Annotated in this window: 58 protein-coding genes (2 of these 58 running past the window's edge); 49 read left to right on the top strand and 9 right to left on the bottom strand. The window is 49.1% G+C overall.

What is annotated here, in order from left to right:
- Positions 1 to 1,063: the 5' portion of an NAD-dependent succinate-semialdehyde dehydrogenase gene (locus PsAD5_RS18535; protein WP_063293161.1), read on the bottom strand. The gene continues 413 nt to the left of window position 1, outside the view; 1,063 of the gene's 1,476 nt are visible here — the first part of the coding sequence; its start codon is at positions 1,061 to 1,063; its stop codon lies off the left edge, out of view.
- Between the two features lie 453 nt (positions 1,064 to 1,516).
- Between PsAD5_RS18535 and PsAD5_RS18530 the strand changes: the two genes are divergently transcribed.
- Positions 1,517 to 2,533 carry an Ldh family oxidoreductase gene (locus PsAD5_RS18530; RefSeq protein WP_063293160.1) on the top strand — a complete coding sequence of 339 codons (1,017 nt, stop codon included), beginning with the start codon at positions 1,517 to 1,519 and terminating at the stop codon, positions 2,531 to 2,533.
- On the opposite strand, the gene PsAD5_RS18525 is transcribed toward PsAD5_RS18530, so the two are convergent.
- From PsAD5_RS18525 to PsAD5_RS18515, 3 genes are all read right to left on the bottom strand, one after another.
- Positions 2,530 to 6,936: a translocation/assembly module TamB domain-containing protein gene (locus PsAD5_RS18525; RefSeq protein WP_063293159.1), complete on the bottom strand. Its 4,407-nt coding sequence runs from the start codon at positions 6,934 to 6,936 to the stop codon at positions 2,530 to 2,532. The two genes, PsAD5_RS18530 and PsAD5_RS18525, sit on opposite strands and share 4 nt — an antisense overlap.
- Before the next feature lie 52 nt (positions 6,937 to 6,988).
- Complete coding sequence (locus tag PsAD5_RS18520; protein ID WP_208988699.1) at positions 6,989 to 8,971, bottom strand: autotransporter assembly complex protein TamA; 1,983 nt, start codon at positions 8,969 to 8,971, stop codon at positions 6,989 to 6,991.
- Positions 8,972 to 9,203: 232 nt separating this feature from the next.
- On the bottom strand, positions 9,204 to 10,520 hold the full coding sequence (locus PsAD5_RS18515; protein ID WP_063293158.1) for a UDP-glucose dehydrogenase family protein: 1,317 nt from the start codon (positions 10,518 to 10,520) through the stop codon (positions 9,204 to 9,206).
- 755 nt (positions 10,521 to 11,275) lie between these two features.
- On the opposite strand from PsAD5_RS18515, the gene PsAD5_RS18510 reads away from it, so the two are divergent.
- Positions 11,276 to 11,950, top strand: a complete 675-nt coding sequence (locus tag PsAD5_RS18510) for a response regulator transcription factor (RefSeq protein ID WP_057466177.1) — start codon at positions 11,276 to 11,278, stop codon at positions 11,948 to 11,950.
- Positions 11,951 to 12,010: 60 nt separating this feature from the next.
- On the opposite strand, the gene fliI is transcribed toward PsAD5_RS18510, so the two are convergent.
- The 3 genes from fliI to flgF are packed head-to-tail and all read right to left on the bottom strand — an operon-like array spanning position 12,011 to position 14,760.
- Positions 12,011 to 13,327, bottom strand: coding sequence for a flagellar protein export ATPase FliI (gene fliI / locus PsAD5_RS18505; protein ID WP_063293157.1), 1,317 nt, complete (start codon positions 13,325 to 13,327; stop codon positions 12,011 to 12,013).
- Positions 13,328 to 13,345: 18 nt separating this feature from the next.
- Positions 13,346 to 14,035 (bottom strand): hypothetical protein, encoded by a 690-nt coding sequence (locus PsAD5_RS18500; protein ID WP_063293156.1) that lies wholly within the window; start codon positions 14,033 to 14,035, stop codon positions 13,346 to 13,348.
- Positions 14,035 to 14,760, bottom strand: coding sequence for a flagellar basal-body rod protein FlgF (flgF, locus tag PsAD5_RS18495; protein ID WP_063293155.1), 726 nt, complete (start codon positions 14,758 to 14,760; stop codon positions 14,035 to 14,037). The genes PsAD5_RS18500 and flgF overlap by 1 nt, the downstream gene beginning before the upstream one ends.
- Before the next feature lie 323 nt (positions 14,761 to 15,083).
- On the opposite strand from flgF, the gene motA reads away from it, so the two are divergent.
- The 40 genes from motA (at position 15,084) to PsAD5_RS18295 (ending at position 48,452) form a co-directional block, all read left to right on the top strand.
- On the top strand, positions 15,084 to 15,971 hold the full coding sequence (gene motA, locus PsAD5_RS18490) for a flagellar motor stator protein MotA (RefSeq protein ID WP_057466178.1): 888 nt from the start codon (positions 15,084 to 15,086) through the stop codon (positions 15,969 to 15,971).
- Entirely contained in the window at positions 15,971 to 16,936 is a 966-nt protein-coding gene (locus PsAD5_RS18485) for a flagellar motor switch protein FliM (RefSeq protein ID WP_057466008.1), read from the top strand. Before motA ends, PsAD5_RS18485 begins: the two co-directional genes overlap by 1 nt.
- Positions 16,917 to 17,567 (top strand): hypothetical protein, encoded by a 651-nt coding sequence (locus tag PsAD5_RS18480; protein WP_057466009.1) that lies wholly within the window; start codon positions 16,917 to 16,919, stop codon positions 17,565 to 17,567. The genes PsAD5_RS18485 and PsAD5_RS18480 overlap by 20 nt, the downstream gene beginning before the upstream one ends.
- 134 nt (positions 17,568 to 17,701) lie before the next feature.
- Positions 17,702 to 17,980 carry a flagellar motor switch protein FliN gene (gene fliN, locus PsAD5_RS18475; protein ID WP_244271751.1) on the top strand — a complete coding sequence of 93 codons (279 nt, stop codon included), beginning with the start codon at positions 17,702 to 17,704 and terminating at the stop codon, positions 17,978 to 17,980.
- Positions 17,981 to 18,031: 51 nt separating this feature from the next.
- Positions 18,032 to 19,063, top strand: coding sequence for a flagellar motor switch protein FliG (locus PsAD5_RS18470; RefSeq protein WP_063288329.1), 1,032 nt, complete (start codon positions 18,032 to 18,034; stop codon positions 19,061 to 19,063).
- Between the two features lie 55 nt (positions 19,064 to 19,118).
- Positions 19,119 to 20,180 (top strand): flagellar biosynthesis protein FlhB, encoded by a 1,062-nt coding sequence (gene flhB / locus PsAD5_RS18465; protein WP_063293154.1) that lies wholly within the window; start codon positions 19,119 to 19,121, stop codon positions 20,178 to 20,180.
- Between the two features lie 39 nt (positions 20,181 to 20,219).
- Positions 20,220 to 20,669: a hypothetical protein gene (locus PsAD5_RS18460; RefSeq protein WP_208981848.1), complete on the top strand. Its 450-nt coding sequence runs from the start codon at positions 20,220 to 20,222 to the stop codon at positions 20,667 to 20,669.
- A gap of 74 nt (positions 20,670 to 20,743) precedes the next feature.
- Positions 20,744 to 21,214: a flagellar basal body rod protein FlgB gene (gene flgB, locus PsAD5_RS27695; protein WP_244272101.1), complete on the top strand. Its 471-nt coding sequence runs from the start codon at positions 20,744 to 20,746 to the stop codon at positions 21,212 to 21,214.
- A 7-nt stretch (positions 21,215 to 21,221) separates the two neighbouring features.
- On the top strand, positions 21,222 to 21,638 hold the full coding sequence (gene flgC, locus PsAD5_RS18450) for a flagellar basal body rod protein FlgC (RefSeq protein ID WP_193757797.1): 417 nt from the start codon (positions 21,222 to 21,224) through the stop codon (positions 21,636 to 21,638).
- Complete coding sequence (locus PsAD5_RS18445) at positions 21,638 to 21,994, top strand: flagellar hook-basal body complex protein FliE (RefSeq protein WP_057466014.1); 357 nt, start codon at positions 21,638 to 21,640, stop codon at positions 21,992 to 21,994. Before flgC ends, PsAD5_RS18445 begins: the two co-directional genes overlap by 1 nt.
- A 23-nt stretch (positions 21,995 to 22,017) precedes the next feature.
- Positions 22,018 to 22,806 carry a flagellar basal-body rod protein FlgG gene (gene flgG / locus PsAD5_RS18440; RefSeq protein ID WP_057466015.1) on the top strand — a complete coding sequence of 263 codons (789 nt, stop codon included), beginning with the start codon at positions 22,018 to 22,020 and terminating at the stop codon, positions 22,804 to 22,806.
- A gap of 10 nt (positions 22,807 to 22,816) precedes the next feature.
- Positions 22,817 to 23,299 carry a flagellar basal body P-ring formation chaperone FlgA gene (flgA, locus tag PsAD5_RS18435; RefSeq protein WP_208980742.1) on the top strand — a complete coding sequence of 161 codons (483 nt, stop codon included), beginning with the start codon at positions 22,817 to 22,819 and terminating at the stop codon, positions 23,297 to 23,299.
- Between the two features lie 4 nt (positions 23,300 to 23,303).
- Entirely contained in the window at positions 23,304 to 24,428 is a 1,125-nt protein-coding gene (gene flgI, locus PsAD5_RS18430; RefSeq protein ID WP_063293153.1) for a flagellar basal body P-ring protein FlgI, read from the top strand.
- A 150-nt stretch (positions 24,429 to 24,578) separates the two neighbouring features.
- The gene (locus tag PsAD5_RS18425) at positions 24,579 to 25,058 is read left to right on the top strand and encodes a MotE family protein (protein WP_208980743.1); all 480 of its coding nucleotides are present in this window, start codon (positions 24,579 to 24,581) and stop codon (positions 25,056 to 25,058) included.
- Positions 25,055 to 25,765 (top strand): flagellar basal body L-ring protein FlgH, encoded by a 711-nt coding sequence (gene flgH / locus PsAD5_RS18420; protein WP_063293152.1) that lies wholly within the window; start codon positions 25,055 to 25,057, stop codon positions 25,763 to 25,765. The genes PsAD5_RS18425 and flgH overlap by 4 nt, the downstream gene beginning before the upstream one ends.
- Before the next feature lie 11 nt (positions 25,766 to 25,776).
- A complete protein-coding gene (locus PsAD5_RS18415) occupies positions 25,777 to 26,286 on the top strand; it encodes a flagellar basal body-associated FliL family protein (protein WP_057466019.1) in 510 nt (169 codons plus the stop codon).
- A complete protein-coding gene (gene fliP / locus PsAD5_RS18410; protein ID WP_063293151.1) occupies positions 26,286 to 27,041 on the top strand; it encodes a flagellar type III secretion system pore protein FliP in 756 nt (251 codons plus the stop codon). Before PsAD5_RS18415 ends, fliP begins: the two co-directional genes overlap by 1 nt.
- 189 nt (positions 27,042 to 27,230) lie before the next feature.
- Positions 27,231 to 28,460 carry a flagellin N-terminal helical domain-containing protein gene (locus PsAD5_RS28685; protein WP_063293150.1) on the top strand — a complete coding sequence of 410 codons (1,230 nt, stop codon included), beginning with the start codon at positions 27,231 to 27,233 and terminating at the stop codon, positions 28,458 to 28,460.
- 221 nt (positions 28,461 to 28,681) lie between these two features.
- On the top strand, positions 28,682 to 29,869 hold the full coding sequence (locus tag PsAD5_RS28680) for a flagellin N-terminal helical domain-containing protein (protein ID WP_063293149.1): 1,188 nt from the start codon (positions 28,682 to 28,684) through the stop codon (positions 29,867 to 29,869).
- 196 nt (positions 29,870 to 30,065) lie between these two features.
- Positions 30,066 to 30,401, top strand: a complete 336-nt coding sequence (locus PsAD5_RS18395) for a hypothetical protein (RefSeq protein ID WP_063293148.1) — start codon at positions 30,066 to 30,068, stop codon at positions 30,399 to 30,401.
- A gap of 135 nt (positions 30,402 to 30,536) precedes the next feature.
- Positions 30,537 to 32,219 (top strand): flagellar basal-body MS-ring/collar protein FliF, encoded by a 1,683-nt coding sequence (fliF, locus tag PsAD5_RS18390; protein WP_063293147.1) that lies wholly within the window; start codon positions 30,537 to 30,539, stop codon positions 32,217 to 32,219.
- On the top strand, positions 32,216 to 32,848 hold the full coding sequence (locus tag PsAD5_RS18385; protein ID WP_063293146.1) for a hypothetical protein: 633 nt from the start codon (positions 32,216 to 32,218) through the stop codon (positions 32,846 to 32,848). Before fliF ends, PsAD5_RS18385 begins: the two co-directional genes overlap by 4 nt.
- A 5-nt stretch (positions 32,849 to 32,853) precedes the next feature.
- On the top strand, positions 32,854 to 34,575 hold the full coding sequence (locus tag PsAD5_RS18380) for a flagellar motor protein MotB (protein ID WP_063293145.1): 1,722 nt from the start codon (positions 32,854 to 32,856) through the stop codon (positions 34,573 to 34,575).
- Positions 34,575 to 35,813, top strand: coding sequence for a hypothetical protein (locus tag PsAD5_RS18375; RefSeq protein WP_063288341.1), 1,239 nt, complete (start codon positions 34,575 to 34,577; stop codon positions 35,811 to 35,813). Before PsAD5_RS18380 ends, PsAD5_RS18375 begins: the two co-directional genes overlap by 1 nt.
- Positions 35,813 to 37,186: a flagellar hook-length control protein FliK gene (locus PsAD5_RS18370; protein WP_063288342.1), complete on the top strand. Its 1,374-nt coding sequence runs from the start codon at positions 35,813 to 35,815 to the stop codon at positions 37,184 to 37,186. The genes PsAD5_RS18375 and PsAD5_RS18370 overlap by 1 nt, the downstream gene beginning before the upstream one ends.
- Complete coding sequence (locus PsAD5_RS18365; RefSeq protein WP_063288343.1) at positions 37,143 to 37,718, top strand: transglycosylase SLT domain-containing protein; 576 nt, start codon at positions 37,143 to 37,145, stop codon at positions 37,716 to 37,718. The genes PsAD5_RS18370 and PsAD5_RS18365 overlap by 44 nt, the downstream gene beginning before the upstream one ends.
- A gap of 89 nt (positions 37,719 to 37,807) precedes the next feature.
- Positions 37,808 to 39,010: a flagellar hook protein FlgE gene (locus PsAD5_RS18360; RefSeq protein ID WP_063293144.1), complete on the top strand. Its 1,203-nt coding sequence runs from the start codon at positions 37,808 to 37,810 to the stop codon at positions 39,008 to 39,010.
- An 11-nt stretch (positions 39,011 to 39,021) separates the two neighbouring features.
- Positions 39,022 to 40,464 carry a flagellar hook-associated protein FlgK gene (flgK, locus tag PsAD5_RS18355; RefSeq protein WP_063293143.1) on the top strand — a complete coding sequence of 481 codons (1,443 nt, stop codon included), beginning with the start codon at positions 39,022 to 39,024 and terminating at the stop codon, positions 40,462 to 40,464.
- Positions 40,465 to 40,466: 2 nt separating this feature from the next.
- Positions 40,467 to 41,552, top strand: coding sequence for a flagellar hook-associated family protein (locus PsAD5_RS18350; RefSeq protein ID WP_063293142.1), 1,086 nt, complete (start codon positions 40,467 to 40,469; stop codon positions 41,550 to 41,552).
- A gap of 37 nt (positions 41,553 to 41,589) precedes the next feature.
- Positions 41,590 to 41,937 (top strand): flagellar biosynthesis regulator FlaF, encoded by a 348-nt coding sequence (flaF, locus tag PsAD5_RS18345; protein WP_063293141.1) that lies wholly within the window; start codon positions 41,590 to 41,592, stop codon positions 41,935 to 41,937.
- 15 nt (positions 41,938 to 41,952) lie between these two features.
- Positions 41,953 to 42,396 carry a flagellar biosynthesis repressor FlbT gene (locus PsAD5_RS18340; RefSeq protein WP_063293140.1) on the top strand — a complete coding sequence of 148 codons (444 nt, stop codon included), beginning with the start codon at positions 41,953 to 41,955 and terminating at the stop codon, positions 42,394 to 42,396.
- Between the two features lie 11 nt (positions 42,397 to 42,407).
- Complete coding sequence (gene flgD, locus PsAD5_RS18335; protein ID WP_208981850.1) at positions 42,408 to 42,908, top strand: flagellar hook assembly protein FlgD; 501 nt, start codon at positions 42,408 to 42,410, stop codon at positions 42,906 to 42,908.
- A 23-nt stretch (positions 42,909 to 42,931) separates the two neighbouring features.
- Complete coding sequence (gene fliQ, locus PsAD5_RS18330; RefSeq protein ID WP_063288348.1) at positions 42,932 to 43,198, top strand: flagellar biosynthesis protein FliQ; 267 nt, start codon at positions 42,932 to 42,934, stop codon at positions 43,196 to 43,198.
- Positions 43,199 to 43,341: 143 nt separating this feature from the next.
- Complete coding sequence (gene flhA / locus PsAD5_RS18325; protein ID WP_063293139.1) at positions 43,342 to 45,423, top strand: flagellar biosynthesis protein FlhA; 2,082 nt, start codon at positions 43,342 to 43,344, stop codon at positions 45,421 to 45,423.
- Positions 45,420 to 46,175 carry a flagellar biosynthetic protein FliR gene (locus tag PsAD5_RS18320; protein WP_208986621.1) on the top strand — a complete coding sequence of 252 codons (756 nt, stop codon included), beginning with the start codon at positions 45,420 to 45,422 and terminating at the stop codon, positions 46,173 to 46,175. Before flhA ends, PsAD5_RS18320 begins: the two co-directional genes overlap by 4 nt.
- Positions 46,176 to 46,179: 4 nt before the next feature.
- Positions 46,180 to 46,584, top strand: a complete 405-nt coding sequence (locus PsAD5_RS18315; protein WP_063288350.1) for a hypothetical protein — start codon at positions 46,180 to 46,182, stop codon at positions 46,582 to 46,584.
- Between the two features lie 61 nt (positions 46,585 to 46,645).
- Positions 46,646 to 47,140: a rod-binding protein gene (locus PsAD5_RS18310; RefSeq protein ID WP_063293138.1), complete on the top strand. Its 495-nt coding sequence runs from the start codon at positions 46,646 to 46,648 to the stop codon at positions 47,138 to 47,140.
- On the top strand, positions 47,141 to 47,593 hold the full coding sequence (locus PsAD5_RS18305; RefSeq protein ID WP_063293137.1) for a hypothetical protein: 453 nt from the start codon (positions 47,141 to 47,143) through the stop codon (positions 47,591 to 47,593).
- Positions 47,594 to 47,599: 6 nt separating this feature from the next.
- Entirely contained in the window at positions 47,600 to 48,091 is a 492-nt protein-coding gene (locus PsAD5_RS18300; protein ID WP_063293136.1) for a flagellar basal body-associated FliL family protein, read from the top strand.
- Between the two features lie 64 nt (positions 48,092 to 48,155).
- Complete coding sequence (locus tag PsAD5_RS18295; protein ID WP_208980746.1) at positions 48,156 to 48,452, top strand: hypothetical protein; 297 nt, start codon at positions 48,156 to 48,158, stop codon at positions 48,450 to 48,452.
- 51 nt (positions 48,453 to 48,503) lie between these two features.
- Here PsAD5_RS18295 and PsAD5_RS18290 read toward each other — a convergent pair whose 3' ends face one another.
- Positions 48,504 to 49,184 carry a GntR family transcriptional regulator gene (locus tag PsAD5_RS18290; RefSeq protein ID WP_063288353.1) on the bottom strand — a complete coding sequence of 227 codons (681 nt, stop codon included), beginning with the start codon at positions 49,182 to 49,184 and terminating at the stop codon, positions 48,504 to 48,506.
- A gap of 263 nt (positions 49,185 to 49,447) precedes the next feature.
- On the bottom strand, positions 49,448 to 49,660 hold the full coding sequence (locus PsAD5_RS18285) for a SlyX family protein (protein ID WP_057466042.1): 213 nt from the start codon (positions 49,658 to 49,660) through the stop codon (positions 49,448 to 49,450).
- 452 nt (positions 49,661 to 50,112) lie between these two features.
- On the opposite strand from PsAD5_RS18285, the gene PsAD5_RS18280 reads away from it, so the two are divergent.
- From PsAD5_RS18280 to PsAD5_RS18250, 7 genes are all read left to right on the top strand, one after another.
- Positions 50,113 to 50,556 carry a MerR family transcriptional regulator gene (locus PsAD5_RS18280; protein ID WP_057466043.1) on the top strand — a complete coding sequence of 148 codons (444 nt, stop codon included), beginning with the start codon at positions 50,113 to 50,115 and terminating at the stop codon, positions 50,554 to 50,556.
- Positions 50,557 to 51,141: 585 nt separating this feature from the next.
- Complete coding sequence (locus tag PsAD5_RS18275) at positions 51,142 to 52,731, top strand: ABC transporter substrate-binding protein (protein WP_275078134.1); 1,590 nt, start codon at positions 51,142 to 51,144, stop codon at positions 52,729 to 52,731.
- A 127-nt stretch (positions 52,732 to 52,858) separates the two neighbouring features.
- Positions 52,859 to 53,869 (top strand): ABC transporter permease subunit, encoded by a 1,011-nt coding sequence (locus PsAD5_RS18270; RefSeq protein ID WP_063288354.1) that lies wholly within the window; start codon positions 52,859 to 52,861, stop codon positions 53,867 to 53,869.
- Positions 53,870 to 53,872: 3 nt separating this feature from the next.
- Entirely contained in the window at positions 53,873 to 54,772 is a 900-nt protein-coding gene (locus PsAD5_RS18265; protein ID WP_063288355.1) for an ABC transporter permease subunit, read from the top strand.
- 2 nt (positions 54,773 to 54,774) lie between these two features.
- Positions 54,775 to 55,617: an ABC transporter ATP-binding protein gene (locus PsAD5_RS18260; protein ID WP_063293134.1), complete on the top strand. Its 843-nt coding sequence runs from the start codon at positions 54,775 to 54,777 to the stop codon at positions 55,615 to 55,617.
- A complete protein-coding gene (locus PsAD5_RS18255; protein WP_063293133.1) occupies positions 55,617 to 56,444 on the top strand; it encodes an ABC transporter ATP-binding protein in 828 nt (275 codons plus the stop codon). The genes PsAD5_RS18260 and PsAD5_RS18255 overlap by 1 nt, the downstream gene beginning before the upstream one ends.
- 424 nt (positions 56,445 to 56,868) lie before the next feature.
- Positions 56,869 to 57,063, top strand: the start of a protein-coding gene (locus PsAD5_RS18250; protein WP_063293132.1) for an ABC transporter substrate-binding protein. 1,389 nt of this gene lie beyond the right edge of the window; 195 of the gene's 1,584 nt are visible here — the first part of the coding sequence; the start codon lies at positions 56,869 to 56,871; the stop codon falls past the right edge of the window.

Below are 57,063 nucleotides of genomic sequence, written 5' to 3'. Positions count from 1 at the left end.
AAACGGCATCAGCGATCAGTTCTTCGACTTTCGCAACAGCGTACTCATCAATAAGAGGGCCTTGGTTAGTACCCGACTTCAGACCATCGCCAACGCGCAGCTGATCTTCAATGGCAGCCTTCAGCTTTGCTGAGAACTCGTCGTAAATTCCAGCCTGAGCATAAATGCGGTTTGCGCAGACACAAGTCTGACCGGAATTTCTGAACTTGGATGCAATGGCACCTTCGACAGCCTTATCGAGATCAGCTGAATCAAACACGATAAACGGCGCATTGCCGCCAAGCTCCATAGAGACCTTTTTCATGTTGGCCAATGCTTTGGAGGCAAGCTGCTTACCCACTGGAGTAGATCCGGTAAAGGTGATCTTGCGGACCTTGTCGTTCTCACAAAGTTCATCAGCAATCTGAGCAGCAGAGCCGGTGATGATATTGATCACACCAGTTGGAATTCCAGCCTGCTCCGCAAGTTCACCCAGGATCAAAGCAGAATAAGGCGTTTGACTTGCTGGTTTTGCCACAACAGTACAGCCAGAACCAAGAGCTGCAGCCAGTTTACGACCAAGCATGGAACTTGGGAAATTCCAAGGGGTAATGGCACCGACAACGCCGATGGGCTCCTTGGTCACCATAATACGGCGGTCTTTCCAAGGGGACGGGATCACATCGCCATAAACCCGCTTACCTTCCTCAGCGAAGAAACGAATGTAGTTGGCTGTGATAGCAACCTCACCGGTAGATTCAGCCAGCGGCTTACCCATTTCAACAGTGAGCAGCTCTGCAAGGTCCTTCTGGTTCTCAATGATCAGGTCTGCCCACCGCAGCATCAGGTTGCAGCGATGGGCAGCCGTCATCTTTGACCAGATGGCAAAAGCTGTATGAGCTGCATCGATTGCATCCGCAGTCTCAGGGCGGCCAAAACGCGGCACACGCCCGATAATTTCGCCTGTAGCTGGATTGTTTACGAGGATGGAATGGCTTTCATCACCGCTGACCCATTTTCCCCCTATGAGACAAGCTTCACGTAGGAGCGGAATTCCTTTGGTTGCTGAGAGTGTCGTACTCATGAGTATCTCCTGATGAAGTCATATCTCGCCAGGCAATGAGGAGAGATAGAAAAACAAGACCTAACAATGGCTTTATCTGACCTACACATATAAGTGGTAGATCTAGGAAAAACACCTAGTCCCCATAGGATTTACAAAGATTGATCCATTCTGCAATGGAAATCAGGGTGCGTAACGATTGTCTCTTTCTCAATGGAATACGCATAGAACCAAAACTCATGCAGTTATAAGCCGTTACGGGGATGAGATAGAGATGAGTTGGGCGGAAAAAATGGAATAATGTCATTCCTGCAAACTTGCGGGTGCCTGTCCTGTTGAAATGTCATCTGCTCCGCTCAAATGAGCAAACCCAATCCGCATTTCTGTCTTTGCAAGAAACGCGCGCAATTGTGCTTATCCGCAAAATGTGTCAGGAGCGACGTGCTTAAGAACTCAAATAGCTAGGGGTATTCCATGTCAGACACGGTCAATCTCTCATTAGAAGAAGCACGCAAACTTACTGAAGATGCTTTGTCTGCCAACAAAACAGATCCTGCAATTGCGAAGATCGTTGCAAAGGCTCTGGTGAACGCAGAGGCAGATGGCCAGGCAGGGCATGGCCTTTCCAGAATTCCATCCTACACCGCCCAAACCAGAACCGGCAAAGTAGACGGCTTTGCCAAACCGGAAGCAGAGTTGGTCACTCCGGTTGTGCAGCGGATTGATGCCAAATACGGATTTGCTTATCCCGCAATTGAAGTTGCATTGCCATTTCTAAAAGACGCCTCCTCGCAGAATGGACTGGCTTTGAGTGCGATCCGTCACTCTCACCACTTTGGGCAAGCAGGGGCACACTGTGAGCGCTTGGCGCGAGATGGAATGGCTGCCTTCATTTTTGGCAATGGCCCGAAGGCAATTGCAGCCTATGGCGGTAAGAACCCCATGTTCGGAACCAACCCAATTGCATTTGCAGCTCCTAATGGAGACGGAGAGCCACTTGTCATTGATCTGGCACTCTCACGTGTCGCTCGCGGAAAGATCATGGCAGCGCAGCGAACAGGAAAATCCATCCCGGAAGGTTGGTCACTGGATAAAGACGGACAGCCAACCACCGATCCGGAGGCGGCGCTTGCAGGAACCATGATCCCTATTGGAGAGGCCAAAGGAGCGGCGTTGGCCATGATGATTGAGATCATGGCAGCTGGCCTGTGCGGAGCTGCATTTGGTTTTGAAGCGTTCAGTCTGTTCTCAGGAGAGGGCAACGCCCCTGATCTTGGTCAGGTTATTCTGGCAATTAACGCTGATCTTGTCTCTGGCGGTTTGTTCGCTGAGCGCATGCAAACACTTGTTGCTGCGATTGAGGCAGAGCAGGGCGCTCGCTTACCAGGAACATCTCGTCTTGCTGCGCGTGAAAAAGCAGAGCAATACGGCATCAACCTGCCAAAGCCAATTTACGATGAGGCCGTCCGCCTCGCCGGGCCGTCGACTTAGTCGTACTCACGCTCATAGTAGAAGCCGGCTTTTGCATCTCCGTCGGAGCCGGCTTCACCACGAAGCTTCAGGAACTTCGTGACATCAATATCAACAGTTGCTGCATTGTCACCTGTTGTCGGCTCCTGTGTTACGCCCAGATAAATCCGCTCACTTATATAGCCGCCAACGGCCAGTTCTGGATTTCCTGCTGCATCAAATTTGATATCGATGTCGCTGACACCCAGTAGATTGCGGAGTGTGCCCAATGGCCCTTCCACGCCAGTGCCTCCGGTTAGCGTTGCGATCGCGCTTGCAAGGCTTGCCAGCTGAATTGGTGAAAGATCGTTGACAGACTCGCCAAACAACAGTTGCGCAAGGACTTCATCCTTTGGCAGGCTTGGGACTGAAGTGAAATCAATCACCGGCATATCAGCAGGTCCACTCACCAGAACAGTCACTTCCGTTGAGCCAGATGTTGTCGTTGCCGCAAAATCGAGTGTTGGTACAAGAGAACCACTAAACGTCACATTACCGCGGCTGAGTGTCAGGCGTTTTGACAGAATATCGATACGGCCACGCACCAGAGAGAAAGCGCCCACGGTTTTCACATTGTCGAGCTGGCCGCCAATGTTAAGTGATCCGCCAGCTTCAGCGTTGACGCCGCGCCCACGGATGAAGATTTTGCCTGGTGCTTCCACGTCAACATTCAAACTGGCTTTCGAGATCGGGCTGGGTTGCTCGTTTTTCTTGGCGTTTTCCCGCCCTTCATCTTGAGCAAGGATCTTTGCTTGTTTGAGGATAGGCTTGGGCGCATTCAAATGCCGGACGATCACAGGATTGATACCGGAGTTAAAGGAGCTCGGTATTTCAATATCTGCCTGGTTAATGGTGACTTTGCCCGAAATTGCAGGAGGGGCGCCTGCATCGGCAAGAGAGCCCTGTAGTGCAAGATTGGCATCAATCAATGCACTAACAAATGTCCCGTCAACATAGCGGCCACCATCAATCGTGAGTTCTATTTGAGCAGGCAGGCCTGAACCCAGCCCAAGTTTGCCATCAAGTACCAACGTGCCACCATTGCTGAACTTGGCAGCAAATTTATTGATCGCAATCTCTTGCCGTGTGACCTTAATGTCACCTGAGTAGTCTGTCAGCGTCATGCCAGTTGAGAGCTGCGTGGTCTCAAGGTTCACAGGCTGGATATCTATGGCGATCTGAGGGTCCATGAGGGAGCCGGAAACTGAGCCGCTGAGACGAAAGCCACCACTGCCACCCAAATTCTGCTCGATCAACTTGGCTCCCACCACATCAAGGGGGATGTTGCCAGCCGTGGTCAAAGACACTTCTTGACCATCTGCAAGCCCAATTGCCCCTGAAGCCTCAACGTTCAAGCCTGAGCTGTTGGCGATGGTGGTTTTCTGGTCAATTTTGTTGTCAGCAAATGAGCCGGTGCTCTCAATCTGAAGTGGGAGGATGCGGTTATCCTGAAGCGGCTTTGCTGAAAATTGGCTCAACGCAAGCCGCCAGCTGACTTGAGGTGCGTCGTTCTCTCCAAAGGCGCGAACGGTCCCGTTGAGAGCACCATCCAAGGCAAGGCTTGGAACAAAGGCATTCGCTATGGAAAGTGGCAGCTGCTTCAGTTCGGCGTTGATGTCGAGCTGATTGCTGTTGCTCCCGTAAACATTTAAAGAGCCACTGCCAAGAGCCAGCTCAAAGGAGGACACAGTCCGTTTGTCTTCAAGTAGCGAAATCACTGCTGGTTGCTTGAGGTTTGTCTGGATCCCCTTGTAGCGGCCATTAAGAGAGTTCAGCGTAAGAATGATCCCTTCGGGAACAGCTTGCACCAGCCCTGTGCTTTGAACTTGGTCGTTGTTTTCAGCGAATTCGGCATTAATGGAAAAGCCAGTTGCAACCTCTGCACTTGCCTTGCCTTCAACAGGTGTCGCATTTAATGTCAACGATCTCAGGTTTACCCCTTCCACTTCAACACCATCGAGCGCAATGTTCGCATTTGCAGCTGGGCGTGTGAAAGGTTTGTCTATCCAGCCTTTTGCGACAAAGGACATGATGGAACTTTGCGCAAACCGAAGGTTTTCGCTGTTAAGATCAAATGAGATCTTGGCATCTCCGTTGTCCTGCTCAATATCGATTTGTCCATGAGCCTGACCTTCCATCTCGGTCAAGGCCAGTGATGACAAAGTGCTCAGATCATTGGCTTCAATGGTGAACTGCCCAACCAAACCTTGTGGTAGAAGCGCAAGATCAGCAGCATGTGCATTGCCACTGAGTTTGTTTCCGCCCAAATCAAAATCCAGCGTTGGAACAGACAGTTTGCCAGCCTCACTCAGCAGCTTGAACTTGCCAACAAGCTCTTCCCCTTTAAATCTGCCTGTGAGATTGATGTCCGCATTGGGGGCCGTTTCAGAAAGCGTCCCATCTGCAATAAGCTGCAACTTCTCTAAGGGAGTGCCATCCATCTCAATCCGGTCAGAGTGTATTTCAAGTGTCACTTCAGGTGCAGAAGCATTACCTGAAACCTTCCCGCTGGCAGTGAGGGCCCCACTTACACGGGGCTCCAGCAGATCGAGTTGATGCACTTGGGCAGAAAATGCACCATCCAGCTGACGATCTTGCAAACTGCCATGAGCTTCAAATTGTCCAAACATGTTCTCAAAGGAAAGGACTTCCAGTCGGCCATATGAAGCGAGCAGGTCGGTGCTATCAAGGGTTGCTGCAAGCTTGGCAGAAAACCTACCCGGGGAAGTGAGAATTCGGTCAACGCGCTCATTTTGCAGACTCACACGGCTGCTGGTTCCCTTGAGATTGATCTCTCCAGATTGTTTTTGGAAATCCGCCAGTAAAGATAATTGAGCCTCAACAGAGCCGCTTACGTTTTGCTGCACAAATCTTGACAGAAGGCTAAGGTCAGATACAGAAAGATTGCCCTGTGCCTGTCCGTTGCTCGGCGAGAGTTCTACCAGATTAAACCGTGCAGCCGCTGCATCACTCTCCAAATGTAAGTCGCTTAGCTTTAGTTTCTCCTGATTTGGAAACACTGTACCTTTGAGCGAAACACTTATATTCTTGATGTTTTGGTCTTGTGAAGCTCCAGCAAGATGGACACCACTAACTTGGAGAAGCGCTTCAAGCGGGATGGACATCATCTGCGCGGAAATGTGTGCACCATCACCTTTTGCAGAAAGGCTAAGCGCCCCCAGATCCGCTTCTTGTGTTTGAATCTTATCTGCCTGAACAGAGAGCTCCCAATTCAGGCTCTCAAGCGGTCCCGAAGCCGATGCAGTCACAGACAAAGTATCCAGTTGAACAGCCTGCTCGCCAGTCTTGATGAGAAGTGGTTTAGTGTTGCTCTCAAGTGTCTGGATTTGGATCTTCGCTATCAAAGAGTTCTTGTCAGTTGCGTATGTGTTCTCCAAATGCGCTAAGATCGCACCGGTTGAAAGCTTTCCGGTTGCTGAAAGCGGCAGATAATCTTCATTGAGTGTCGCGTTTGCAAACCACGTAGTCTGCCCCGCAAATAGGCTGGAGATAGAAGAGGGAAGAAACTGCTCGAGTTCCCCCGATAAATGTGTAGTTAGTGACTTCTGCGTTCCATTTTGCGCAAGAGTAATCTCACCATCAATGGCTCGAACCCTATTCAGATCTACTTGTAATGAAGACGACCAGTTTGTCAGCGGGCCGCCACCTTCCATAACTAGCGCAAAACTCGGTGCATCCGGAAGGTCAAGAAGATTGGCAGTCAGCCCATTGGCTGCTTCAGAGACCATGCCACGGAAATTGACTACGCCATCTGCCGGATCAAAATCGACGTTAATGCTTGCTGTGCCCTGAACGTCGCCAGTGCGTGAAATGTTGAGCTTGCCGGCAATTTTGTCAGGAGAACTCGCATAAGTCGCAGTGCCCGTGATCTCGAACTGAGCAGACATCCCGGCAATAGAAGCGGGGAGGGCAAGTTCTTTGACGTTGAGGCTTTGGAGATCAATGGTGTTGAAAGGTAGGGTAATGCCTGTTTCTTCAGTAGGGATAGGTTCAGAAACCGGATTTTCCGTAGCTTCTGGCAATCGTGCTAATGCAATCCGTTGTGCTGCGACTTCGTGAATATCAAGTGCGCCGAAAAGAATCGAAAGCGGTGACCATCGAACTGAAGCACTGTGAATTTCAAGCCATGTGCCCTTCGCATCGGAAAGATAGACCCCATCTGCAAACAGATTGCCGGAAGCGGTCAGGCGAGGTTGATCAATCCTCACATCTGGCAAAAAAGAGCTCAAAGTTGATCCGAGGAATTGGCGACCTGCTTGAAAACTAGTTGTCACCACAAGTCCCGCATAAACCACAAGTACCAGCACGAGAAGAAGGGCTAGTATTTTGCCAAGGGTCATTGTGATACGTCGGACCAGTTGCATTCGCTCTTTGATCTTTCTCTTGTTAACGCATGCCTTCTGTAGGCGGTGCTGATTAGAAGGACTGACTTAAACCAATATAGACTGCAAACGGCGGATCATTGCGCTGAGGTTCAAGTGGGACACCAACATCAAGCCGCAAAGGGCCAACAGGTGTGAAATAGCGCACCCCTCCGCCAACACCTACGCTGAAGGGCTCATCGAAGTTTGGAAACTGGGTCAAATATGCAGCGCCTGCATCTACAAATCCGACGAGACCAATGTTTTCGGTAATTCTTGTTCTGACTTCACCATTAAACAGCATGAAACTGCGCCCACCCGTAACTTCGTCATCCAAACGCGGCCCCACGTTTTTGTAAGCATACCCTCGGATTGATCCACCACCTCCAAGGAAGAACCTCCGTGCAGCGGGGACATCCTGAACCGACGGGGCGATAATTGCGCCAGCTGATACGCGGCCAGCTAAAACAACACGGTCCGTACCTACAATCGGCAGGTAACTGGCAATCGAGCCTTGAGAATACAGGTTTTCGGTATCACCAAGCACGTCATAGGCTGGTTCAAAGAATAATTTGGCTTCAATACCATTGGTCGGGTTCAAAGCGTCATTGCGTGTGTCGTAAGTCAGGTCTGCAGGAATTCCCAATAGGAAGTAATCATTCTGGCCAAAAACGTCCCGTTCATTGGCAAAATAGACTTCTGCACCAATTCGGCCGCTCAAAGCCTCTGTAAAATCACGGGATAGATAAGCATCGTATGTAAATGACGTGCTGCGATAGTTATCTGGGTTTTCCTGAACGGCAGCGACGCTGGTTGAAAAAGCGGTCAACGGTCCAATCGCACCGGGTTTTTCAAAGGTGACGCGGGCGGCATACTCAATCTGCTCGTTATTTACGGCAAGAAGCTGGCCGACTGCGCCGGTTACTGAAAGTCGCTCCGCTTTTCCAAACAGATTGCGGTGTCGCCAGTATCCATCAAAACCAACGCCTTCATTACTGGAGTAATTGGCACCAATTCCAAAAACTTTCCGTGGGCGTTCTGCCACAACAATCGTCAGAGGCAGTTCACCGTTCGCATCAAGCTGGTCATCAGGTTCAAAGCGAATGCTGGAGAAGACTTCCAGATCCCTCAGTCTGCTCTGTGCGTGAGAGATAGCTTTGGCATCCCACTGCGCACCGCGAGGAAGGTTTGCGTAATTGCGAACAAACTCAGGATCCATTTTGACTGTGCCGGATACAGAAACCGGACCAAACCGCGCATATGGTCCACTGACAACATCCAGTTTAACTTTGAGCGTTTGACTGGCGTGATTGGCCAGTAACTGCCGGTTCCCCACTTTCGTAAATGGATATCCTTCATCCTTAAGGAACTTAATGGCCTGCTTCTCTGCTTCCAACACCTTAGCTGAAAGTGCTGGCATTCCTTCGACAAGGCCGAGTGACTGCGCGTTGGGCAGGTCAAGACCATTCTCTGTTGCCGAACCTTTATAATTTACATCTGCATTGCCAAAGTGAAACTGAACACCTCTGTTAATCTCCACGAGAATAGGAATAGGGCGCTCTGTAATCTTCTCAGGATGAAGGATGGCTTGATTAAGTGGTGATCCTGCTACGGTGATTTGAACCAGAGCACCATAATATCCATCTTCATAAAGCTTACCAATCAGGCGTTCAAAGTCCTGAGTTGCGCGGGCGAGAACGCCACTGGCGCCAGACGGAAGCTTCTTGACGTCCTGAACCAAAAGACTGACGGACTGCAGCTCTTCCTCAAGTTCACTCGGCTGGTCTTCATGTTCCCCAACAACACGGAACTCAACCGTGTAAGGTGTCGGGTCTGGCACACCAGCTAAGCTATCTTCATCACTCTCGGCTTTTTCACCCCAGAGATGGTATCCGAAAAGTTCAAAGGCATAGGCTTGCGAAAAGCTGCTGAATGAAAGGCACAAGCAAACAAGCAAAGCAACAGCGCGAGGAATTTTGACGTTCCATGGCCAACCAGAGGCTATACGCTCTCGTCTGTTTTTATGCTTGTAAAGCAACTAGGATAGGCTCCAACAATCTTCCAAAATGCAGATTGCTCTCAGCTCATAAAGCTCTTGGGATTAGCCCTGAGAGAATCTGCTCACGCGATAATTAAAATTCGCATGATTGGTGTGTTGAAAGCAAACCGCAATTGTCACCTCTTTGGTAACAGCACATAAAAATTGGGCATGGATTGTGGGAGGCGAGAAAAGTCCCGGCAAAACACATAATTCGCCGGGACCTTATTGTTTAGACTTCTTCGTCAGGACGTCCAATACAGGTGTAAGAGAAGCCGTGTTTTGCAACTTCGTCTTTGCCGTAGATGTTTCTGAGATCCACGAGCACTGGAGTCGCCATCTCGTCTTTAAGGCGGCTGAAGTCGAGAACGCGGAACGCATCCCACTCGGTCACAATAACCAGAGCATGTGCACCCTTTGCAATCTCGTAGGCATTACTTCCGAATGTAACATCCTCTAAAAGCTCTACAGCTGAATCCATACCTTCAGGATCATAGGCGTGAATGTCAGCACCTTTGTCTTGAAGCGCCTGAATAATGGAAAGGGCAGGGCTGTCGCGCATATCGTCTGTGTTTGGCTTAAAGGTCAGGCCAAGCACTGCGATTTTCTTGCCGCGAACATCCCCACCAATAGCCGCTGCTACTTTCTTGGACATAGAACGTTTGCGTTGATCGTTGATTGAACAAGTGGTCTCAATCAGGCGTACAGGGCTGGAGTAGTCCTGCGCAGTCTTAACAAGCGCAAGTGTATCTTTCGGGAAGCAAGAACCACCATAACCAGGGCCAGCATTCAGGAACTTGCCACCAATACGATTATCAAGACCGATGCCTCGGGCAACATCCTGAACGTCTGCTCCAACTGCTTCACTCAGATCAGCAAGTTCGTTGATGAACGTGATCTTCATCGCAAGGAAGGCATTGCCGGCATACTTGATCAGCTCAGAGGTGCGGCGGCTGGTGAACAGAATTGGAGAGTGGTTGAGATACAAAGGACGGTAGACTTCAGTCATAACCGATTTTGCGCGTTCATGAGAAAGGCCGACAACAATACGATCAGGGCGTTTGAAGTCATTAATCGCAGCACCCTCGCGCAAGAACTCTGGATTTGAAACAACCTCAAAATCCGCATTTGGATTTGCTTCGCGAATAATGCGCTCGACTTCATCTCCCGTACCAACCGGAACAGTCGATTTAGTGACAACGACTGTAAAGCCATTAAGGGACGTTGCGATCTCTTCAGCCGCTGCATACACGTAGCTAAGGTCGGCGTGCCCATCTCCGCGGCGGGAAGGGGTGCCGACTGCGATGAAGATAACGTCGGCTTTACGAACCGCGTCAGGTAGCTCAGTTGTAAAGCTCAAGCGGCCAGCTTTCACATTGCTGGCAACCAGCTCTTCCAGACCCGGCTCGTAAATTGGGATTTGCCCGTTCTTCAGCTTTTCAATCTTGTCTTCTGCTTTATCAACGCAGATGACCTCATGACCAAAATCAGCAAAACACGTGCCTGAAACCAACCCGACGTAGCCGCTGCCTATTACTGTAATTAACATTGTGTCTCCTGCACGAGCCGATCTTTTCTGGATGTGCAAATAGGTTTGTTTAAGTTGAAACGCAATAGTACATAACCTGAGATGAAACACATCCCACAGTTAGGTATATCCCCCTGATAACGTGGTATCCTTGCCCGAAAAAAGACACGCATTGTGGTAAAATTGTAGTCGAATTGTGACGAGTATTTGAGAGTATAGCTCTGTTATTTATCTAAAGTTCTAGGAGAATACATTTCTTTTCTAAGTAGGAAAATGCTGCCTACTAAGAATTGGATGGTTAATGTGCTAATTTAGATAAAATTACATGAGATATACAATTGTAAGAATAAGTAGAAGTACGCCCGTTTTTCTCCGGCTTTAATGCTTCTTTTTGATTCTACTCCTTGTGCCAATAGTAGCTAACTTAAAATTGCTAATAGTTTATCCCAAGGATTTTTCCCGTATGACGCGAACTCAAATATGGAGAGGATGTGGCAAAAATATGCCTTTGAATTTTTGTCCTACAAAAAATAAGGGTATGAGAAATAAAGATTGAAATTCGAAAGAATTCGAAAAATGACGGAAACCGGTACCTATGTTTTGCATTAAGTTAAAATTGTAAGTAAAGTTTATTCTTATTTTCTATTATAATTACTATAGTTTCTTGTGAGGTTTTACTTGGTGCTGAAGGTAAAAATTCTTCAAGAGAAATTGACAGAATGTGTTTCACTGATTTACCAGCGATGTATTCATTTGGGAATGAATGGGTTGGGGTTATGTATTTAATTGTTGATGAACAACAGCTTGTGACCGATGGGTATGCATCTGGATTTGAGCGAGAAGGTATTTCGACAAGTGGCTTTAGTCCGGATGACTTTCGGGATTGGTTAAATACTGCACCTGATACCGAGTTCGAGGCCGTCGAAGCTATTTTGATTGGTGAGATAGGGGAACGTGAAAAGTTCCCGCAGATTATCCGCCGTAGGTGCTCTCAAAAACCGGTATTGGTTCTGAATAGCAGTCCGGTTTTGGAACAGACACTGAAGTTGTTTGCTGCTGGTGTAGATGACGTCGTCCGTAAGCCGGTGCATCCGCAAGAGATACTTGCGCGTGTCAACGCAATCAAGCGCCGGACAACGAACCAAAGCATTAACGTCGAGCTAGGTGATCTTACCGTATACTTTGATGGACGGGATCCTGAAATCAAAGGGAAGACACTGGCATTACCACGCCGAGAGCGTCGTATTCTTGAGTACCTTGCTCAGAATAACGGACGGCGACTGACGAAAACTCAGATTTACAACTTTGTCTATGGCATCTTTGAAAGTGAAGTAGACGAAAATGTAATCGAAAGTCACATCAGTAAGCTAAGAAAGAAACTACGCACACAGATGGGGTATGATCCCATCGATTCAAAGCGTTATCTCGGCTATATAATTAATTCTCTGTAACAACAAAAAAGGCTGCTTGAGCAGCCTTTTTTGTTGTTTAGGTCTCGTATCTTTTTTCTTTTACAGAAGCTGAGCCAGCTCAGTAAAGGCATCCTGGCTTGAGGGGGCGTCCAAGCCCTGTACAAGCGCATTGTAGACCTTCGGGGCAACCTCAATGGCTTGGTCGAGCAAGGGGTCTACACCCTCTTTGTAGCCACCCATCATGCGTAGATCTTTGGTATCTTCAAACTTCGCAATCATTGCCTTTAGTTTCAGGATGAGCTCACGTTCCTGAGGGGACCAGCAGCTTTGCGCAAGTCGCGAGATGGAGCCGAGGACATTGACGGCAGGATACCGGCCTTCCTCAGCAATATGCCGATCCAGAACGACATGCCCATCCAGTAGACCTCTGATGTTGTCTGCGACAGGGTCATTATGGTCATCACCATCAACGAGCACGGAAAAGATGGCGGTCATCATGCCGCTTCCTTCGATGCCAGGACCTGCACGTTCGAGCAGGAGGGGGAGTTCCGAGAATACGCTCGGTGGATAGCCGCGAGAAAGAGCAGGCTCTCCAGCTGCCAATGCAACGTCACGTAGGGCGTGTGCGTAGCGAGTGACGCTATCAACGATCAATAAAACAGATTGTCCTTGATCTCTGAAGTGCTCGGCCACCGTCATTGCTGTTTTAGGAGCAAGCCGTCGCATCATGGGGCTTTCATCGCCTGTAGCAACCACCACCACGGATTTGGAGAGTTGATCTCCAAGTGTCTCTTCGACGAACTCACGAACTTCACGGCCACGTTCGCCGATTAGCCCGATAACGACAGTGTCGAAAGAGTTACTTCGTGCGATCATGGAGAGCAGTGTTGATTTACCTACGCCAGACCCGGCAAAGATGCCCAGGCGCTGACCATGGCAAATTGGTGTAAAGAGGTCGAGCACCCGTACCCCAGTTAAGGCAGCGTCTTTAACACGCGCACGGTGAACTGGCGGAGGGGGGAGGGTATTAAATGACGCAAGAGATGGTCCTTCAGTCATCGGACCGAGAGCATCGATTGGCTGTCCAAACGCATTGATAATGCGCCCGCGCCAGTTGTTGTCCGGATAAAAGCTAAGTTCGCCGCAACGCTTTACCTTGATCCCAAGACCGAGGTCAGATCTGGATGCATAGGGCTTCACAAGCACACTGTCAGGTTCAATTCGGATGACTTCTCCAAATTCTTCACCGTTGTTGCTCATGTAGGAGACCTGGTCTCCCAAGTTAACGCCACCTGAAAGGCCCTTAACTCTAAGATGATTAGGGGTAACCTCACAGAGGGTTCCGCTTATCTCAATGTTCCATGAGCTTGATGGAATTTGAGCGGTAAGTTCCTGAATGCGCGCAAGGGCGGTCATAAACAACCTTTTGAAGTATTAGCTTTGTGCAATTGTATTGCGATGCCGCTCTTGTAGCTGCTTGAGCAAATCATCTGGCAGCAAGTTCCGAGCATCCTGTGACAGCTTATCAACTGTTGGAAGTGTTGATGTTTCCAAGTCAGAAGAAGTTTTTTCCTCGTTCTTCGAGCTACCAGCCAGAGCTTCAATCAGCTTGTCCTCATTTCCCATAGAAATGGCTTCGGCAGAAGCGATATTGCCAAAAAGCGGAGGAATTTCTTTGGACTGGACGGGCAGGATTGGCGTTCCCCTTTGCAGTGAGGACACCATATCTGAAGCAGGTGCAGGTGCAGCTGGACTTGCCTGTATTTTTTTCTCAATGGTGCTGAGAGCTGTTGCCTTGTCTGTGGCCGCGTTCTCCGCGTCCAGCACACCAGAAATCTTCATTTCTGCAAGGTTTCCAGCGACGAGGCCCGCCATTCCCAGAGGGCCGGCAATCATCCCATACAATGAGCTACCTGCAACGCGAGAGCGAACAGAAGCCTCATCACCAGTAATTTCTCGATAGAGAGTATTTACACCGGGGATGTGCTGCAATGGATTGATGATATCAAGCAACTCACCCAAACTAAATGGTTTGGGTGATGAGGTCTTAGTATTATTGGAGGTGCTTCCGGCACGAGTATCTTCCGAAGTGCCAGAAATTGATTGAACCGGATTAACAGCCATCAGCTCTCTCCAAGTTTTCGTATAGTCTGCTGCCGAATACTTTCCACACTCTGCATCATCGAATTTGTACTTTCAAAAGCACGGGTGATGGTGATGAGCTTGGTGATCTCAGAGATTGGATTAATGTTCGAGCCTTCTACGAAGCCCTGGGCGAATCCATTCTCTGTAAAATCCTGAATTGGTTCTGCGAGCGCGTCAGGTATTACAGCAGAATTTCCTGCGCGGCTCAGCTTGGCATCCTGAGGAATGGAGAAAAGGCCGAGTACGCCAACCTGACGGCCTTCTTGATAGATGGAGCCATCCTTAGCAATCTCTGGAGCTCCGCCAAGTGGGTCCAGGATAATTGGTGCATTTCCGCTATCAAGAATTGGATTGCCTTCGATGCTCCTGAGGATGCCATCAACACCGATCTGAAAACGGCCATCTCGAGTATAAGCAACACCATTGCCGGTTTGAATACCCAGCCAGCCGTTGCCATCAATCGCGACATCAAGAGAATTACCAGTTTGCTTGATCGTGCCAGCCTGCGTCGAGATATAGTTCTCTCCAGTGGACGCAAAGGAAACAGGATCTTTGCCCGGGCTCTTAACGAGACTATCGAATTTGACTTCTGTAGACCGATAGCCAGCAGTTTCCATGTTGGCTACATTTCGCGCAACTGTCTCAAGTCGGCGCTCAAGGGCCATTTGCCCGGAAAGGGAGACATAAAGAGAAGGGACGACCATAAATTTAGACTCCAAATCCGATCAAGCTACTATCGCTGATATTTCCTGCAGGTTTGCGTGGTTCGCGGCCTTCTATGGTGTTCATAGTTGCGCCTCCCAATGCAGTATCCATGCTCAAAGTCAGAAGCGCATATCGCGTTAATGTGCTGATCATAGCAAACCTATCTACACTCAAATGCTTCGAGAGAATGCTCTTTAGGGCTTGTCTGAAGCTGTACGGGTGTTTGTTAGGATTTCAACGTCTTTACGCCAGCTTCGGACAAGTAAGTCTCGCTACCACAAAATAAGAAAAGTGCTTGTCCGGTAAGTGTGTGGAGCGCAAATTGAATATTCTAGTTGGCCTCGTGATCGTTATTGGATCCATAATTGGTGGTTATGTTGCAATGGGTGGCTATATGAAGGTGCTATGGCAACCTTTTGAGCTGCTGATTGTTGGGGGAGCCGCCTTCGGTACCTTCGTGGTGGCGAATACGTTTAAGACGATTAAGGATACCGGGCGCGGTATTCATGAAGCTTTGGTGAATGCAAAGCCAAAAAAGCGTGACCATCTGGATACGCTAAGTGTGCTCTACGGTCTTATGAGAACCCTTCGTGCAAAGGGGCGTAATGATGTTGAGCAGATCATTGATAATCCTGATGATTCTGAGTTGTTTCAGCGTTTCCCGCGGGTTCTCGCGAACATATCTCTGACAAGTTTTATCTGTGATTACTTTCGTCTCATTATCATCGGTAATGTTCGTCCTCATGAAATTGAATCATTGATGGATGAAGAGTTGCACACCCTTGGTCGTGAAGAGATGAAGCCGTATCAAGCGCTCAGTATTGTTGCTGAGACTTTGCCTGCTCTCGGTATTGTGGCTGCTGTGCTTGGTATCGTGAAGGCGATGGGGGCTATTGATCAGGAGCCGGAAATTCTTGGTAGTCTGATTGGTGCTGCGCTTGTTGGTACGTTCCTTGGTATCTTTTTATCCTACGGAATCGTCAGCCCGGTCGCAGTGAAGATTAAATCCATTCGTGAGCAGCGTTATCGTCTCTATATAGAGGTGAAGCAGACATTGCTTGCGTTTATGAATGGTGCAGCGCCTCAGATTGCATTGGAGCACGGTCGTAAAACCATCGGTGCGGACGATCGTCCTACAATTGATGAAGTTGAGGCGGAAACTATGAATGCTGGTCCGGTGGTGTCTGCTGCAGCTGGGAGTGAAGCCTGATGGAGCCTCAAGAGCTGGAAATGAGTGATGAGGTGATCAGCGCTCAGAATGCAAAGGTGGATTTGCCTTCTCGTTTGTTGGATGCTGCGGGCCTTGGTGTCGATCGTCTCCCAATGCTGCATGTGGTCTTTGACCGTATGGCGCGCCAGTACATCGATACACTTCGGCAGATGGCGGCAACTGCACCTTACTTAGCAGTTCAATCGGTTTCTAATGAGCGTATTGGTGATGCTCTTGAGCAATATGAGGATCGCGCAGTTGTTGCGGTTCTTCATGCTCAGGAGTGGGATGCGCGCATTTTGCTCGGGTTTGATCGAACCTTCATCTTTTCCATGGTTGAGGTTCTGCTTGGTGGTGATGGTGAAGAAGAGGCGTTTCTTGAAGATCGCGCTTTGACGAATGTCGAGCAGCGGCTTGCCTATAGGATGTTCCAGGAGGCGGCTACAGCGCTCGAAACGGCGTTTGAGGCGATTGCTGATACCTCGTTGAAGGTTGAGCGTCTCGAAAACCGTATGGAATTCGCGCAAACGGGCAGGAAGAGTAATCCGTGCGTGCTTGCCAAAATGACTGCCGAAATCATCGGTCGTGAAGGTGAGATCTTCATCATTATTCCTCAGTCGGTGCTGAATCCGCTGCGCGAAAACCTGACACAGGTGTTGTCTGGTGAGGTTGCTGGTCGCGATACCCGTTGGACTAAACAGTTCCAGCAGGAAGTTCAGCGTACCGAAGTCAAGCTTACGGCAATTCTTGAAGAGCAGCGCATGACTCTCGAAGAGGTTGCGCAGTTTGAGGTTGGTCTTGTTCTTGAGTTGAATGCTACTCCAAAAACTGCCGTTCAGCTCGAATGTAACAGTCAGCCATTGTTTAACTGTCGCCTGGGTCAGGTTGCAGGATCTTACACAGTACGCGTTGAAGAATTGATCGAGCAGGAAGGGGAACTTCTCGATGATATCTTATCTAATTGACGGATTTTTACTTTTTGCTCTTTTGGTTACGACGTGGCGTGTTGTGGTCATGTACCGACAGCTAAAGCGGCTCTCCGGCTATCATGAAGAGTATCAAAGGATTTTTGATCAGACCTCGGAAGCAATGGACAACATTGGTTTGTCCTTGCAGGAAATCCGGGTTCGCGGTGAGGAGATCCTGAGTAATCTTGGGCAGCGGATTGATGAGGCTCGTGAAGCTACGGTCGATATCTCTGGTGTGATCCTGCAGGCGCAAACAGAAATGAAAGCGCTTCAGGAGCATATCGAGTGGTTGAGCAAGAAGAGTGATGAAGTCGGCATCAGTATGAATGATGCGCCACCAAGGCCAGGTGGGGATCGCGGGCGACGTTCCGGTCGTGCTGCAAAGCCTGCTGCAACCAAGGCAAAGCAAAAGCCCGTTACGAGTGCAGCGTCCAATACCGCCGCGTTGTTGCTGGCTGGTGGAATGGGTAAGCCTGCACCGGCAGGTAACCAAGAAAATACTGCTGTATCTGCAATAGATAACCAGAATGTCAGAGTTAGAAAAGTTTCTTTCGGCCAGAGCGCCACATTCAGATCTGTAAATGTAAAGGACGACGAAAGTCCTGAGAAGGAGAATGATCCGCAATGAGCAGCTCAAATGAAATGAGTGATGAAGCCCTCGCGTTGCAATGGGAAGCTGCTGCTTCTGAAGCCGAGATGGATATGGATATGGGTGCGCCTTCTGCTGCAGCCCAGCCAGCTGCTTCCGCGCCTGAAAAGGGTATGAGCGACGAGAACGTTGACCGTAATCTGGAAGCAGTTCTAGGTATTCCGGTTGATATGCAGGTTGTTCTTGGATCTGCAACCATGCCTGTGGCTAGTTTGCTTAAGCTTGGTCGTGGTGCGGTTATACCTCTGGATCACCGCGTTGGTGAGCCTGTCGACATTGTCGTAAATGGCCGCACTGTAGCGCGTGGCGAAATCGTAGTTGTTGAAGACGATAACTCGCGGTTTGGTGTGTCGCTGACTGAGATTGTAGGCGCAAAAGGCAGCTACAACTAGCCGCACAAGAGCTGTGCTTGATTTTATATGTGTATCCGAGGCGCGTAGAGAATGAACAGTGTTGTTCCAGCTGAAATGGGAAGCGTCATTTCCAGAAAAAATGGCCATCAGAAGGCAGCAGCTTTGCTGTTGGCTATGGGGAGTGATAAGGCAACCCGCGTTCTGAAGCATTTCGATAACGACGAAATGCGGATGATCATTCGGGCAGCTGCAGATCTGGGCACGGTTCCTGCTAGTGAACTCGATGAGCTAATTGAAGAGTTCATCGAGCTTTTCTCAGGTGGTGTAAACCTGTTCGGTACAGCCGAAGGGGCCGAGAGTCTTCTGAAAGGTATTCTTCCAGAAGATCAGGTCGCGGAAATTATGTCGGACGTGATGGGCTACTCCAAGCGTTCGATCTGGGACAAGGTTTCACAAATCTCGGAGCATGTTCTTTCTACATATTTGCAGAAAGAACATCCGCAAACTGCAGCAGTGATCTTGTCAAAGATTTCCGCAAGTGGTGCTGCGCGTGTGATTTCCCAGATCCCGCGTAGAAAACGTAATCAGATTGTCCGCCGTATGTTGACACTCAAGCCTATCGTTGAGGACATTATGGAGGAAGTGCAGAAGACACTGCATGAAGACTTCATGGTGAACTTTGCAAGAACTGTGGGTACAGATTCCCATGTTCGTATGGCAGATATTCTCAATAAAATGGAACGTGACGATCTTGAAGATACGCTGGGTAATCTGCGTGAAGCTCTGCCAAAATCTGCAGAGCAGCTCGATGCCTTGCTCTTCACCTTTGATGATATCCAGAACCTGGATCTTCGCACCAGAACTGCAATCTTTGATGATGTTACTAGTGAAGTTATCACTGCAGCTCTTAAAGGAACGAATCCAGAGTTCCGTCAGTCAATCCTCGCAAGTATGGCGTCTCGTGCCCGTAGGATCGTTGAGAACGATCTGGCTTCCGGTGAGCCTATGACACAGCGTGAAGTGATGGATGCGCGTCGGGCGATTACTGACCTTGCCCTTGAAAAGGCAAATTCGGGTGAGATCGATCTTGAGATTGGGCGTGGAGAAGAAGTCTACGTCTAACGCTTCCCTATGACTTTTTAAGTTTGTCAAACCATCTTGAGAAGCGGCAGGTTTCATGTCTGAAGACCAGGATCCCGACAGTAAAACCCAGGAACCCACGGAGAAGAAGGTTCGTGATGCCTTGGAGAAAGGGAATATCCCAGTCTCCAAGGAAGCGTCTGTGCTTGCCTCAATGCTTGCACTTCTTCTTGTGCTTTCCTTCATTGCTGTCGATAAGGCGCAGGGCCTGGTGTATTTTCTGAAGTGGTTTTTGGATAATCCGGGTGAAATACAGTTTGTCAGTGCTGCGGAGCCTTTGCAGTTGATGTCTGCTGTGGCTTTCCAGCTTGTCTGGTTTCTTGGCCCTATCGTTTCTGTCCTGATTTTCTTTGGCTTGGCTTCCTCTTTCATGCAAAATACGCCACGTTTGGTGTTGGACCGAATTGAACCGAAGCTCAGCAAAATCTCCTTGAAAAAGGGACTGGGCAGGCTTTTTAGCGTCAATGGCGCTATGGAGTTTGTGAAGTCTCTCTTCAAACTGGTAACTGTGATCGTCGTTGCCGCGCTTGTATTGAAATCGCAGCAAGCGGTTGCGTTGACAGCAATGTACAGCGACCCAAGTCAGGTGCCTCAGCTTATTTTGTCTGTTGCAATGACTTTGCTTTCCGGTATCTGCGTCGCAACCATCTTCCTTGTTGGTTTTGATTTGGTTCTGGCGCGTTTCCAGTGGCGCAAGAACTTGCGCATGTCTCACCAGGAGCTGAAGGACGAATATAAGCAAGCAGAGGGCGATCCGCTTATCAAGGCGCGCTTACGCTCTCTCGCTCGTGACAGGGCTCGCAAGCGCATGATGTCATCTGTTCAGGATGCGACTGTTGTTGTTGCGAACCCCACCCACTTTGCCATTGCGCTGTATTATGAGCGTGAGGGTGAACAAGCGCCGCGTGTTGTTGCAAAAGGGCAGGACCTGATTGCACTGAAAATCAAAGAACTGGCATATATTCATGATGTTCCAGTTGTAGAAGATCGACAACTCGCGCGTTCACTTTATGCCGCCGTAGAGATAGATCAGAGTATTCCAGAGGAATATTATCGAGCGGTAGCAGAAATTATTTCATATGTTTATTTAAAGCGCTAAAGACTTTGTCGAAACGCGTTTCTGCCTTAAGAGGGTATTTTGTCTACAAAGACCGCATTGAAGAAAAACGACCTGCCTGCAAAATCTGAAGATGTTTTGCGCGAGGCATTGATTGCAAACGCTATGAAGCCCATCGCAGCCGAGTTACGGTTATGCGATCTGTCTTCTTTAGCTCGCCATATTCTCTCTAACGAAGCTGCCAATCTCACAGATTTGCTGGAATCTTCGTCGGAACTTTATTTTAAGCCCGACACACTCACCTATGCTGGAACGTCGTCAATCGATTTGAACTGGAATGGCGATGTTACAGTTTGCTTGCATATGAAGTTCGTAAATGACGGTGTGAGTGTCATGTTTCATTTGTTTTTGCTTGCATTAAACTCGGCAGTTGATGTCAAGTTCATCGCATTTGAGCAGCCTTCTGAAGACCCGCAGGAAAATACAAAGAGGTTGGAAACTGCGCTCGCGGACGCATCTGTTAATTCTTAAACAATATATTAACTATTTATTTACCTAAAATTTTAAGATAAAAAGATATACTTGACTAACCAAGTATATCTTTTTTGCTTTTTTCGGAAATATTGATTCCGCCAGCTACGGACAAGATTGCGCTGCTATCCACTTTTAGCAGTTTTTGTAGCGGAGTGGATTTTTTGGAGCCCGTATATCTTTTTAGTTTGGTTTCGCGGCAAAATTCTTGGTTGTCAGTGCGGCAATCAACAATTTCCGAAAATATTGCGAACGTTGATACTCCTGGTTTTGCAAGTAAGGATGTCGAGCCTTTTAAGGACATTCTGGATAAAACCAGCATTCAGATGGCTGCTACCCAGTCAGGTCATATCAGCGAAGATGGAACGAATGCCCGTCGTGTGCGGGTGAATGACGGTGAGGCGTGGCAAGTTACCGTCTCAGATAATTCCGTTTCCCTAGAGCAAGAGTTGATTAAGTCAGGTGAGGTTGCTCGTCAGCACTCACTCAATACTCAGCTTGTTGGGTCCTTCTATGGCTTGATGAAGAGCAGCTTAGGAAGATAAAATTATGATTGATCCACTTGTCGCTTCATTAAAGATTTCCTCCTCGGGTCTGAGGGTTCAGTCACAGCGTATGCGCGTTGTCTCTGAGAACCTGGCCAACGTTCAGTCGACAGGCGACACTCCTGGGGCAAATCCTTATCAGCGTAAAACGATTACCTTCAAAAGTGAGGTTGATCGCGCGCTTGGTGCCAATCTCGTTGAGGTTAAGGATATCGGTACGGATAAAGGTGATTACCGTATTGAATTTGATCCGTCGCATCCAGCGGCAGATGAGAATGGCAACGTAAAATATCCAAACGTAAACACTCTGATTGAGTTGGCGGACATGCGAGAAGCTTCGCGTTCTTATGAAGCTGGTCTGCAGATGATGGTCAAATCCAGAGAAATGATTACCCGTACAATCGATTTGTTGAGGAGTAGGTGATGGCGGATCTTTCGGCGTTGAGTTCAGTATCGCGTGTTTCAACGTTTACCAGTGGGGTAAACGATGTTTCGTCTACTGCTCGTACTCGTCAGTACTTGGTAGGCGGAGCGCAGAATGCGCAGGCGACCCAAGAGGTTCAGGGCAGCTTTGCTGATACTATGGCTGATGTGGTTCGTGAAACTGCAGGCGATTTGAAAACGGCTGAAGCAACATCTGTTGCGGCAGTACGTGGTGAGGTTTCGGCTCAAAAAGTGGTCGAAGCTGTGATGAAGGCAGAACTTTCCTTGAAGAGCGCAGTAGCTGTGCGTGACAAGGTTGTTGAGGCCTATCAAGAATTCTCTCGTATGAGTATTTAATTGTTTGAAAAAAGGTTTTTCCTATGAAGGCTCTTGCTATCGCTGCGACGGGTATGTCTGCTCAGCAGAAAAATCTCGAAGTTATTTCCAATAACATCGCGAACATGAATACGACTGCCTTTAAGGCATCTCGCGCTGAGTTCTCCGATTTGCTTTATCAAACTGATCGTGCAGCTGGCGTGTCCAATCGTGGTGGTGCTGCACCTGTTCCTGAGGGAATTCAGCAAGGTCTTGGTGTGAAAACCGCAGCGGTTCGTAAGTTGCATTCTCAAGGTGCGCTGCAGCAAACCAATAACGCATTTGATCTGGCGATCGATGGACAAGGTTGGTTTGAAATTATCGGCCCTGAAGGTGAAGCGCTCTTTACCCGGTCCGGTGCATTCAACGTAAACGGCGAGGGGGCTCTTGTAACCCTTGATGGTTACGAGGTTCAGCCTGGTATCACTGTTCCGCTCGAGGCTGTTAAAGTTACTGTCAATGAAAGTGGCGAAGTGTTTGCTACTTATGCCGACGGAAACCCAGCCACAAGCATCGGTCAGTTGAACCTGACTAACTTTGTGAATGACGCTGGCCTGAAGGCGATCGGTGGCAATCTTTTCCGCGAAACTATTGCATCTGGCGCGCCTAATACCGGTATTGCTGGCGAAGGTTCGCTTGGAGTTATTCGTCAAGGGTATCTTGAAGGTGCCAACGTCGATCCCGTTAAAGAGATCACAAGCTTGATCAGCGCGCAGCGTGGGTACGAGATGAATTCCAAAGTGATTCAGGCAGCAGATGATATGGCTGGAACTGTGTCCAAGGGCATTCGCTAAGGACGCGGTGATGAGTGCTTCCAAGCGCCTGCGTAGCCTGGCATTGCTAGTGTGCTGCGTGCCGTTGTTCTTAACAGCGGCATCAGCAGCTGGCCGACGCGAAGTTGTAAAGCTTCCAGTGCCGGCCATGATGATTTATCCGGGTGATAAGATCGAAGAAGGTATGCTTCGTGAACACGGGTTCTTCAAGAAGTCGGTTGCGCAGCTTTCGATTGTAGGTCGAATGCAAGATGTAGTTGGGTTGGAAGCGCGCCGTACCCTTTTTCCAGGAAAACCAATTCCAAAAAACGCGGTTCAAGATCCTGTTGTAGTGCAACGCGGTTCTTCTGTTCTGTTGGTTTTTAAAGAAGAAGGCTTGGAAATCCGCGCCATTGTTGAGGCGCAGGAATCTGGGGCAATTGGTGCAAACATTAGGGCTAAGAACCCTGATACAGGTTTAAGTGTTTTAGGCAAAGTGCAAGAAAACGGATCTTTGCTGGCTGAAGGGGAATAACACCGTGCGTTCTGTAAGCCGTTCTCTGGGGGCAATTTATCTTGCTTTTCTTGCTTTGTTTTTATCGTTTGACAGTGCGTCTGCACTCGTCCGTATCAAGGATATAGCTGATCTGCGCGGCATGCGTTCTAATCAGCTTGTCGGCTATGGTATTGTGATTGGTCTGAATGGATCAGGCGATACCATGAGGAATTCTCCGTTCACTGAGCAGTCTTTGCAATCCATGCTTGAGCGCATGGGGGTGAACGTTCGAGAGTCTAACTTAAGATCAAGAAATGTAGCGGCGGTTGTTGTAACTGCCGAGTTGCCTCCCTTTATTGGGAATGGCGCCCGTATTGATGTTTCTGTCGGATCGCTCGGCGATGCGGCATCGTTGCAAGGCGGAACGCTTCTTGTGACGCCGTTGATGGGGGCTGATGGCAACGTCTATGCGGTTGCTCAGGGTTCTGTTTCTGTATCTGGCTTTGCGGCCACGGGTGATGCTGGTAGTTTGACACAAGGTGTTCCAACTGCCGGAAGTGTTTCAAATGGCGCGCTAATTGAGAAAACGCTACCTGATTATTTCTCTTCGCTACCACAGCTGGTGCTGGAACTTAAAAATCCAGACTTTAAGACCGCTGTACGAGTGACGGATGCAATCAACGCATTTTCACTGAACCGCTATGGTTTGAAGCTTGCGAGTGAGCTTGATTATAGATCAGTTCAGGTACAACGCCCTGCAGGTATCAGCTCAGTTCGTTTCATTTCTCAGATCGAAGGCCTGATGGTTCAGCCGGATACGCCAGCAAGAGTAGTTGTGGATGAGCGTACTGGAACCGTCGTTATCGGTCAGAATGTGCGGATTTCAACAGTTGCTGTGACGCACGGCAATCTGACGGTTCGTGTTTCTGAGCGGCCTGAAGTCTCTCAGCCGTCACCGTTCGCACAGCAAGGCGAAACGACTGTTGTGCCGCGCACGGATATTGATGTGGTTCAGGAAGATGGTCAGTTGCAGTTGATTGGTGGAACTGATTTGCAAACTCTGGTCAGAGGATTGAACCGTATTGGTCTGAAGCCAAGTGGAATCATTGCAATCCTTCAGGCGATTAAGCAGGCAGGGGCTCTCCAGGCAACTCTCGTGGTCAAATAAGACTGCACGGCAATTGGATAAGCCACGGGCAAGCTTGTGGCTTCACTGTACCGCTAAACCTATTGGAACTGAGTTGTAATGCCTCTCTTAAAGCTCTCTAAGAAGAAATTCTTTCCCCTTAAGTGTGCAGCGGTATCTCTCGGTTTGTGCATGTCGCTTGTAAGCGCAAGTGCTCAGACGAACGAAGCCGAGACAGAAGAACTGAGTGCCGCAATTGAGCAGGCCAAGAACTACTGCGAAGCGATTGCTGATCAGGCAAAAGATGCTCGGATTGCTTGGCAAATGCGTGCTCTGTTTGATGTTGAGCATCAGATGAAAGCCAAGATTACGGAGCTCGACGCTAAGATTGCTGAGTTGCGCATGTGGGTGAAACGTCGTGATGAAATCCTGCAGAGAGCGGAAGGGCATGTCGTTAATATCTATGCCAACATGCGTCCGGATGCAGCGGCGCTGCAGTTAACGTCTCTGGATGATGAAACAGCAGTTTCAATTCTTCTCCAGATGAAGGCGCGGAAAGCCAGTTCAGTGCTTGCTGAGTTGGCCTCAGAGCGCGCAGCGTATCTTACTGATCTGATGGCAGAACTTACAGCTCGAAAGGCCGCCAAGCAAAGTATGGGAGTTTCACAGTGAAGCGCACTTTGGTATGCATTATCGCCGCAATTACGCTCACTGGCTGTAATGCTATGAAAAACGTTGGCAAGGAGCCGCATCTGACCCCACTGGGGCAGGGGCTTCAGCCAAATGTTGCAAACTTGCCGGCAACCCCAGCGAAAAGTGGCGGCCGTTCAAATCGCGCTTATCACGGGCTTTGGGCCGACGGAGAGCAGGATTTCTTCCGCGATCCGCGTGCAAAGCAAATTGGCGATGTTCTTACCGTTGCGATCAAAATCAACGATAAGGCCAAGCTGGACAACTCCAGCGAGAGAAAACGCGACTCATCCCGATCTACCGGTTTGAAAGGTGCATTTTCCTGGGCGGGTGTTGATTCTGGAGAAGCAGACGCAAGCATTTCTGGGACTGGTGCGACCAGCAGTAAAGGTGAGGGCGCAATTGACCGCAGTGAAGAGATCAAGCTTTCCATTGCAGCAGTCGTGACCAAAGTGCTTGCCAACGGCAACCTGATCATTTCCGGGCAACAGGAAGTTCGTGTGAACTATGAGGTTCGTGTTCTTTCGGTTGCTGGCATCGTGCGTCCTGAAGACATCACAGGCCGGAACACTATTGAGTATGACAAGATCGCTGAAGCGCGTGTTTCCTACGGTGGCCGTGGCCGCGTGACGGAAGTGCAGCAGCCAAGCGTTGGTCAGCAAATCATTGATATCATTAGCCCACTCTAAAGGAGGCTTCTATGGCTCTTAAACCACAGTTGCCAAAGCCACAGTTGCCAGCCTCCGAGAATTCTTGGGTCGGTGTAGCCGTCGCGGCCATTGTCGTGACGGCCGTTGCAAGTGCTGGTGGAATGGGGATCGGCTCTACGCTGGTCGATCAGGTGCACGGCAAATATTTGGAAGAGCAAAAAGCCAACAGTGGTGCTCTGATCAATCCGGAATATACAGAAAGCAGTCAGATTGTCTCATTGAAGCCAATCGTGACCAACCTGTTGTCTTCCTCTAAGAACTGGATTCGTATTGAAGCCTCAGTTGTTTTGATGCAGCGCGGTATAGAAGAGCAAGATCACTCCTTGCTGGTCAAACAGGTTGAGCAGGATCTGTTGCTCTACGCCCGGACCTTAGGGCCACGCCAGCTCGAAGGCACTCGTGGTTTGCTGCGTTTGCGTGATGATCTCAATGAACGCGCCAAGATGCGTGGTGGCAAATTTGTCAAGGAACTCGTCCTTGAATCTGTGGTGATTCAGTAATGCGTTATTTTGCGTTTATTACGGGTTTTTTGAGTTTATTTGCCCTGTTTTGGGTCGCTCCGGCCTCGGCTCAGGATATTAACCTGAGTGATCTGCTCCCAGCAGGGCAGGCGTCTGCAAGTGGCCGGATTATCCAATACGTCATGATCCTGACGGTGCTCTCGTTAGCGCCTGGGATCCTGATCATGGTAACAAGCTTCACGCGGTTCGTTGTGGCTTTATCATTCCTGAGATCCGGTATCGGTCTGCAAACGACGCCTGCAAACATCATCATGATCTCCCTGGCGTTGTTCATGACCTTCTACGTCATGGCACCAACATTCGACACCGCGTGGAAAAATGGTCTGCAACCATTAATCAAAGAGCAAATCACAGAAGAAGTCGCCTACGAGGAAATGACTAAACCGTTCCGACGGTTCATGTTGGACAATGTTCGCGAAAAAGATCTAGTCCTCTTCGATGATCTGGCAGTGAGTGCATTCAACTACGAAAAAGATGCGCCCATCGAAGAGCTCGACCTTCGCGTTCTCATTCCGGCCTTCATGATATCAGAACTACGACGCGGTTTCGAAATCGGCTTCCTCATCGCATTGCCCTTTGTCGTCATTGATATGATTGTTGCGACAATCACAATGTCCATGGGCATGATGATGCTCCCCCCAACAGTCATCTCTCTCCCCTTCAAGGTGTTATTTTTCGTCTTGATTGATGGGTGGTACCTGTTAACGGGTGGTCTGATAAGATCGTTTACTTAAACTTAACCACGAAAAGCCCCGTTTCGGGGCTTTTTTCTACTCAGGTAAATGAGTCAGTTTGGCGTAAGGCTAGTGAGTCATCGTTAGCTTCTGTTACAGGCTTTGACCTTCAAAGTGCATGATGCAATTCTGTAACTCCGGGAATTTGATCCGGAATGTCCCAATTCTTCTTATTAAGGGACAAACAATATGTCTTCTCTTTTGACCAATTCATCCGCAATGGTAGCTCTTCAGACTCTGAAGGGTATCAACAACAGCATGGCGGAAACTCAGAACCGTATCTCCACCGGTATGCGTGTGAGTGATGCATCTGATAACGCGGCTTACTGGTCTATTGCAACAACCATGAAATCAGATAACAAAGCACTGAGCGCTGTTCAGGATGCTTTGGGTCTTGGTGCTGCTACTGTTGACGTTGCCTTCACTGCAATGGACAAAGCAGTTGACGTTGTTGATGAAATCAAGGCAAAGCTGACCACTGCAAAAGATGGTACTGTTGATAAAGGCAAGATCCAGGCTGATATCAAACAGCTGCAGGAGCAGCTGCAGACCATTGCATCCTCTGCAAACTTCTCCGGCGAAAACTGGCTGCAGCAGGATAAAGCCGCTGACAACCTTGCTAAGGAGATTGTTGGTTCCTTTACGCGTACTGCGGATGGTCAGGTTGAAATTCAGAACATTGACGTAGACACAAGCTCTATCGTTCTGGTTGATACCAATGCTGATGCGGCTGCCAATAGCGGTATTCTCTCCCAGCAGTTTGGTGCTATTGATGGCAATGATGTCGATCTCGCTGATCTTATAGCTGCGAATATTGGTACTCCAACAGGTACAATCGATGGCGGTGATCTAGATATTACTTTCTTTGATGGTGCAGTTGCTACTGGTACCGCTTATGAAGGTCTAGAAGCTGATGCGTTGGAAGCTCTAGTAATTGAGCATTATAGCGATCCAGCCAATGCGCCGGCTGCTGGTACTGGTGGTGCGCCAACAGCGACTGAAATTGCAGCTCTCTTTGTAGGGGGTGGGGCGTTGAATGCTGATGCTACGGCAGTAGATGCTAAGTTCACCGAACTCGCTGAAGACAACATTCTTACCTTTGATGTTGGTGGTTTGACAGACTCTGTTGCTGACAAGGCTATCTTGAATGCAATCTATGAGCGTGTTGATGCAACACTTCAGACCATGACTGGTGCGGCGACCGATCTTGGTTCGGCTAAGGCGCGTGTTGACATGCAAAAGCAGTTCGCAAGTGATCTGTCTGATGCGATTGATCGTGGTATCGGTCAGCTCGTTGATGCGGACATGAACGAAGAGTCTACTCGTCTGAAAGCTCTTCAGACTCAGCAGCAGCTCGGTATTCAGGCGCTGTCCATCGCAAACAACGCTTCTCAGAACATCCTCAGCCTGTTCCGTTAATCCGGAAATCTCTGAGAACCCTAGAAGCTTTGAGGCCCCGGTTAATTGCCGGGGCTTCTTTTTTGTGTTGCATTTTATCTATATGTGCAGCTTCGCGTAAGCTTCGTGAGTCATCTTTAGATCTGTTACAGGCTTTGAACTTCAAAGTGCATGATGCAATTCTGTAACCCCGGGAATTTAATCCGGAATGTCCCAATTCTTCTTATTAAGGGACAAACAATATGTCTTCTCTTTTGACCAATTCCTCCGCAATGGTTGCTCTTCAGACACTGAAGGGCATCAACAACAACATGGCGGAAACTCAGAACCGTATCTCCACCGGTATGCGTGTGAGCGATGCATCTGACAACGCGGCTTACTGGTCTATTGCAACAACCATGAAATCAGATAACAAAGCACTGAGCGCTGTTCAGGATGCTTTGGGTCTTGGTGCTGCTACTGTTGACGTTGCCTTCACTGCAATGGACAAAGCAGTTGACGTTGTTGATGAAATCAAGGCAAAGCTGACCACTGCAAAAGATGGTACTGTTGATAAAGGCAAGATCCAGGCTGATATCAAACAGCTGCAGGAACAGCTGCAGACCATTGCATCCTCTGCAAACTTCTCCGGCGAAAACTGGCTGCAGCAGGATAAAGCCGCTGACAACCTTGATAAGGAGATTGTTGGTTCCTTTACGCGTACTGCGGATGGTCAGGTTGAAATTCAGAACATCGACGTAGACACAAGCTCTATCGTTCTGGTTGATACTAACACTGATGCGGCTGCCAATAGCGGTATTCTCTCCCAGCAGTTTGGTGCTATCGATGGTAATAATGTCGATCCTGCTGATCTTGTAGCTGCAAACATTACTGTTACTGGTTCCACTGCTGGTGGCGATTTGGCTATCGCCTTTACTGATGGTACTGTGGCCTATGAAGGCCTTGAGATTGATGAGTTGGAAGCATTGGTTATAGCTGAAGCTGCAGCCTCAGGTACTGATCCAGCGGATGGTACCGCTGTTGCGGCATTGCTTACAGGTACTTTGGCTACAGCTGCTGGTGCAATTGAGACTAAGTATACTGAACTCGCTGAAGATAGCCTTCTCACCTTTGATGTTGGTGGTCTGACTGACTCCGTTTCTGACAAAGCTATCTTGAACGCGATCTATGAGCGTGTTGATGCAACACTTCAGACCATGACTGGTGCAGCGACCGATCTTGGTTCGGCTAAGGCGCGTGTTGACATGCAAAAGCAGTTCGCAAGTGATCTGTCTGATGCGATTGATCGTGGTATCGGTCAGCTTGTTGATGCGGACATGAATGAAGAGTCTACTCGTCTGAAAGCACTTCAGACCCAGCAGCAGCTCGGTATTCAGGCTCTGTCCATCGCAAACAACGCTTCTCAGAACATCCTCAGCCTGTTCCGTTAATCCGGAAAACTTTGAGAACCCTAGAAGCTTTAAGGCCCCGGTTAATCGCCGGGGCCTTTGTTTTTAACTACGATAAAATTTTAGATAAAATTGTTACAAGTCAGGTTAAGGCAAGTTCAATAAAATATACCATTATTTGAAATAAGCTTTCTTAAGCTTTGTCTCGTGTTGGTTGTTTTGAGTTGTGCGGTGCTTGATGTTAAGTAATCAGTTGAATATCTCCAGGCAAGGAGATCAGGAGGCAGGTCAGGTCGACCTTTCTGTGCTCACATCTGAGCAGAAGCTCGAAGGTTTGACGTTTGCTCTGCGGGGCAATGAGCGCTTCTGGAGTTCTGTTGTAGCGCTGGCGCGAGATGTGCTTTTTGAGCAAGAAGGGCAGCTTCGTCAGATCGAATGCGGTGCAAATACAATTGTAGCAATCAATGCAACGGCTGATCGGGTGAGCAAGCGCTTAAAAGGGCAGGGCTGTGGTTTGACTGTAAATGGTCTGCCGAGTATTCAGCGCATCACCCACGCAGGCGCATATACCTGATACTGTTAGTTTTCTTCGAAATAACTTGTATTGCCTCGGAGAAACCGTGGATTTTCGCCCAATGTAAATCCTGATCACGTTCGCGCAAGGTTGAAAAGCGAAGGTAGCGCCATTGATACACCTGCAGAGGTCGCAATGGCAGCTCGTGAAAACGCCGAAAAAATCTATGGTAATCTGGCCGAGTTAGGTGCAAAGCGCCTGATGGTGCTCGCTTTTATTGGGTTATTTACGTTTGTTGCGATTGGCGCAGCAGCATATCTCTTGTCCCGTCCGGAGCAGGAAATTCTCTACGCTAATCTGGAGAGGGACGATGTCACTCAGATCGGCATGGCGTTGCAGGCCAGCGGTGTTCCGTTTGATGTGAACGCAGATGGTACGTCGATTTCAGTCGGTGTTGGCGCAACGGCTCGTGCTCGTATGCTGCTGGCGGAAAAGGGTCTGCCGCGCGGATCGGGTGCAGGTTACGAGCTCTTTGATGAAATGGGTTCCCTGGGGCTGACGTCCTTCATGCAGAGCGTGACCAAAGTCCGTGCTCTTGAAGGTGAAGTTGCTCGCTCAATCCAAAGTATGCAGGGCGTAAAAGCTGCTCGCGTGCATTTGGTTCTTCCGGAAAAAGCAACGTTCAGACGCGAGAACCAAAAACCAACAGCGTCCGTTCTTATTCGCACCGAGGGTGTTCAGACAAACTCGGTTGCGCAATCTATCCGTTACCTTGTTGCAGCTGCCGTTCCGGGTCTTACTGCAGAGGCGGTGACGGTTCTTGATACTGAGGGTCAGCTTCTTGCCGCGGGTGAAGATGCGCAGAGCGCGTCCACTGGCCGTAAGGCAATGTTGGAAGCTGATTTGGCGTCGCGTAAGGAAAATGCGATCCGCCAGGCGCTGGCACCTTATCTCGGTGTAAATAACTTTGAGGTCAGTGTTTCTGCCTCTGTGAATACAGACAATCAAAGGGTTTCCGAAACCTCCTATGATCCCGAGACGCGTGTTGAGCGATCTTTCCGCGTGGTGCGCGAAAATGCGAGCGCTCAAAATGCTAGTCTGGAAAATCCAACCACTGTTGAGCAGAACCTGCCTGAAGAGGCGGTGTCATCGCAATCCGGTGAGCGCTCTTCAGAGGAAAATGAACGCCGTGAAGAGCTGACGAACTACGAAATTTCATCACGCACAGTCGAGACTATCTTTGATGATTATCGTATTGATCGCATGAGCATTGCTGTGCTGGTTAATCGTGATCGTCTTGTTGAGGAATTAGCACGTCGTGTCGAAGGGCAAAAAGGCGATGCTGTTGTTGATGGTGCCGAAGCAGATCTGACCGAAAAGGTCGAAGAGATCGAAGAAATTATCGCAACAGCAGCCGGTGTTGATATCGCGCGCGGCGATAAGGTTTCTGTTTCTGCTGTGAACTTTATGCTGGCTGGTGAGCAGCTCGCTGCAATTCCAGAGCGGACCTGGCAGGATGTGTTGATGCGCAATATGGGATCAGTGGTCAACGCTGGTGCAATCCTTATTGTTACGCTGATGATTATTTGGTTCGGTCTGCGCCCAGCTGTCGCCTTCCTTATTCCTAAATCTGAAGAGGTTGAAGAAGGTTTGCCGGTTGGTGCCAACTCCAACGCTGTTCGTGATGGTGAAATTGAAGGCGAAGATGGCCAGTTGCCAGATTACACAAACGGGGACGGCATGTCTGGTGAAGGCGTTGATGCGACCGTTGTAAACCGTGATAATCTTCGCAAGCTTGAGCGTGCTGTCGAGATGGATGACATGCAGGCTGCAATCATTCTGAAACAGTGGATGTATGATCAGGAGCGTGCTGGATGACACGCGGCATCAACGACTATCTAGCAGACTTTACGACAGATACAGGCGTTACCACCAAAGACCTTCAGGATATGCAGGAAGTGATCTCAATGCTTCCGAAAGGGTATGGCGAAGGTGGAGACTGGGTTAACCGTGTCTTCGAGGCTTATGAAAATGGGTTCTCAGAGGGAGAAGAAGCTGCCAAGTCGGGTGCAGATGAGCGCGTCAAGAAGATGCGTGAAGAATTAGACGTTGAGCTGATCGAGCGAGAAAAAGCATTCAAAGAGGGGGAGGGCGAGAAGTTAAAGGAAGCTTTTCAGCAGTCTCTCGTCGAAATTGAAGACAGACTGTCTAAGGCAGTCTCCGAAATTCTGGTTCCGTTTATCGAAGAGAGCGCACGGGATCGTGCTGTAACTTCATTGGTGCAGGTCGTGCGTCAACAACTCTCTGAAACGCCTGAAGTCGTGCTTGAGGTAACTGGGCCCGAATATTTATTTGATTTGTTCGGCAAAAAAACTGGTGAACTTTCAAACACAATTAAATTTTCTGAAAACTCCAGCACTGATCTCGTGGTGAAGGTGTCTGACATGGCGCTTTCCACCGGCCTATCGGAATGGTGCGAGGAGCTTCGCAGTACGCTGGGAGAGTAGTAGCCATGGCGTTGGAACCACAAGAACTGATTATCGTTCGCAGGCGTAACAGCGACATGATCACCGTCCCTAAGTCTGGTGTTTGGAAGATTGCTTATGCAGATTTTGCAACTGCGATGATGGCATTCTTCCTTCTCATGTGGTTGGTCAATGCATCCGATGAGGCTTCTCAGCGCGGTATTGCAAGTTACTTCAATCCGATCAAACTAGTAGATTCTACCGCAAGCCCAAAGGGTATTCGAGATCCCGAAGAAACGCCGTCGATTACTGATAGCGATGAAGGTGTCGATGATGGTAAGCCTATAGGTGCTGGCGGTACGGAGAAAAAGGGCCCAACATCAGGTGGTGGCGCAGACAGGCCAGAACCTGTTTCCGATCGGGAGACCGGTGAGAATTCAAAACTCGCTGGTGCGAACGCCGAAGATGGTGGTGTTAAGCCAATCAATGCCATTAGTCGTGATTATGAGCGTGATGCCCGCTACAGCGAAGCACAGCTTTTTGATAACCCTTATGCAATCCTTGCTGCGCTCGCTGCAGAAGCAGAATCTACTGTCGAGACAGACGGCTCACCTGGAACAGGTGGTTTAGGCTCGCTCAAGATGGCGAAGACCCCAGTTCTCTTTGCACTTCCTAACCGTGATCCAGATGGGCAAGGTTTGGCTGACGGAACCAGTTTCCGCGATCCGTTCGATCCCTCTGGTTGGCAAGAAGATGAACTGCCTGGAAATGCCCCTTTACTTGCTCAAATTCCGATCCTTCATGAAAAAGAAGAAGGTATTCCGGCGAATGAGTTGACCGCAGAGCAAATCAAAGTCTTGGAAGAAGCTTCCGAACTGGCGCGTGGAGGTAAGAACCTTCCGGCAGTTTCGGGCGAGGCGTCCGCTGAGAATTCAGTGATTGTAATCGGTGATGCTCCAGACGGTGAAGGTGAGAGTTTTGCCGAGGGAGAAATTCTGAAGCAGCTTGCTCAGAGTCAGGCAGACGCAGATGGCGAAGATGCTGTGATGACGCGCCTTGTTTTCGCTGAAGTGAAAGCAGGAACAGCAGCCGCTGACGATGCTGAGCAGGATGTTCCGACACTGATCGAAGACGCTGAGGAAATTCAGAAAAACGCAAGCATGAAGGTTGATATAAAACAGCCTGATCTTGTTACAGAGCCAGTTGAACCGGCTGATGCCAAGCTTGAAGCTGTTGCAGTAATGCCTGCCGCAAAGCCTATAGAGCCATCTCAGAAGTCCGAATCTGGTGATGATGAGGACGACGAAGGCAATAAACAGCTGGTCTCTCTGGCGAACTCCGTTGGTGAAGCGCTTGAAGGAATGAAAACCGGAGCGAGCATTGAATTCACCCACTCTCAAGATGGCGTTCTGATCCGCATCATGGACAATGACGACTTTGGAATGTTCGCCGTCGGGTCCTCTGAGCCTCATCCGGATGTTGTGAAAGCGATGGAGCAGATCGCGAAGGTTCTTGAAGAAGAGAACGGTGAGATCGTCATTCGCGGCCATACAGATGCACGGCCATTCAAATCCAAGCGCAACGACAACTGGCGTCTGTCAACGGCTCGTGCCCACATGGCTTATTTCATGCTCACTCGGGGTGGTTTGGATGAAAATCGTATCGTAGGCATTGAAGGCTATGCAGACCGCCGTCTGAAGGACGTCGAAGAGCCATACGCTCCTCAGAACCGCCGCATTGAAATTATGCTGATGAAAGGGAAGGCTTGATGCTGGTTAGCGCTGCAAGAAAAGCTGGAACTTCGCTCCTGAGATCTGGACTACTGACCACTGCACTGATTTTAGCCGCAAGTCCTGTTGCGATGAACCTTCAGCCAGCATCAGCCCAGATGGTGTCAACAGCGGATCCTGATCTAATGGTTCTGGAGCTGCAGATTCTTCAAGATGAGATCATTAAGGGGAATCTGGAAGCTTACAACTTGCTGCAACCTTCTCTCATTGTGATTGGTCGTCGGTTCCTTCGCCTGGATCCTGAGATTTGGAAGTTGGAGAAAAACTCGCGTGCTGCTGTGTCATTTATGCTCAGTGGTGGATCTGGATCGGTTTTTCAGGAGCTTGCGGTTCAGGGTGTAAAGTTTACAGGTGATCCAAACCTGTTTGCCGGCGCCATGGCCTACTCGCAAGGCAATCGCCAAATGGCGTTGAACTTGTTGTTAAAGGTCGATCCAATAACGCTTCCGGTAGCTGTTGCAGGTCAGGTGGCTCTGGCGCAGGCGATCTTGATTTCCAATAATGACCCGGCAGGCGCACAACGTTATTTTGATCTTGCGCGCTTGATGATGCCTGGGACGCTTGTGGAAGAGAGCGCATTGCGCAGGCAAGCGCCAATGGTTGCAGAGCTGGGTGATACAGAAAAGTTCGAGAGACTGTCTCGTCGGTATCTGTTCCAATATAGCTCCTCTGTATTTGCCTCTGAATTTCGGGACACGGTCGCTGATGTGATCAGCGGGTCTGATTACCTGAAGCAAGAAGATGAGTGGGACCGCGTGTTCCAACTGGTATCGGAGTTTGACGAGGAATCTCAAAGCATCCTTCTCCTTCGCCTCGCCAAAGCTGCTTTGATCAGTGGGAATACCGCTTTTGCAGTTAAAGGTAGCGCCGCATTTCTTGAGCTGAATTCAGATGATGCAGAGCGTGTGAGCGAAGCCAAGCTTTATCTTTCTGCTGCCAAAGCTTCTGGTGAAGAATGGGAACAGGCAATCTCCGGTTTGGTTGAGGTAAAGGCTGCAGATTTAAGTGCGGGTAACCAATTGATCCAGGCTGCTGCAATCGCTATGGCAAATACTATTCGAGAATGGCCACAGCCAGAAACGCCTGCTGCCTCCGAGTATGTCCCTTACGTTCCACACGTTGGGCTGGATGAGAAGCTTTATGACACTAATGTGTTAGTCCCATTTAAAAACGCACTAAACGATGCAGATGAAGCACTGAAAGAGGCCGAGTTTTGATGAATGCAACTCTTCCCAATGTAGATCGTAGTGCTTCTGCTAAAGATGCAGCAGATACTCGTAAAGATTTCGCTCGTGCCGAAAAAGATGACCCATCGAACGGGTTTGATAAGGTCATCGATAAAGTTCGCGATGACAAAAAAATCCCGGATCGTCGAGATACTTCTAACGAGAAAAAAGATACAAAATCTGCATCAACAGAGAGTAAGTCTGATAAAAGCGATACTGATGCTTCAGAAGCTCTCAAAGACCTTTTGAAAAAGGCTGGCGCAGGTTCATCTGACGCCGACGGAGCTGACGATACTGTTGCGAAAGGTGAGGCTGAAGCCGCTCAAAAGGCTTCAAGCGCTGCAGAATTGCTTACGGATGAGTTGTTGGCCAAGCAGCTTGTCGTTAATGCAGCAATGACAGCTGAGCAAAAAGCTGGATTGCAGATGAGTTCAGTAACCGGCCTCGCTAATATGACCGGATCCGCCGTCACCAGTCGAGATGGGACGATGGCTCAGGTCTTGAACGCGTTAAGCTCAAAAGAGTTGAAGGCCTTGAACGGCGAAGCCGATGCGAAATCGGGTACCGCGAAAACGAGCGGAACTGCTCAGGGGCAGGGTGCCTCAGAAGTAAGCAGTCTTAAGTCTGCTAATGCTGGCCCAAAGCTTGAAGGCAGCGGTGCAATCAATTTGCCTCAGGCAGAAGGAAACGCAACTGGAGCTAAGCAGCTATCAGCTGACTTTCTGCTAAAGCAAGGCAAATCGCAACCAGACGCCTCTGTAAACCAAAATGCTGGCAAGCCTGCAGTGGGCGGTGAAGTTAAAGTGGTCAGTCTTGAGACACATCTTCCACCTGCTGAGTTGGGACGTCCTGCGCAACAGGTCGCCAGTGCTTTGTCCAAGCAACTCTCTCAGGCGGCATCTGCAGCAAATACAGCTCAGGAGTTGGCAGCTCAAGCTGCTGATGCAAAAGCGGCAAAGCCTGTTAAATCGCTCGAGATCCAGCTGCGGCCGGACAATCTTGGTGCTGTTCGTGCAAATATCCAAATGCGCGGTGGTGAGTTGGAAATCTCTCTTGTCACGAACACCCGGGAAGCAGCAGATATGCTGAAGGGTGATCGACAGGCATTGGCACGTGTTCTGCAAGATGCTGGTTATCGCACTGAGACACAAAACATCACCGTCAATTTCAAAGAGGAAGTCTCTGATCAAATGCGTCAGCCTGGGCAAAATCAGGAACGGTTCGGTCGGGGAGAGAACTCTGATGGAGATAGCGGTGAAGCTGGGGCTCAGCAAAACTGGGAGGACCAACCACATGCGGATCATGCCGGGGTAGGGCAGAATGAAGCGGACGCTCAAGATATTCGCAGCGGCATCTATTTGTAGTCTGATAGCACTCTCTGCGCAGGCGGCTGGAAAGAAGAAGGCCGTCCGCCTGTGTGAGCGTCAGATGCAGGAAGCAGCACAGCAATACAACGTGCCGCTTGGGATCCTTTATGCGGTTGGTCTGACTGAGACAGGCCGCAAAAACTCATTACATCCCTATGCTCTCAATATTGCTGGCAAGGCCTACTTCGCCGACAGCGCAACAGAAGCGCTCGCTGCGATTAAGAGATCGCGAAATCGGGGTGTGAAACTGATTGATGTTGGCTGTATGCAGATCAACATTTACTACCATCTCAGTAAGTTCTCCGATCTCCGTGCAATGCTCGATCCTTCGCAAAATGTTGCTTATGCAGCAAGATTTCTCTCTGAGTTGAAGCAGCGTGAGAAGAGCTGGACCATGGCCGTCGCCAGGTACCATGCCGGGCCAAACAACAACCCTGCACAAAAGCGTTATGTATGCCGCGTGATCAAAAATATCGTCGCGTCCGGTTACGGGAGCTGGACGCCGAACTCATTAAAATTTTGTAAATAATTCAACAGGTTTCGGGTCAGGCTCAGACAAGATTAACAAGCTTTACTGCCACGAGTTAATTTTGCAATTGATGTAGCCAGGAGCACACCATGGGCCTCTACGGAATTATGAATACCAGCGTGTCAGGTATGAACGCGCAGTCGAACAAACTCTCAACTGTCGCAGACAATATCTCGAACGCGAACACCGTAGGCTACAAACGCTACAAAACCGCATTCTCCTCCCTTGTTGGTTCTGGTAGCAGCTCCGGTCATGAATCCGGCATCGTGAACACAACCGTTGTTCAGTCCGTCCGCCAACAAGGCGCCTTCAACTTCACCTCCCGCGGTACCGATCTCGCGATCAACGGCAAGGGTTTCTTCCAGGTGCAAGATTCTCAAGGAAGTACTTACTTCACGCGTGCAGGTGACTTTGTTCTCGACAAAAACGGCCAGATGGTGAACTCAGGAGGGTATAAACTTCTCTCTGCAGGTGGAGCTCCGGTTACTGTCGATTTGAATACTCCGGTTTGGCAGGCGAGTACAACAGGTGAGCTAGGAGTGAATTTGGCTTCTAGTACTGCCGTTCGGGCAGGTCCTTTTGGGCTGCCAACCAACTTTGACTACAAGACATCTGTAAGTACTTTTGATCAAAACGGTAATGCTGTAAAGATTGATCTTGTTTATTCCAAGACTGATCAGAATATGACTGGCACTACAGTAGATGATTCAACTTGGAAAGTTCAGGCTTATAGTACAACTACCCCGCCTGTTGAACTGGCTGATGTTGATTTGGTCTTTGATGGCTCAGGAAACCTTATGGAAGGTGCAACGCCTTCACCGACTGAGTTAGCATTTACAGTGCCAAATGGCGATACACTAACACTTGACCTTAGTAAAACAGTGACTGCTGGCGATAAGTTCAGTGTTAATAAAGTTGATATCGATGGTTACGGTCCATCGACTATCAAGAATATTCGAATTGAGTCTGATGGTCGTGTCTTTGGGGTTTATGAAGGAAGTGCTGAGAAGTTATTGGATCAAATCCAAATCGTAAACTTCTCAAATCCGGATGGTTTGCAAGCAAAAAGCGGTAATGTTTACGCGGCAACCGATGCGTCGGGTGATCCAGCGGTCGGCTTCCCGGGAGATAACGGGTTCGGTACGCTTTACTCAGGAGCTGTAGAAGGATCAAATGTTGATCTGGCGGCTGAGTTGACTGAGATGGTTCAAGCGCAGCGCACCTATAGCGCGAACACGAAAGTGTTCAACGCAAGTTCTGAATTGCTCCAAGAGCTGAATAACTTACGTTAAGGGCGCGCGATATGTCTCTTACTTCTGCAATGCTTACAGCGCAATCGTCCATCGCAGCTCGTTCGGCTGAAATGGCGATTGCTTCCCGCAATGTCGCTAATGTCAATAATCCTGGATACTCGCGCCAAGAAGCAGTTGTTCAGAATATTGTAAGCGACACAGGTTCTGTTGTTTATGTTTCTCATGCGTCGCGGATGGTTAATCAGGCGGCATTTAAGGCAACTTTAAAGACTGGAAGCGCAGCTGTCGCATCTGGTTCCTATGCCAATATGCTTAATCAGCTTAACCCTTCAGGGCAGGTGCCTTTCGGTACTACTGTTTCATCTGGAGTTGGGGAGTTGGGTGAAACACTTGTTTCATACAGTAATGATCCAGCTAACCAGGTTCTTGGTCAGTCGGTCATTAACTCCGCAAATGCATTGGTCGATGATTTAAAGCAATCTTCAGAGGCGTTAAAAGAAACTCGTCTAGAAGCTGATGCAGCGATGGGTCGTGCCGTCGACAATATTAATAAGATTTTATCAGACTTAGAGGGTGTAAATTCTAAGATTGTGACGGGTTCTAATGCTGGGCAGGACGTAAATAGTCTCATGGATCAGCGGGATGAAATGCTGCGGGTTCTCTCGGAAGAGATTGGCATTACCGTTCTTGATCAGAATGATAACGGCGTAGCCGTTTACACGGATAGTGGTGTCACTCTTTTTGAAAAGGCTCCACGAGAAGTCTCCTTTGATACTTCGCTTTCACTTGGGTCTGGTGAGGTTGGGAAAAATATTTTAGTCGATGGAATTGCTGTAGCTGGACCAGGTGCAACAATGCCAGTGTCTGGGGGAGCAGTTGCTGGTTATGCAAAAATTCGCGACGATACTCTCGTTACAATGCAAACTCAGCTCGATGAGACTGCTAATGCATTAGTTGATGCTTTTAAGGAAAAAGAACCTACCCCAGGAGTGGGGTCAGGTGACGGATTGTTTACATTTGCAGTGGGGGGCGGAGACCTAATTAGTCGGTTAAAGGTTCATGCTGCCGTAGATCCCGCTCAGGGGGGGGATGTCAAGCTGTTGCGTGATGGTGGTATCAACGGTGCAACGTTTAGACATAATACTAACGATAGTGCAGGGTATTCAGACCTTTTAAGGGGTTATGAAACAGCTTTGAACAAAGAACGCACCTTTGCAACTTCTGCAGGAGTTAATCCAACTTCAACTCTGAAAGACTTCGCAGCTAACACTGTAAGTTGGTTCAGCGCTGAGCGGAAAATGGCGACAGAGACTTCTACGCTTGATGCCTCAGCTTTTAGCTCAAATGCGCAAATGCTTTCCAACAAAACTGGCGTCAATCTTGATACTGAGATGCAGCGCTTATTGACGATCGAGACAGCCTACTCAGCTTCTGCTCGGTTGATGTCGACGGTTGATAATATGTTCAAGGAACTGCTCGGAGCTGTAAGATAGTCATGGTATATTCTGTTTCAACACTTTCAAGTTCGCTTCGCCTCACGGATTATCTTATCGATCATCGTGCCCGGTTGGATAAGGCTGTGATCGAAAATGCTTCAGAAAAGCATGCCGATATCGGCTTGGCGTTAGGCGCACAAACTGGATTAACCACTTCGTTCCGTACAGAACATTCCCAGCTCGTGAGTCAGTTGGATACGAACCATCAATTGGTATCTCGGCTGGATGTTATGCAAACTGGTTTGGATAACATCCATAAAAATGGGTCTGAGTTCCGATCCAATCTGATTGCGCTCAAGCAGAACTCGGAGTCTCTCAAAACAGCCTCTGGTCTTGCTCGAACGGAACTGGGAAAACTATCAAACGCGCTAAACTCTAACGTTGGCGGTGTTTACGTGTTTGGTGGAATTAACACGGGAACGGCACCGCTTCGAGACTTTGAGCATGTATCTGATCCAACCGATCCGTTAGATCCACTGGGTCCTGAAGAGGCAATCAAAGGGGCATTTAACACTCACTTTGGTCTGACGATTGGTTTAGATGCCGATGCTGCAGACATTAAGGATTTGTCTGCAGCGGACTGGGAAGGCTTCTTAGATAGTAGCGATTTTAATGACATTTTCGATGCTAACTGGTCGCCAACGTGGTCCTCTGCGACTGGTCCCGATGAGACAATGACTGCGACAATCGGTAATGGTGTCACGACAAAAGGCTCAGGCTCTGCGAATGAAGATGCATTCAAGCAGATGGCAAAAGGCTATTCGATGATTGCTGTTTTCGGTGGCTTGGATATTCAGAAAGACGCTGAAGTTTTGATAGCTGATCGCGCGATTGATAACTTAAATCAGGCGACGGGTGGAGCAATCGATCTTGAGGCAAATGTGGGTGCAATAAAGGCCAATGTAGAGCGAACGAATACGGATATTGAAGCTAAGAAAGATGTACTCAATCTTCGCATTAATGATTTAGAAAATGTAGATCCTAATCGCGCAGCTGTTGAGTTGAGTATGGCGCAGACGCAGCTTGAAACGACGTACGCGATTACCGCAAAAATCCAAAATCTCAATATTATGAAGTATTTGTAAGAGCGTAAGCAAACAAGAATACTTTTGGGAGCACTGAATGTATCAGATGTCATATGCGGAAACGCTTGAGGACTCTTCTGAAGATAGAAGAGGGCAGGAGCGTGAGTTGTTTGCTCTTGTAATTGCCCAGCTTCATGCCGGAAAAGAGCACGGAAGTAGTTCAAGTGAGGGTGCTCAGGCGTTGACCTCAGTGCATCGACTGTGGAGCATACTCATTGATGATCTTGGAAACTCAGAGAATGCACTTCCTGCTGAATTGCGCGCTGATTTAATTTCGATTGGGATTTGGTGTGTGAAACAAGCAGATCTGATCCGAACTGGTAACTCCGATGATTTTCAAGGGCTTATTGAAATAAACGAACTCGTCAGAGATGGCCTTAGTTAAGTAAGAGGATTTAGAATGCGTTTGCACCTAAAAGCTGGTGAGAAGGTCTTTATTAATGGCGCTGTTCTGTCATTTGAACAGAAAACATCGGTAAAGCTCCTAAATGACGCGAGTTTTCTTCTTGAGGCTTATGTCATGCAGCTCGAAGAAACAACAACACCTCTGCGGCAGTTGTACTTTTTTATTCAAAGCGCGCTGATCGATCCCAAGACGGAGTTAGACAGTCTTCAACGAGCTCTGCTTTTATTGGCATCTATTCGCAAAGCCGTAGAGAATATTGACATTCTTGAGGGCCTTGAAATGGTCGAAGCAAAAATCAACAAACGCCGCTACTTTGATGCACTTCGCACGCTGAAGAAGCTTTTTGAGATCGAGATGGCGATCTGGTCCGAAAAGCAAGAGGATGATCAGCCCGAAACAGTTGTTATGCCGTTTGCGCGTGCAGTTGGCGAGAATTAAAGGACAAAAACATGAGTGTTGATCCAGTATCTTCCGCAAATACTACTCAAAACAATGAACCTGTCTTCAAGCCGCAGGGCAGTGAGCAAGCTTACTTAGATTACAATGCGTTTCTAATGCTGTTCATGGAGTCTCTTAAGAGCCAGGATCCGACAGATCCGTTGGATACTGCTGAGTATATGGGCCAGTTGGCGCAGTTCTCCGCTGTGGAGCAGTCTACTAAAACAAACTCGCATCTGACATCCATGCTTCAGCAGAATTCCATCAATCAAGCCAACAATCTGATCGGTGCGACGGTTGAGGTGCCGAATGCGGATGGTACAGAAACCATGACTGGTAAAATCAAGTCCGTTCAGATCCTTACAGATGGCTCGATTGCAACGTTGGAAGACGGGACAAAAGTAGCTCTGGTGCCTGGTATCCAGATTTCTCGTCCTGCACCTGCTGCGACGACTGACACTGACACGCCTGCTGATACCGACACTCCTGACGAGTCTGATGCTACATCTTAATGGTGAAGTGAGATCATAAAGCAATGAATGAGGCAGATGCACTCGATATTGTGCGTACCGCAATTTGGACTGTGATTACAGCAACTGGTCCCGCCGTTGGTGGGGCCATGTTTGTTGGTTTGATTATCGCTCTGTTTCAAGCGCTCACACAAATTCAGGAAATGACACTTACGTTCATTCCGAAGATTGTTGTGATTTTTATTTTAATTGCCATGACTGGCCCGTATATCGGCTCCCAGATATTCTCGTTGACCGAGATGGTCTACGGACGCATCGAATACGGGTTTTAAACCTGCTTTTTCAGGTTTGCCGCAATAAGCAAGGAGGGGATAGCTCACGTTGATTTCCCTCCAGGCCACCCTCACACAAGCTTCCTTCTCCAATGTTTCGGCCTAAGTAGCGCAGTATGCTTATACCGAATTGAAGGGTGCGAATGTCTCAGACAGTGACGGGAATTGCTGCTCCAAACAGCAAACGTGATATTGGATTTGCAGTCGGAATTATCTTCATTCTGTCTGTGCTATTTCTTCCCATGCCAACGTTTATGATCGATTTCGGCCTTGCAATATCAGTTGCATTATCGGTTTTGATCCTGATGGTTTCGCTCTGGATCCAGCGTCCCTTAGAGTTTTCCTCATTCCCAACCATTTTGTTGATCGCGACCATGCTTCGGCTTGCGCTGAACATTGCGACAACGCGCGTTATTCTGGCAAACGGCCATGAAGGTCCGCTCGCCGCTGGGTATGTGATCAACGGCTTTTCTCAGTTTGTCATGAGCGGTGACTTTGTCATCGGCCTCATCGTCTTTGCGATCCTTGTAACGGTGAACTTTTTGGTGATCACCAAAGGTGCAAGTCGTATCGCGGAAGTTGGTGCACGTTTTACCCTTGATGGTATTCCCGGCAAGCAGATGGCTATTGATGCCGATCTGTCTGCTGGTATGATTGATGACAAGGAAGCGCAGCACAGACGTGCAGAGCTGGAAGAGGAAAGCTCCTTCTTTGGTGCCATGGACGGCGCCTCGAAGTTCGTGCGCGGTGATGCTGTCGCTGGATTGATCATCACCGTTGTGAATATTTTGGGTGGTATCGTTATTGGCGTTACACGCTACAACATGGACTTAGCTGAAGCTGCCGACGTTTTCACGAAACTGTCTGTTGGTGATGGTCTTGTTTCACAGATTCCGGCGCTGATCGTGTCTCTTGCAGCAGGTCTTCTTGTCTCGAAAGGTGGGACCAGAGGGTCAGCTGAGCAAGCTGTAATGGGGCAGCTGGCAGGGTATCCGCGCGCGCTCGCTGTCGCGTCACTCCTGCTATTGTTACTGTCGCTACTTCCAGGCCTCCCATTCCTGCCCTTTGTGGTCCTGGGGGGCATCTTTGGATTTGCTGCCTATATTATTCCCAAAAGGGTGCAAGAGGCTCAAGCCGAACTTGCTAAAGCCGAGCTGCAAAAAGTTGAGATGCAGAAGGAAGTCAAGAAAGAGTCCGTGAAGGACAGTCTTGAACTTTCTGAAATTGAGATGCGTCTTGGCAAGCAGCTCACGGCCCGTCTTTTGGCAGCAAAGCCTGAAATTGGAAACCGCATCAACAAGATGCGTAAGAAGTTTGCTGAGCAATACGGATTTGTGGTTCCGGAGATCAAGGTTACGGATAACCTCAATCTGGAGCCGAAGAGTTACGAGTTCCGTATCCACGGTACGATTGTCGCTTCTGAGAACATCAAAGTTGGTGAACTGATGGTGATCGGTGGCAATCGGGAGCTGCCAGCTCTTCCGGGAACCGAAACCCGCGAACCTGCGTTTGGTATGCAGGCTATGTGGATCCCGACCGCTTTTGAGCATGAAGTAAAACGTCAAGGTTATACGACCGTAGATAACCTTTCAGTTGTGCTGACACATCTGTCTGAAGTGATCAGAAACAACCTGTCACAGCTTCTCTCCTATAAGGATATGCGCAAGCTGTTAGATCGCCTTGATCCGGCTTACACACGCCTGATCGATGATATCTGCCCGCAACATATCTCATACTCTGGCTTGCAGGCCGTGCTTAAGCTGCTGCTTGCAGAGCGTATCTCCATTCGAAATCTGTCATTGATCATGGAAGCGATTGCGGAGATCGCACCTCATGCACGCAGACCTGAGCAAATTGCTGATCACGTGCGCATTCGCATGGCGACACAAATTTGTGGTGATATTGCCGGAGATGGGAGCCTCAAAGTGCTCCGTCTGGGGAACCGCTGGGACCTTGCATTCCATCAGGCACTTCGCCGCGACGCAAATGGTGAAGTCATTGAGTTCGATATGGAGCCTTCGCAGGTTGAAGAATTCGCAAAAGACAGCGCTGAAGTTATTCGCGAGCATATCTCTTCAGGTCAGCGATTTGCTGTCGTCGTTGCTCCGGAAGCACGTCAGTACGTGCGCATGATCACTGAACGTATGTTCCCCGCACTGCCAATTCTCTCTCATATGGAAGTGGCCCGCGGCGTTGATATCGAGGCATTGGGATCAATTTCGTGACCTTGGAAAATGCTCCTGAGGCAATCCTAAGTGTCTTCGTGGTCTTTTGCCGCGTCGGAGCATGCCTCATGGCCATGCCGGGTTTTTCGTCGCCACGTGTGATGATCCGTGTTCGCTTGTTTATAGCAATATCTGCAACCCTGGCGATCTCTCCTCTCATATTGGAGGTGGTTGAGCCGATCATCTCAGCTGCGCCTTTGGATGAGTTGCTGCGCATCATTTTTGTTGAACTGTTGATCGGACTGTTGATCGCAGCATTCGGACGAGCCTTCTTCGGAATGCTTCAGATGATGATTGGCGCGGCTGCAAACGCATCCAGCTTCAACCAGCCTGTCACTATTGTCGAAGAATTTCAGCAGCTACCACCATTGGCATCTCTGGTTACGCTCACCGCAACTGCCATGTTGTTTATCACTGGGGCACATGCTGATGTCTTTGTTGGACTTGCCGAGAGCTATCGGACAATTCCGGTGGGGGGAGAATTTGTTCCCGCAGCGGCGTTAGATCAGTTCTCAACCAAGCTGATGCAGGGTCTGTTGCTGGCATTACGCATCACAAGTCCGTTTTTGATCTATGGCGTTGTAATTAACCTGACTCTGGGCCTCACCAACAGACTCATGCCTCAGATGCCAGTCTACTTTGTAGCGCTGCCTGTTGTTATGATGGGAGGACTTTTCATCCTCTGGCAGATCATAACTGAGCTGTTGCGCCTGTTCTATGCTGGGCTCGGCGATTGGTTGGTATTGCAGTAAAGCCATGGATAAAGCACGCATCACACGCCTCCGGCGCATTTTGAAGGTTCAGGAACAAAAAGAGCAGATGATCAAGTACGACATCGCGGTTCTTGATAGCGAAATTCAACGATGCGACGAAGAGAGCGAGGAGTTGGTTAGCCACTGGGGACGTCATGAAGGGGAGTTGCGTGAAGTGATGAACCGGGCAATCTCCAGGCGTCTGGAGACCAACAACAGAAATAAGTCTTTGAAGGAAAAGCACAAGGGCGAGTTGCTCGGAAAGTTGCTTGATCAGAAGAGGCAGACCTCCATGACTGAAAAGCATCATGGCAAAGCTCTGGTGTCTTATCACCGGACCGAAGAGAAAAAGCAGCTTCAGGAAATCGCCGAGCTACAGGCAGCGCCTAAGAAGGTCAGGCCCAGATAAGTCTGAGAAATTAGGGTCTTTCCAATTATATATGCCCTTCTTTTGACTAGTGGGAGTGCTCATGGCCATTCAGCCTGTCAGCGATCTTGTTCTGGACGTAATAAATCAAGCAGACCCTTTTGAGGTCAGAGCTGCCACGCGCTCTCTTAAGGCTCCCGCCGTCGTTTCAAAGGATTTGCCCGTCTCTGAGCCATCATGGGCTTCAAGCAGCTTCTCCAGATTTATGGCGGAAGCTGACAATGCCTCCGGCACGGCTCAGGCAAGAGGGCAAGAGGGCGTTGAGAGTTTGAAGTCAATGGCCAACCGCTACTCCAAGAAGCTTGAGACAGCTGATCTCGGTGAGAAGCTGGAAAGTGCTGTCTTGCAGACCTTCGTGAAATCCATGCTGCCAAAGGAGACTGAAAACGTCTATGGCGGCGGGACAGCAGGCACCATGTGGAAAGGCTTGATGGCGGAGCAGCTAGCAAACCAACTCGCCAAAACAGGTTCTCTTGGTCTGGCAGAAATGCTCCTGCCAGATACCATTCGTCCAACTCTCCCAAAGCAAGAGGCATAAATGTCTGAGATGATCGACAGTGAGCACAAGGAACTGGTTTTACATGACGAAAAACCAGTGGTTCAGGATACTGGGCAGCTTGATGACACCGACGCTTACATCTTGCCGGAAGACTACATTGCTCTTTCAAAAAGTATCGGACGTGTAGACAAGCTGCTGTCGACTGAAAATGAAGCTCTTATCGGCAAAGGTGACATTGATCTGGAAGAGAGCGCCTATCTCAAAGGCCGCGCGATGCTTGATCTTGATATGGCGGGCAAAGCAGTTGGCCCTGAAAACTTGCCAAGCGAGATCGTTGTCCGGCTTCAGGAACTTCAGGAAAAGCTTGCAGTTAATATGAAGCTGCTGTCGACCCAGCTTAATGCTGTCAAAGAAGTATCTGGTCTCCTGTCGCAAGTGATGAAGGATCATGACTCTGATGGCACCTATGAATCTCTGGTTGGAAGCTGGTAAAAACGTATGTTGAAAGTTCTCGTAACCGGAGTTTGGATCTGTCTCGTCACCGTCGGTGCAGCCTACTTTACAGCTCTGTACAAGACCGACTTTGATCCGATGCTGCAAAAGAATGCGCATTTGGAAGGACTGGATTATCAAAGCACACCGACCATCAACGTTCCAGTACTCGAAGATGGCAAGATCCACGGTTATATTGTGGCGCAGTTTGTGTTTACGGTTGATAGCGAACTGCTTGCAAAGCTGGCGGTTCCACCTCATGCGTTCATCGTCGATGAAGCTTTCCGTATCATTTACAGCAAGGCTGACAAAGAGTTCGCCCAGCTGAAAAAATCTGACCTGAAGGAGTTGACTGACGAGGTCCGTGACCGCGTCAACGAACGCTTCGCGACAGATATCGTGCAGGACGTCCTCATTCAGGACTTTACATTCCATGTACCTGCGAGTTTGAAGGACAACATTGTTGAAAATGCTGCCAAACAGGCAGCGGCTTCATAATGTATCGACGACGATGATTATCTAGATGAATTGCCAGTATAAAATTTTACACCGAGCCGTTGGAGTGGTCGACGTACAGGACGAGGGGCGTGATATCAGAGCCAACGCTGTGGTCGTCATGCGCCCTGGAGCTGCCCCTCCCTCCTACGAGATCCTTTACGCTCCTATTAAGCTCTCTCAGATGTCTGCGGGGATGGTTACAGGAATGACACCTCACGGTGAGGTGCGTTTGCGGCTCTCAGGCATTTACGGTGCAAAGCGACCGGTAATTCAAACAGATCAACCCTATTTGGTTCTGCTCGGGGCAAGCGGGCGTAACGCCCGGATTGATACCTTTAAAATGCCAAAAACTGAGCAATAAAAAAGCGGAGCACAGGCTCCGCTTTTTGCTTATTGATTGAGATCTCTGAACCTAGGCGTTGTCGCCAGTCTTTTCAGCTTGCTTGACTGCAAAGTTGGTCAGATGGTCCATCATCTCGACAGCTGCCGCTTCTGCCTTCTCTGCATCGTTGTTTGCCAAAGCTTCAGCAAGCTTATGGTGGCGAATAGCAGAATCTTCGAGCTTTTCAGCACCGCGGAAAGCACTCCAGGCCCGGCGGCTCATAGTCTGCAGCGGAGCCACAGCGCGAGCTGTAAACGGGTTCCGGGAGACGGCACAGAGCACTTCATCAAAAACCTTATCCGCGCGCAGATAGCCCTTCACATCGCCTGCACGGGCCTGCGCAAGGATTTCTTCAGCACACTGGTGCAGAGCTTCGCGCTCTTCTGCAGTCGCACGCTTAACAGCGGAAGCGACGAGAAGCTGCTCCAAAGGCTTTCTGGTTTCCAGAACCAGAACGTACTCGGAAGTCTCAATCTCAGAAACAAACAGGCCTTTGCGTGGGCGAATAACAATCAGCCCTTCGGTTGAAAGGCGTTTGATGGCCTCGCGCACTGGAGTTCGGCCGATGCCGGTCCGTTCGCAAAGGTCACCTTCAGTCAGCGCCATGCCAGGCGCAAGGTCAAGGTTGACGATCAGCTCTTCAATCAGACGATAAGCTTTATCGGCAAGGCTCTCCTTTTTATGGGTCGCCAGTATCTGCTCAATAGCCATTGGGTTTCTTTCTCATCCAGGCTTTTTTGTTCTCAGGTGCTGTTCAAAAAAGGACAGCAGTGGCAGCCCTTATAGGCGGCGGAACAGAAAATTGTATTGTTCACTCTCGTAACGTTGAGTGATCCACGAAAAAAGGGCCTGCGTTCAAGCACAGCAGACCTGTCATCTCTTAATATCAGGTTTCCCCTTACCTGAGTATACCTATCTTTGCTGATGTTCAGCAGGAAAATAGTTTCCTCTTAGTATAGGAAAAGCCTGTTTGCTCAGTAATGTGGAGGTTTCTGGTTCGCAGGTGTTTGTTCAACCAGATCCTGAATATCAAGCAGGTGGTCCTTCATCTGTCCCATTGCTGAGACGAGTCGGTCAAGAACCTGTGCCTGATTGGAGACCACATCATTGAGTGTTTCGATCGTTTCGTTCTGGTGTGCGATATGCATTTCCAGTTCGTCGACCCGTTCCTCAAGACTCTTACTCATAACTTATCCTAGAGCGTATCTCCTTGAAGAGCCAGTCGGTTCGCAAAAGAGGATACGCATACAAATAACTGAAATGACCTAAGCCAAAGGCAAGTTGCTTCAGTAGGCGTCGTAGGGGCAGGGGTCTTCCAAAACCTCAAACTTGTCAAGTCTGGGGAATGCGGCAGCGCAATAAAAATTCAAAAACACGCAGGATACGGATGTTCTATGGCATCTCTTGTGGGTTTATCCCGTTCTTTTTTATAAGGCGCTATCGATATCTCGCAATATTACCTATCTGGCTAATTGCAATTTGTGTTGATTTCTGATGGTTATCCTATAGGTAAAGATTAGGAAGAAAACGAGAAGCCGTAAACGCAATGACAATTTGGTGATATAGTGTCGCCGTTATGGTAATGCTTTACGGCGACGTTAGGTAACGTCAATCAAGTTCTTCGATGTTAGGGGGATGCATGTCTGAGAGAAGAGAAGAAACGCTGAACCCTCTCGCGGAAGCGGAAAAAGAAACGGGTCACGCCGATCAGGAACTTTTTGGAATTGGCGATCTGGCTGAAGAGTTCGAGATTTCTACCCGATCCATCCGGTTTTATGAGAGTAAAGGTCTGATCTCACCTCAGCGCGTCAATGGTGTGCGTATCTATAATCGCAAAGACAGAGCGCGCCTGGCGTTGATCCTGCGCGGTAAAGCGATTGGTTCCTCTCTCTCCGAGATCAAACACTTCCTGGACCTTTATGGTCAGCACGGGGAAGGGCACCGCCAGCAGCTTGAATACCTTGGTTCTAGAACCGGGGAAGTGCTGAAGGAGCTAAGCGCGAGAAAAGAAGCGCTGGAAGTCACAATCTCCGAAATCCAGTCCATACATGACGAATGTATGGCTAAGCTTTCAGAAGAATAAAAACACTCCAAAACCAGCTGGATAACAGGCTTGTGTGACACGCAATACGCGTATCTGCAGGCCTGAACTCGTATAAGCTCCTGATAGTATTGTGTAAAAACTGTTTAAATAATCAAGTTCGAATCTAAAGTATAATTACGACACCGCAAATATGTGGTAAGAATACCTATGTAATTTCAGGTAAGTAAGAAGGAATAAAACAACCTGAGGATGCAGTTCTAGGTAGTCGTACCGATTAGACAGTGCTTCTGAAATTTTTAATTATTTCCGAAGTCAGAAACGAAACTTAATGTTCTAAAATCGACCATCGAAGAATTAATCGCATATGATTGTGCGATGTCGTTGATTTGGTTTGAGCTATGAGTGGGTAATCTCGTCGCGGAATTACGTGCAAGCCGAAATCGAAAAACCTGAAGAATGTATCTCGCGGAGAAACCGCGTCATGCATCTTTATGTGGAGAAGACGGCCTTCCATCCTTCCGTTGCCGGAATAGTCTCTCAAAGCCAAAATCCCTGAATAAACTGCAGCAATAAGCAGTGTTGAAGAACAACTGGAACAAGCAATAAAACGGAATGAGAATACCAATGTCCTTGAAAAAAAGCCTCTTGCTTGGTGGTAGCCTGTTCGCAGCAGCAGTTGTGGCTGGCCCTGTAATGGCAAAAACTCTCGTGTACTGTTCTGAAGGATCTCCGGAAGGCTTTACACCGTCTCTGTACACCGCAGGCACCACATTTGATGCAAGCTCGCGTCAGATCTACAACAAGCTGGTGGAGTTCAAGCCTGGCACAACCGAAGTTGCTCCGGCACTGGCTGAAAGCTGGGAAGTTTCTGAGGATGGCAAGGAATACACCTTCCACCTTCGCAAGGGTGTAAAATTCCACGACACAAAGTGGTTCACACCAACCCGAGATTTCAATGCCGATGACGTGATCTTCTCATTCGACCGTCAGGGCAACAAAGAAAACCCATATCATAACGTGTCTGGCGGTACCTACGAGTACTTTAACGCCATGGACATGCCTGACCTGATCGACAGCATTGAAAAGATTGACGACTACACCGTCAAATTCAAGCTGACCCGTCCAGAAGCACCAATGATTGCGAACCTGGCAATGGACTTCGCGTCCATCCAGTCTGCTGAATACGCAGACGCAATGGTGAACAGCAAGGACACCTTTGATCAGAAGCCAGTTGGTACCGGTCCTTTCCAGCTCGTTGGCTACCAGAAAGACGCTCTGATCCGCTATAAAGCAAACCCTGATTACTGGAATGGCAAAGCGCCACTCGACAATCTGGTCTTTGCAATCACACCAGATGCATCTGTGCGCTATCAAAAGCTTGCTGCAGGTGAATGTCAGGTGATGGCATATCCAAACCCGGCTGACCTGGATGCAATGTCCAAAGATCCAAACGTCACCCTTCTGCAGCAGGAAGGTCTGAATGTTGGCTACATGGCCTACAACACCCAGCAGGCACCGTTTGATAATCCAAAAGTGCGTAAAGCGCTGAACATGGCTATCAACAAGCAGGCTATTCTGGACGCAGTATTCCAGGGCGTCGGTCAGATCGCGAAAAACCCGATCCCGCCGACAATGTGGTCCTACAACAACGAAATCGTTGATGACCCATATGATCCGGCAGCAGCAAAAGCGGCTTTGGAAGCGGAAGGCGTCAAAGATCTGACAATGAAGATCTGGGCGATGCCTGTACAGCGTCCATACAACCCGAATGCACGTCGTATGGCTGAAGTCCTTCAGGCAGACTTCGCGAAAATCGGTGTTAAAGTCGAGATCGTCAGCTACGAGTGGGGTGAGTACCTTAAGCGTTCTTCTGACATCAATCGTGACGGCGCAGTTCTGCTGGGTTGGACTGGTGACAATGGTGACCCGGACAACTTCCTTGCAGTGCTAATGTCTTGCGATGCAGTGGGCGGTTCCAACCGTGCGCAGTGGTGTAATGATGAATTTAATGATCTTGTTGTACAAGCCAAACAGGTATCTGACGTAGATGAACGCACAAGACTTTATGAGGAAGCTCAGGTAGTATTCAAACGTGAGGCGCCTTGGGCAACTATTGCGCACTCTCTTGTCTCTGAGCCGATCAGTGTTCGTGTTGAAAACTACAAGATTGATCCGTTTGGTGGCCATTACTTCTATGGCGTAGATCTGAAGTAGAAATAATTTTCCGCTGGACAATTTGTATCCCGGCGATGTATTCGCCGGGATACTTTTTTGGAAAAGTCTTCCATACCGCAAGTGGTGGCTTGCGGATAAACAATCCTCTGATTGGTGTGACTGAAGTATGCTTCGTCTCATATTAAAAAAACTGGGTTTGCTCATCCCGACCTTTATCGGGGTTACTCTGACCTCGTTCTTCTTCATTCGCCTGCTGCCAGGCGATCCAATTCTGCTTTTGGCTGGCGAACGCGGTGTGAGCCCTGAGCGCTATCAAGAACTTATGGTGCAGTTCGGCTACAATGAACCGATCTGGCAACAGTATTTCACTTACTTGGGCAATTTGGTTCAAGGCGATCTTGGCGTATCTATTGTCACAAAACAGCCTGTTCTTCAGGAGTTTATGACGCTCTTCCCGGCAACGGTTGAGCTTGGCCTCTGTGCAATTCTGTTTGCAATCGTCGTCGGGCTTCCTGCTGGTATTATCGCAGCTGTAAAGCGCGGTAAGGCACTGGACCACACTGTTATGACAACAGCGTTGGCCGGTTATTCCATGCCAATCTTCTGGTGGGGCCTGCTGCTGATCATCTTCTTCTCCGGCATTTTGGGGTGGACACCTGTTTCAGGTCGTATCTCTCTGTTGTACTGGATTGAGCCTGTTACAGGCTTCATGTTGATCGACACATTGCTCTCAGATGAGCCTGGTGCATTCATCTCGGCTGTAAGTCATCTGATTCTCCCAACCGTCGTTCTGGGCACTATTCCACTGGCAGTTATTGCGCGTCAGACGCGCTCTGCCATGTTGGAAGTTCTGGATGAAGATTATGTGCGTACTGCACGTGCAAAGGGTCTCTCCAACTTCCGTGTGGTCGGCATTCACGCTCTGCGGAATGCGCTTATTCCGGTCATCACCATTATTGGTTTGCAGATCGGCGTGCTGTTTGGTGGTGCTATCCTGACAGAGAGCATCTTCTCCTGGCCGGGAATCGGCAAGTGGATGGTTGATAGTATTTTCCGTCGTGACTACCCGGTTGTGCAGGGCGGTCTTTTGATGATTGCTGCAATCGTCATGATCGTGAACCTGATTGTGGACCTGATGTACGGTCTGGTTAATCCGAAAATTCGGCATACGGAGTAAATCATGGCTGACGTGACACAAAATTCCGGACCGGATACCCGGTTTGAACTTATCGTCAATTTCTGGAGACATTTCCGCACCAACAAAGGGGCTGTTGCGGGTCTGATCTTCTTCCTGACGCTTGTTGTGATTGCTGTGGGAGCAGCTTTTATTGCACCTCATTCACCAATCGAACAGTACCGCGATGCGCTGCTCCTGCCACCAGCATGGCAGGAAGGTGGAAGCTGGTCTTACGTTCTTGGCACAGATGCTGTGGGTCGTGACCTGCTGTCTCGCCTGATTTACGGCAGCCAGTTCTCGCTCTTCATTGGTGTGGTGGTTGTATCTGTTGCGCTTGTTGTTGGTGTGTGTCTCGGTCTGGTGGCCGGTACGTTTGGTGGTTGGGTTGATACCATCATCATGCGTATCATGGACATCATCCTGGCATTCCCGTCCTTGCTGCTGGCCTTGGTGCTTGTTGCTATTCTCGGCCCATCGCTCCTCAACGCGATGATCGCGATCGCGATCGTGCAGCAGCCATACTATGTGCGTCTCACCCGAGCATCAGTGATGTCCGAAATGAGCCGTGAGTATGTGATGGCCGCGCGTGTTTCCGGTGTTGGTACTCTGCGTCTGATGTTCGTGACTGTGCTGCCAAACTGTATGGCTCCACTCATCGTGCAGGCAGCGCTTTCCTTCTCCACCGCGATCCTTGATGCAGCGGCTCTGGGCTTCCTCGGTATGGGTGCTCAGCCACCTCAGCCGGAATGGGGCACAATGCTTGCTGAATCTCGCGAGTTCATCCTGCGTGCGCCATGGGTTGTAACTTTCCCGGGTATTGCGATTTTAACCACAGTGCTGGCAATCAACTTGATCGGTGATGGCCTGCGTGACGCTCTCGATCCTAAACTGAAGAGGAGCTGACGATGGCCCTTCTTGAAATTGAAAACCTAACGGTTGAATTCGACACGGTTGATGGACGTTTCCGGGCTCTGGATGGCGTGAGCTATTCCGTTGACGCAGGTGAAGTTCTTGCTGTTGTGGGTGAAAGTGGATCTGGTAAATCTGTAGCCATGTTGGCTGTTATGGGCCTGCTGGCCAACAACGGTCATCTGTGGGCGGACAAGCTGGAGTTTGAAGGCTATGACCTTCTGACCATGTCTGCAAAAAAGCGCCGCGAGATCATTGGTAAAGACATTTCCATGATCTTCCAGGAGCCAATTGCAAGCTTGAACCCATGCTTCACTGTGGGCGCTCAGATTGATGAGACCCTCAAAGAGCACACCACGATGAGCCGCGGTGAACGCAAAACACGTGCGATCGAGCTGCTCGACTCCGTCGGGATGCCTGAATCTGCGAAGGCGCTGAAAAAGTACCCGCACCAGATGTCTGGTGGTCAGTGTCAGCGTGTGATGATTGCCATGGCAATTGCGTGTAAGCCAAAGCTGCTGATCGCTGATGAGCCAACAACTGCGCTCGACGTGACCATTCAGAAGCAGATCCTTGATCTGCTCCTTGATCTGCAGAAAGAAAGCGGCATGGGCCTGATCATGATCACTCATGACATGGCAGTGGTTGCTGAAACGGCTGACCGTGTGGTGGTTCAGTACAAAGGCAAGAAGATGGAAGAGTCAGATGTTCTCTCACTCTTTGAAAGCCCGAAGAACCCGTACACCAAGGCTCTGCTTTCCGCGCTTCCTGAAAACGCAACAGGTGATCGTTTGCCAACGGTCTCTGATTTTCACCTCGGCGATGAAGGAGCTGCATAATGGCTGACGATATCATCCTCGAAGCGCGCAATCTGGTTCGCGAATATCGCACCAAAGAAGGTATCTTCGGAAAAGAGCATGTTAACCGTGCTCTGAAGGGCATCAGCTTTAGTCTGGAACGCGGCAAAACGCTTGCAGTGGTGGGGGAATCCGGCTGCGGTAAGTCTACACTGGCGCGTATCCTGACCTTGATCGATCCGGCAACGAAAGGGGAGCTTCTCATTGAGGGCAACCCGATCGACATCTCAAAGGAAAAGCTGTCCAAGGACATGCGCTCCAAGGTGCAGATCGTGTTCCAGAACCCGTATGGGTCTTTGAACCCGCGCCAGCGTGTTGGTGACGTTCTTACCGAACCTTTGATGATCAACACCACCATGTCTCCAGCCGAGCGCCGCGACAAGGCGATGGAAATGCTGGTCAAGGTTGGTCTTGGTCCTGAGCATTTCAACCGCTATCCGCACATGTTCTCTGGTGGTCAGCGTCAGCGTATTGCGATTGGTCGTGCACTGGTTCTCAACCCGTCACTCCTCATTCTTGATGAACCTGTTTCAGCGTTGGATCTGTCCGTTCAGGCTCAGATCCTGAACTTGCTGGCTGATTTGCAGGATGAGTTCAACCTGACTTACCTGTTCATTTCCCACGATTTGTCTGTGGTGCGCTACATCGCGGACAAGGTCATGGTGATGTATTATGGTGAAGTGGTGGAATACGGCACGCGCGACGAAGTGTTTGGAAATCCTCAGCATGAGTATACCCAGACACTGTTCAACGCGACGCCTCAGGCAGACGTCGCTCACATCAAAGCGCGGCTTGCTGCTTCTCACTAAGCTGATTGTGTAGTTTGAAAAATAAAAGGGCGGTTCCCATCGGGGAGCCGCCCTTTGTCATTTCATTAACGATTTTCCCAATTCAGTGCAATGTTGAAACAATTTCTTTGAAAAATGCGCAATTAAGAGGAGATTTTACCGAGAATTACGTATAAGGTACTCCCGTTTGCAGCTGTTGCATATGGGGTGTGCTGGGGAGGACACGATGCAGCGGAGGAGGGCTTATTTTGTGCTCTATCCGCGCTATTTCTTCCTGAAATCATTCTGAACATGGCTTCTTCTTTGAGGAGAGGTTCGTAGGCTTGAGGTGAGCCTGCGGTGTGGCGCTGCAAAATCCTATGAGAAGAACTGCATCAAGCAGCTTCGATAAATGATCAAAGGCCTTGGCTTTTGCATTCACTTTAGGTGATTGGGGACACGAGAAATGAAAAAATCAATTCTTATGGGCAGTGTGTTGGCTGCAACAATGGCGTTTGCTGCACCAAGCATGGCCAAAACACTGGTATACTGCTCAGAAGGTTCTCCTGAGGGCTTCACACCAGCGCTCTACACAGCAGGCACAACATTTGATGCGTCTTCTAAAAACATATTTAATAGGCTGGTTGAATTCGAGCGTGGC

It is taken from the genome of Pseudovibrio sp. Ad5 (assembly GCF_001623095.1).
Classification (GTDB): Bacteria; Pseudomonadota; Alphaproteobacteria; order Rhizobiales; family Stappiaceae; genus Pseudovibrio.
This window is presented reverse-complemented; position numbering and strand designations above follow the sequence as displayed.

Bases quoted from the DNA above. Each gene is read 5' to 3' on its own strand.
- PsAD5_RS18530 (WP_063293160.1), top strand. From the start codon at position 1,517: ATGTCAGACACGGTCAATCTCTCATTAGAAGAAGCACGCAAACTTACT.
- PsAD5_RS18525 (WP_063293159.1), bottom strand. From the start codon at position 6,936: ATGCAACTGGTCCGACGTATCACAATGACCCTTGGCAAAATACTAGCC.
- PsAD5_RS18515 (WP_063293158.1), bottom strand. From the start codon at position 10,520: ATGTTAATTACAGTAATAGGCAGCGGCTACGTCGGGTTGGTTTCAGGC.
- PsAD5_RS18510 (WP_057466177.1), top strand. From the start codon at position 11,276: ATGTATTTAATTGTTGATGAACAACAGCTTGTGACCGATGGGTATGCA.
- fliI (WP_063293157.1), bottom strand. From the start codon at position 13,327: ATGACCGCCCTTGCGCGCATTCAGGAACTTACCGCTCAAATTCCATCA.
- PsAD5_RS18500 (WP_063293156.1), bottom strand. From the start codon at position 14,035: ATGGCTGTTAATCCGGTTCAATCAATTTCTGGCACTTCGGAAGATACT.
- flgF (WP_063293155.1), bottom strand. From the start codon at position 14,760: ATGGTCGTCCCTTCTCTTTATGTCTCCCTTTCCGGGCAAATGGCCCTT.
- PsAD5_RS18485 (WP_057466008.1), top strand. From the start codon at position 15,971: ATGGAGCCTCAAGAGCTGGAAATGAGTGATGAGGTGATCAGCGCTCAG.
- PsAD5_RS18480 (WP_057466009.1), top strand. From the start codon at position 16,917: ATGATATCTTATCTAATTGACGGATTTTTACTTTTTGCTCTTTTGGTT.
- fliN (WP_244271751.1), top strand. From the start codon at position 17,702: ATGAGCGACGAGAACGTTGACCGTAATCTGGAAGCAGTTCTAGGTATT.
- PsAD5_RS18470 (WP_063288329.1), top strand. From the start codon at position 18,032: ATGAACAGTGTTGTTCCAGCTGAAATGGGAAGCGTCATTTCCAGAAAA.
- flhB (WP_063293154.1), top strand. From the start codon at position 19,119: ATGTCTGAAGACCAGGATCCCGACAGTAAAACCCAGGAACCCACGGAG.
- PsAD5_RS18445 (WP_057466014.1), top strand. From the start codon at position 21,638: ATGGCGGATCTTTCGGCGTTGAGTTCAGTATCGCGTGTTTCAACGTTT.
- flgG (WP_057466015.1), top strand. From the start codon at position 22,018: ATGAAGGCTCTTGCTATCGCTGCGACGGGTATGTCTGCTCAGCAGAAA.
- flgA (WP_208980742.1), top strand. From the start codon at position 22,817: ATGAGTGCTTCCAAGCGCCTGCGTAGCCTGGCATTGCTAGTGTGCTGC.
- PsAD5_RS18425 (WP_208980743.1), top strand. From the start codon at position 24,579: ATGTCGCTTGTAAGCGCAAGTGCTCAGACGAACGAAGCCGAGACAGAA.
- PsAD5_RS18415 (WP_057466019.1), top strand. From the start codon at position 25,777: ATGGCTCTTAAACCACAGTTGCCAAAGCCACAGTTGCCAGCCTCCGAG.
- fliP (WP_063293151.1), top strand. From the start codon at position 26,286: ATGCGTTATTTTGCGTTTATTACGGGTTTTTTGAGTTTATTTGCCCTG.
- PsAD5_RS28685 (WP_063293150.1), top strand. From the start codon at position 27,231: ATGTCTTCTCTTTTGACCAATTCATCCGCAATGGTAGCTCTTCAGACT.
- PsAD5_RS28680 (WP_063293149.1), top strand. From the start codon at position 28,682: ATGTCTTCTCTTTTGACCAATTCCTCCGCAATGGTTGCTCTTCAGACA.
- PsAD5_RS18395 (WP_063293148.1), top strand. From the start codon at position 30,066: ATGTTAAGTAATCAGTTGAATATCTCCAGGCAAGGAGATCAGGAGGCA.
- fliF (WP_063293147.1), top strand. From the start codon at position 30,537: ATGGCAGCTCGTGAAAACGCCGAAAAAATCTATGGTAATCTGGCCGAG.
- PsAD5_RS18385 (WP_063293146.1), top strand. From the start codon at position 32,216: ATGACACGCGGCATCAACGACTATCTAGCAGACTTTACGACAGATACA.
- PsAD5_RS18380 (WP_063293145.1), top strand. From the start codon at position 32,854: ATGGCGTTGGAACCACAAGAACTGATTATCGTTCGCAGGCGTAACAGC.
- PsAD5_RS18375 (WP_063288341.1), top strand. From the start codon at position 34,575: ATGCTGGTTAGCGCTGCAAGAAAAGCTGGAACTTCGCTCCTGAGATCT.
- PsAD5_RS18370 (WP_063288342.1), top strand. From the start codon at position 35,813: ATGAATGCAACTCTTCCCAATGTAGATCGTAGTGCTTCTGCTAAAGAT.
- PsAD5_RS18365 (WP_063288343.1), top strand. From the start codon at position 37,143: ATGAAGCGGACGCTCAAGATATTCGCAGCGGCATCTATTTGTAGTCTG.
- PsAD5_RS18360 (WP_063293144.1), top strand. From the start codon at position 37,808: ATGGGCCTCTACGGAATTATGAATACCAGCGTGTCAGGTATGAACGCG.
- flgK (WP_063293143.1), top strand. From the start codon at position 39,022: ATGTCTCTTACTTCTGCAATGCTTACAGCGCAATCGTCCATCGCAGCT.
- PsAD5_RS18350 (WP_063293142.1), top strand. From the start codon at position 40,467: ATGGTATATTCTGTTTCAACACTTTCAAGTTCGCTTCGCCTCACGGAT.
- flaF (WP_063293141.1), top strand. From the start codon at position 41,590: ATGTATCAGATGTCATATGCGGAAACGCTTGAGGACTCTTCTGAAGAT.
- PsAD5_RS18340 (WP_063293140.1), top strand. From the start codon at position 41,953: ATGCGTTTGCACCTAAAAGCTGGTGAGAAGGTCTTTATTAATGGCGCT.
- flgD (WP_208981850.1), top strand. From the start codon at position 42,408: ATGAGTGTTGATCCAGTATCTTCCGCAAATACTACTCAAAACAATGAA.
- fliQ (WP_063288348.1), top strand. From the start codon at position 42,932: ATGAATGAGGCAGATGCACTCGATATTGTGCGTACCGCAATTTGGACT.
- flhA (WP_063293139.1), top strand. From the start codon at position 43,342: ATGTCTCAGACAGTGACGGGAATTGCTGCTCCAAACAGCAAACGTGAT.
- PsAD5_RS18315 (WP_063288350.1), top strand. From the start codon at position 46,180: ATGGATAAAGCACGCATCACACGCCTCCGGCGCATTTTGAAGGTTCAG.
- PsAD5_RS18310 (WP_063293138.1), top strand. From the start codon at position 46,646: ATGGCCATTCAGCCTGTCAGCGATCTTGTTCTGGACGTAATAAATCAA.
- PsAD5_RS18305 (WP_063293137.1), top strand. From the start codon at position 47,141: ATGTCTGAGATGATCGACAGTGAGCACAAGGAACTGGTTTTACATGAC.
- PsAD5_RS18300 (WP_063293136.1), top strand. From the start codon at position 47,600: ATGTTGAAAGTTCTCGTAACCGGAGTTTGGATCTGTCTCGTCACCGTC.
- PsAD5_RS18290 (WP_063288353.1), bottom strand. From the start codon at position 49,184: ATGGCTATTGAGCAGATACTGGCGACCCATAAAAAGGAGAGCCTTGCC.
- PsAD5_RS18285 (WP_057466042.1), bottom strand. From the start codon at position 49,660: ATGAGTAAGAGTCTTGAGGAACGGGTCGACGAACTGGAAATGCATATC.
- PsAD5_RS18280 (WP_057466043.1), top strand. From the start codon at position 50,113: ATGTCTGAGAGAAGAGAAGAAACGCTGAACCCTCTCGCGGAAGCGGAA.
- PsAD5_RS18275 (WP_275078134.1), top strand. From the start codon at position 51,142: ATGTCCTTGAAAAAAAGCCTCTTGCTTGGTGGTAGCCTGTTCGCAGCA.
- PsAD5_RS18270 (WP_063288354.1), top strand. From the start codon at position 52,859: ATGCTTCGTCTCATATTAAAAAAACTGGGTTTGCTCATCCCGACCTTT.
- PsAD5_RS18265 (WP_063288355.1), top strand. From the start codon at position 53,873: ATGGCTGACGTGACACAAAATTCCGGACCGGATACCCGGTTTGAACTT.
- PsAD5_RS18260 (WP_063293134.1), top strand. From the start codon at position 54,775: ATGGCCCTTCTTGAAATTGAAAACCTAACGGTTGAATTCGACACGGTT.
- PsAD5_RS18255 (WP_063293133.1), top strand. From the start codon at position 55,617: ATGGCTGACGATATCATCCTCGAAGCGCGCAATCTGGTTCGCGAATAT.